General features: G+C 59.6%; 54 protein-coding genes (2 of these 54 running past the window's edge). 32 read left to right on the forward strand and 22 right to left on the reverse strand.

The genetic code is table 11. The features are described 5' to 3' along the window. Window positions 1–138 carry the end of a DJ-1 family glyoxalase III gene (locus U862_RS0101330; protein ID WP_025108750.1) on the forward strand. Its footprint begins 414 nt before the window's first position, so the window shows 138 of its 552 coding nt (coding positions 415–552); its start codon lies beyond the left edge, outside the window; the stop codon is at window positions 136–138. A 97-nt stretch (window positions 139–235) separates the two neighbouring features. On the opposite strand, the gene U862_RS0101335 is transcribed toward U862_RS0101330, so the two are convergent. Continuing rightward, window positions 236–1,474, reverse strand: coding sequence for an MFS transporter (locus tag U862_RS0101335; protein ID WP_025108751.1), 1,239 nt, complete (start codon window positions 1,472–1,474; stop codon window positions 236–238). 554 nt (window positions 1,475–2,028) lie between these two features. On the opposite strand from U862_RS0101335, the gene U862_RS0101340 reads away from it, so the two are divergent. The 3 genes from U862_RS0101340 to U862_RS29320 all read left to right on the forward strand — a co-directional run bounded on the left by U862_RS0101340 (window position 2,029) and on the right by U862_RS29320 (window position 4,734). After that, window positions 2,029–3,471: a cytochrome ubiquinol oxidase subunit I gene (locus tag U862_RS0101340; protein WP_025108752.1), complete on the forward strand. Its 1,443-nt coding sequence runs from the start codon at window positions 2,029–2,031 to the stop codon at window positions 3,469–3,471. A 3-nt stretch (window positions 3,472–3,474) separates the two neighbouring features. Next, window positions 3,475–4,482 (forward strand): cytochrome d ubiquinol oxidase subunit II, encoded by a 1,008-nt coding sequence (cydB, locus tag U862_RS0101345; RefSeq protein WP_025108753.1) that lies wholly within the window; start codon window positions 3,475–3,477, stop codon window positions 4,480–4,482. Window positions 4,483–4,566: 84 nt separating this feature from the next. Continuing rightward, window positions 4,567–4,734 (forward strand): DUF2474 domain-containing protein, encoded by a 168-nt coding sequence (locus U862_RS29320; RefSeq protein WP_081794835.1) that lies wholly within the window; start codon window positions 4,567–4,569, stop codon window positions 4,732–4,734. Window positions 4,735–4,808: 74 nt separating this feature from the next. On the opposite strand, the gene U862_RS0101355 is transcribed toward U862_RS29320, so the two are convergent. Together U862_RS0101355 and U862_RS0101360 are read right to left on the reverse strand one after the other, a co-directional pair. Beyond that, a complete protein-coding gene (locus tag U862_RS0101355) occupies window positions 4,809–5,933 on the reverse strand; it encodes a class I SAM-dependent methyltransferase (protein WP_025108754.1) in 1,125 nt (374 codons plus the stop codon). A 146-nt stretch (window positions 5,934–6,079) separates the two neighbouring features. Then, entirely contained in the window at window positions 6,080–6,808 is a 729-nt protein-coding gene (locus U862_RS0101360) for an autoinducer binding domain-containing protein (RefSeq protein WP_025108755.1), read from the reverse strand. A 329-nt stretch (window positions 6,809–7,137) separates the two neighbouring features. Here U862_RS0101360 and U862_RS0101365 point away from each other — a divergent pair, with 329 nt between their 5' ends. Next, a complete protein-coding gene (locus U862_RS0101365) occupies window positions 7,138–7,914 on the forward strand; it encodes a ferredoxin--NADP reductase (protein WP_025108756.1) in 777 nt (258 codons plus the stop codon). A gap of 41 nt (window positions 7,915–7,955) precedes the next feature. On the opposite strand, the gene mscL is transcribed toward U862_RS0101365, so the two are convergent. Then, window positions 7,956–8,369, reverse strand: a complete 414-nt coding sequence (gene mscL / locus U862_RS0101370; protein WP_025108757.1) for a large-conductance mechanosensitive channel protein MscL — start codon at window positions 8,367–8,369, stop codon at window positions 7,956–7,958. 286 nt (window positions 8,370–8,655) lie between these two features. Between mscL and katB the strand changes: the two genes are divergently transcribed. The 3 genes from katB to radA are packed head-to-tail and all read left to right on the forward strand — an operon-like array spanning window position 8,656 to window position 12,205. Further along, window positions 8,656–10,197 carry a catalase KatB gene (gene katB / locus U862_RS0101375; protein WP_025108758.1) on the forward strand — a complete coding sequence of 514 codons (1,542 nt, stop codon included), beginning with the start codon at window positions 8,656–8,658 and terminating at the stop codon, window positions 10,195–10,197. Window positions 10,198–10,257: 60 nt separating this feature from the next. Beyond that, window positions 10,258–10,794, forward strand: a complete 537-nt coding sequence (locus tag U862_RS0101380) for an ankyrin repeat domain-containing protein (protein ID WP_025108759.1) — start codon at window positions 10,258–10,260, stop codon at window positions 10,792–10,794. 43 nt (window positions 10,795–10,837) lie between these two features. Continuing rightward, on the forward strand, window positions 10,838–12,205 hold the full coding sequence (gene radA, locus U862_RS0101385; protein WP_025108760.1) for a DNA repair protein RadA: 1,368 nt from the start codon (window positions 10,838–10,840) through the stop codon (window positions 12,203–12,205). Window positions 12,206–12,250: 45 nt separating this feature from the next. Here the strand turns inward: radA and U862_RS0101390 are convergent, their stop codons facing one another. Beyond that, window positions 12,251–12,619, reverse strand: a complete 369-nt coding sequence (locus U862_RS0101390; RefSeq protein ID WP_025108761.1) for a PilZ domain-containing protein — start codon at window positions 12,617–12,619, stop codon at window positions 12,251–12,253. Window positions 12,620–12,778: 159 nt separating this feature from the next. Here U862_RS0101390 and U862_RS0101395 point away from each other — a divergent pair, with 159 nt between their 5' ends. The 3 genes from U862_RS0101395 (at window position 12,779) to yjiA (ending at window position 16,187) form a co-directional block, all read left to right on the forward strand. Further along, window positions 12,779–14,845, forward strand: a complete 2,067-nt coding sequence (locus U862_RS0101395) for a carbon starvation CstA family protein (protein WP_025108762.1) — start codon at window positions 12,779–12,781, stop codon at window positions 14,843–14,845. A gap of 15 nt (window positions 14,846–14,860) precedes the next feature. Beyond that, window positions 14,861–15,058 carry a YbdD/YjiX family protein gene (locus U862_RS0101400; RefSeq protein ID WP_003228401.1) on the forward strand — a complete coding sequence of 66 codons (198 nt, stop codon included), beginning with the start codon at window positions 14,861–14,863 and terminating at the stop codon, window positions 15,056–15,058. A gap of 151 nt (window positions 15,059–15,209) precedes the next feature. Then, entirely contained in the window at window positions 15,210–16,187 is a 978-nt protein-coding gene (gene yjiA / locus U862_RS0101405; RefSeq protein ID WP_025108763.1) for a GTPase, read from the forward strand. Window positions 16,188–16,421: 234 nt separating this feature from the next. On the opposite strand, the gene U862_RS0101410 is transcribed toward yjiA, so the two are convergent. The 7 genes from U862_RS0101410 to morA form a co-directional block, all read right to left on the reverse strand. Further along, window positions 16,422–17,132, reverse strand: a complete 711-nt coding sequence (locus tag U862_RS0101410) for a GntR family transcriptional regulator (protein ID WP_025108764.1) — start codon at window positions 17,130–17,132, stop codon at window positions 16,422–16,424. Between the two features lie 24 nt (window positions 17,133–17,156). Beyond that, window positions 17,157–17,861 carry a FadR/GntR family transcriptional regulator gene (locus U862_RS0101415; protein WP_025108765.1) on the reverse strand — a complete coding sequence of 235 codons (705 nt, stop codon included), beginning with the start codon at window positions 17,859–17,861 and terminating at the stop codon, window positions 17,157–17,159. A 49-nt stretch (window positions 17,862–17,910) separates the two neighbouring features. Next, a complete protein-coding gene (locus U862_RS0101420; RefSeq protein WP_025108766.1) occupies window positions 17,911–19,224 on the reverse strand; it encodes a C4-dicarboxylate transporter DctA in 1,314 nt (437 codons plus the stop codon). 268 nt (window positions 19,225–19,492) lie between these two features. After that, on the reverse strand, window positions 19,493–20,047 hold the full coding sequence (locus U862_RS0101425) for a hypothetical protein (protein WP_025108767.1): 555 nt from the start codon (window positions 20,045–20,047) through the stop codon (window positions 19,493–19,495). 86 nt (window positions 20,048–20,133) lie between these two features. Beyond that, a complete protein-coding gene (locus tag U862_RS30730; RefSeq protein ID WP_157836048.1) occupies window positions 20,134–20,706 on the reverse strand; it encodes a hypothetical protein in 573 nt (190 codons plus the stop codon). 271 nt (window positions 20,707–20,977) lie between these two features. Beyond that, on the reverse strand, window positions 20,978–22,231 hold the full coding sequence (glyA, locus tag U862_RS0101435) for a serine hydroxymethyltransferase (RefSeq protein ID WP_007963781.1): 1,254 nt from the start codon (window positions 22,229–22,231) through the stop codon (window positions 20,978–20,980). A gap of 426 nt (window positions 22,232–22,657) precedes the next feature. Next, the gene (gene morA / locus U862_RS0101440) at window positions 22,658–26,506 is read right to left on the reverse strand and encodes a cyclic di-GMP receptor MorA (protein WP_025108769.1); all 3,849 of its coding nucleotides are present in this window, start codon (window positions 26,504–26,506) and stop codon (window positions 22,658–22,660) included. Window positions 26,507–26,792: 286 nt separating this feature from the next. Between morA and ettA the strand changes: the two genes are divergently transcribed. Both ettA and gdhA read left to right on the forward strand, forming a co-directional pair. Continuing rightward, window positions 26,793–28,457: an energy-dependent translational throttle protein EttA gene (ettA, locus tag U862_RS0101450; protein WP_025108770.1), complete on the forward strand. Its 1,665-nt coding sequence runs from the start codon at window positions 26,793–26,795 to the stop codon at window positions 28,455–28,457. A gap of 347 nt (window positions 28,458–28,804) precedes the next feature. Further along, window positions 28,805–30,142, forward strand: coding sequence for an NADP-specific glutamate dehydrogenase (gdhA, locus tag U862_RS0101455; RefSeq protein ID WP_025108771.1), 1,338 nt, complete (start codon window positions 28,805–28,807; stop codon window positions 30,140–30,142). Here gdhA and U862_RS0101460 read toward each other — a convergent pair. From U862_RS0101460 to U862_RS0101475, 4 genes are all read right to left on the reverse strand, one after another. After that, complete coding sequence (locus U862_RS0101460; protein WP_025108772.1) at window positions 30,139–30,633, reverse strand: GreA/GreB family elongation factor; 495 nt, start codon at window positions 30,631–30,633, stop codon at window positions 30,139–30,141. The two genes, gdhA and U862_RS0101460, sit on opposite strands and share 4 nt — an antisense overlap. A 70-nt stretch (window positions 30,634–30,703) precedes the next feature. Beyond that, window positions 30,704–31,060, reverse strand: a complete 357-nt coding sequence (locus U862_RS0101465; RefSeq protein WP_025108773.1) for a hypothetical protein — start codon at window positions 31,058–31,060, stop codon at window positions 30,704–30,706. Window positions 31,061–31,278: 218 nt separating this feature from the next. Further along, window positions 31,279–33,132: a DUF4105 domain-containing protein gene (locus U862_RS0101470; RefSeq protein ID WP_025108774.1), complete on the reverse strand. Its 1,854-nt coding sequence runs from the start codon at window positions 33,130–33,132 to the stop codon at window positions 31,279–31,281. Between the two features lie 96 nt (window positions 33,133–33,228). After that, complete coding sequence (locus U862_RS0101475) at window positions 33,229–33,717, reverse strand: DUF3015 domain-containing protein (RefSeq protein ID WP_025108775.1); 489 nt, start codon at window positions 33,715–33,717, stop codon at window positions 33,229–33,231. Window positions 33,718–34,017: 300 nt separating this feature from the next. On the opposite strand from U862_RS0101475, the gene U862_RS0101480 reads away from it, so the two are divergent. Together U862_RS0101480 and U862_RS0101485 are read left to right on the forward strand one after the other, a co-directional pair. After that, a complete protein-coding gene (locus tag U862_RS0101480; RefSeq protein ID WP_025108776.1) occupies window positions 34,018–36,456 on the forward strand; it encodes a Lon protease family protein in 2,439 nt (812 codons plus the stop codon). Between the two features lie 245 nt (window positions 36,457–36,701). After that, window positions 36,702–37,031 (forward strand): hypothetical protein, encoded by a 330-nt coding sequence (locus tag U862_RS0101485; protein WP_007963794.1) that lies wholly within the window; start codon window positions 36,702–36,704, stop codon window positions 37,029–37,031. 6 nt (window positions 37,032–37,037) lie between these two features. Here the strand turns inward: U862_RS0101485 and U862_RS0101490 are convergent, their stop codons facing one another. Then, window positions 37,038–38,870 carry a hypothetical protein gene (locus U862_RS0101490; protein WP_025108777.1) on the reverse strand — a complete coding sequence of 611 codons (1,833 nt, stop codon included), beginning with the start codon at window positions 38,868–38,870 and terminating at the stop codon, window positions 37,038–37,040. 177 nt (window positions 38,871–39,047) lie between these two features. On the opposite strand from U862_RS0101490, the gene U862_RS0101495 reads away from it, so the two are divergent. The 3 genes from U862_RS0101495 (at window position 39,048) to U862_RS0101505 (ending at window position 40,716) form a co-directional block, all read left to right on the forward strand. Further along, the gene (locus tag U862_RS0101495) at window positions 39,048–39,536 is read left to right on the forward strand and encodes a TIGR00645 family protein (RefSeq protein WP_025108778.1); all 489 of its coding nucleotides are present in this window, start codon (window positions 39,048–39,050) and stop codon (window positions 39,534–39,536) included. A gap of 135 nt (window positions 39,537–39,671) precedes the next feature. Further along, window positions 39,672–39,977 (forward strand): DUF6482 family protein, encoded by a 306-nt coding sequence (locus U862_RS0101500; RefSeq protein WP_025108779.1) that lies wholly within the window; start codon window positions 39,672–39,674, stop codon window positions 39,975–39,977. A gap of 121 nt (window positions 39,978–40,098) precedes the next feature. Next, window positions 40,099–40,716, forward strand: coding sequence for an FKBP-type peptidyl-prolyl cis-trans isomerase (locus U862_RS0101505; protein WP_007963802.1), 618 nt, complete (start codon window positions 40,099–40,101; stop codon window positions 40,714–40,716). 132 nt (window positions 40,717–40,848) lie between these two features. Here U862_RS0101505 and U862_RS0101510 read toward each other — a convergent pair whose 3' ends face one another. The 3 genes from U862_RS0101510 to U862_RS0101520 all read right to left on the reverse strand — a co-directional run bounded on the left by U862_RS0101510 (window position 40,849) and on the right by U862_RS0101520 (window position 42,805). Beyond that, window positions 40,849–41,106: a hypothetical protein gene (locus U862_RS0101510; protein ID WP_025108780.1), complete on the reverse strand. Its 258-nt coding sequence runs from the start codon at window positions 41,104–41,106 to the stop codon at window positions 40,849–40,851. Window positions 41,107–41,311: 205 nt separating this feature from the next. Then, window positions 41,312–41,653 carry a zinc ribbon domain-containing protein YjdM gene (locus U862_RS0101515; protein ID WP_025108781.1) on the reverse strand — a complete coding sequence of 114 codons (342 nt, stop codon included), beginning with the start codon at window positions 41,651–41,653 and terminating at the stop codon, window positions 41,312–41,314. A 183-nt stretch (window positions 41,654–41,836) separates the two neighbouring features. Further along, complete coding sequence (locus tag U862_RS0101520) at window positions 41,837–42,805, reverse strand: polyprenyl synthetase family protein (protein WP_007963807.1); 969 nt, start codon at window positions 42,803–42,805, stop codon at window positions 41,837–41,839. A gap of 241 nt (window positions 42,806–43,046) precedes the next feature. Between U862_RS0101520 and rplU the strand changes: the two genes are divergently transcribed. The 5 genes from rplU (at window position 43,047) to U862_RS0101545 (ending at window position 46,803) form a co-directional block, all read left to right on the forward strand. Further along, on the forward strand, window positions 43,047–43,358 hold the full coding sequence (rplU, locus tag U862_RS0101525; RefSeq protein ID WP_025108782.1) for a 50S ribosomal protein L21: 312 nt from the start codon (window positions 43,047–43,049) through the stop codon (window positions 43,356–43,358). 35 nt (window positions 43,359–43,393) lie between these two features. Further along, the gene (gene rpmA / locus U862_RS0101530) at window positions 43,394–43,651 is read left to right on the forward strand and encodes a 50S ribosomal protein L27 (protein WP_003228360.1); all 258 of its coding nucleotides are present in this window, start codon (window positions 43,394–43,396) and stop codon (window positions 43,649–43,651) included. A gap of 192 nt (window positions 43,652–43,843) precedes the next feature. Continuing rightward, window positions 43,844–45,067: an Obg family GTPase CgtA gene (gene cgtA, locus U862_RS0101535; RefSeq protein ID WP_016773122.1), complete on the forward strand. Its 1,224-nt coding sequence runs from the start codon at window positions 43,844–43,846 to the stop codon at window positions 45,065–45,067. A 137-nt stretch (window positions 45,068–45,204) separates the two neighbouring features. Beyond that, complete coding sequence (proB, locus tag U862_RS0101540; RefSeq protein ID WP_025108783.1) at window positions 45,205–46,323, forward strand: glutamate 5-kinase; 1,119 nt, start codon at window positions 45,205–45,207, stop codon at window positions 46,321–46,323. Between the two features lie 12 nt (window positions 46,324–46,335). Then, window positions 46,336–46,803: a CreA family protein gene (locus tag U862_RS0101545; protein ID WP_025108784.1), complete on the forward strand. Its 468-nt coding sequence runs from the start codon at window positions 46,336–46,338 to the stop codon at window positions 46,801–46,803. A 182-nt stretch (window positions 46,804–46,985) separates the two neighbouring features. On the opposite strand, the gene rpsT is transcribed toward U862_RS0101545, so the two are convergent. After that, window positions 46,986–47,258, reverse strand: coding sequence for a 30S ribosomal protein S20 (rpsT, locus tag U862_RS0101550; protein ID WP_003228351.1), 273 nt, complete (start codon window positions 47,256–47,258; stop codon window positions 46,986–46,988). A gap of 252 nt (window positions 47,259–47,510) precedes the next feature. Between rpsT and murJ the strand changes: the two genes are divergently transcribed. The 6 genes from murJ to ispH all read left to right on the forward strand — a co-directional run bounded on the left by murJ (window position 47,511) and on the right by ispH (window position 55,012). Continuing rightward, window positions 47,511–49,049 (forward strand): murein biosynthesis integral membrane protein MurJ, encoded by a 1,539-nt coding sequence (gene murJ / locus U862_RS0101555; protein ID WP_025108785.1) that lies wholly within the window; start codon window positions 47,511–47,513, stop codon window positions 49,047–49,049. A gap of 129 nt (window positions 49,050–49,178) precedes the next feature. Continuing rightward, entirely contained in the window at window positions 49,179–50,117 is a 939-nt protein-coding gene (ribF, locus tag U862_RS0101560; RefSeq protein WP_003228347.1) for a bifunctional riboflavin kinase/FAD synthetase, read from the forward strand. A gap of 13 nt (window positions 50,118–50,130) precedes the next feature. Continuing rightward, entirely contained in the window at window positions 50,131–52,962 is a 2,832-nt protein-coding gene (gene ileS / locus U862_RS0101565; RefSeq protein ID WP_025108786.1) for an isoleucine--tRNA ligase, read from the forward strand. Beyond that, window positions 52,955–53,467, forward strand: a complete 513-nt coding sequence (lspA, locus tag U862_RS0101570; protein ID WP_025108787.1) for a signal peptidase II — start codon at window positions 52,955–52,957, stop codon at window positions 53,465–53,467. The genes ileS and lspA overlap by 8 nt, the downstream gene beginning before the upstream one ends. Before the next feature lie 7 nt (window positions 53,468–53,474). After that, window positions 53,475–53,912, forward strand: coding sequence for an FKBP-type peptidyl-prolyl cis-trans isomerase (gene fkpB / locus U862_RS0101575; protein ID WP_174245140.1), 438 nt, complete (start codon window positions 53,475–53,477; stop codon window positions 53,910–53,912). A gap of 155 nt (window positions 53,913–54,067) precedes the next feature. Then, window positions 54,068–55,012, forward strand: coding sequence for a 4-hydroxy-3-methylbut-2-enyl diphosphate reductase (ispH, locus tag U862_RS0101580; protein WP_025108788.1), 945 nt, complete (start codon window positions 54,068–54,070; stop codon window positions 55,010–55,012). On the opposite strand, the gene U862_RS0101585 is transcribed toward ispH, so the two are convergent. After that, window positions 54,969–55,538 (reverse strand): GspH/FimT family pseudopilin, encoded by a 570-nt coding sequence (locus tag U862_RS0101585; protein ID WP_025108789.1) that lies wholly within the window; start codon window positions 55,536–55,538, stop codon window positions 54,969–54,971. The genes ispH and U862_RS0101585 overlap by 44 nt on opposite strands. A gap of 130 nt (window positions 55,539–55,668) precedes the next feature. On the opposite strand from U862_RS0101585, the gene U862_RS0101590 reads away from it, so the two are divergent. The 3 genes in view from U862_RS0101590 to U862_RS0101600 are tightly spaced (each overlapping or abutting the next) and all read left to right on the forward strand, a layout consistent with a single transcriptional unit that may run on beyond the window. Further along, a complete protein-coding gene (locus tag U862_RS0101590) occupies window positions 55,669–56,142 on the forward strand; it encodes a GspH/FimT family pseudopilin (RefSeq protein ID WP_025108790.1) in 474 nt (157 codons plus the stop codon). Beyond that, window positions 56,139–56,588 carry a type IV pilus modification protein PilV gene (gene pilV / locus U862_RS0101595; protein WP_025108791.1) on the forward strand — a complete coding sequence of 150 codons (450 nt, stop codon included), beginning with the start codon at window positions 56,139–56,141 and terminating at the stop codon, window positions 56,586–56,588. Before U862_RS0101590 ends, pilV begins: the two co-directional genes overlap by 4 nt. Continuing rightward, window positions 56,585–56,794, forward strand: partial view of a PilW family protein gene (locus U862_RS0101600; protein ID WP_025108792.1) — the 5' portion only. The gene runs 504 nt beyond the window's last position; the window shows 210 of its 714 coding nt (coding positions 1–210); the start codon lies at window positions 56,585–56,587; its stop codon lies beyond the right edge, outside the window. Before pilV ends, U862_RS0101600 begins: the two co-directional genes overlap by 4 nt.

Raw genomic sequence — 56,794 nt, forward strand, 5'->3', positions numbered from 1 at the left:
GATCAACCAGTGGTGGTCGACGGCAATTGCATCACCGCCCAGGGTTCGGGCGACGCATTGGGGTTTGCCCTGACGTTGGTTGAGCAGCTTGGCGGCAAGGCGTTGCGGGCCAAGGTGGCGGGGGAGATGTTGGTTTGAAGGGATCAGGCGTGGGCGACAATAGGCGGGTTGTGCATGGGCATGAGCCCGCCTCCTGTCGGTGATCGTCCAGATAATTTGATTTCGCTGATGTGACTCAGACCTTCGCTTCTTCCACCGGCACATGCATCCGGTCGCGTTTGGCCAAGGTGGGGAACAGTTTGATCCACGTCCCGGTGACCACCAGTGTGCCGATCCCGCCCATCACCACCGCTGGCACGGTGCCGAACCAATGTGCGGTGAGGCCGGATTCGAATTCTCCCAACTGGTTCGAGGCGCCGATGAACAGGCCGTTCACCGCGCTGACCCGGCCGCGCATTTCGTCCGGGGTTTCCAGTTGGACGAAGGAGGCGCGGATCACCATGCTGATCATGTCCGCCGCACCCAGCACCACCAGCACCGCCAGCGAGAACCAGAACGAGGTCGAGAGGCCGAAGGCGATGGTTGCAACGCCGAACACGCCGACGGCGGTGAACATCACTCGGCCGACATTGCGCTCTACCGCAAATCGCGCCAGAAACAGCGACATCCCCAGCGCGCCGACCGCCGGTGCCGAACGCAGCAGGCCCAGACCCCATGGGCCGGTGAGCAGGATGTCCTTGGCGAACACCGGCAGCAGCGCGGTGGCACCACCGAGCAGCACGGCGAACAGATCCAGGGAGATCGCCCCGAGGATATCCGGGCGACTGCGGATGAAGCGAATCCCCGCCAACAGCGAGTCCAGCGTGGCTTTGCCTTTGTTCAGCGGGGTTTGCCGGGCGGGCAGGTTGAGCATCAATGTGCAAGCGATGACGTAGAGCAACACGGTCGGGCCATAGACCCAGACACTGCCGAACGCATAGAGCAAACCGCCCATCGCCGGGGCGACGATGGTGGCCGACTGTTGCGCCGATTGCGCGGCGGCGACAGCCCGCGGGAACAACGCCGTTGGCACGATGCTCGGCAACAGTGCCTGAGTGGTGGGCAACTCAAAGGAGCGCGCGCCGCCGAGCAGGAAGGCGAGGATGAAGATCATTTCCCGGGTGATGTGATCGGTGGCGCTGCCAATTGCCAGTGCCAGGGCGATCAACGCCTGCAACGACTGGCAGATGGCCGCGACCCGGCGCCGATCATAGCGGTCGGCGACATGCCCGGTGTGCAGCATGAACAGTACCCGTGGCGCGAACTCGACCAGACCGACCAGCCCCAGGTCGAGTACGTTGCCGGTCAACTGATACAGATTCCAGCCGATCGCCACGGTGAGCATCTGAAAACCGCTGGCAGTAAAGATTCGTGCAAACCAGAACGCGAGAAACGGACGGTGGTGACGTAACAGCAGGGGCTCTTGGCTGGGCATCTGAAGGCAGGTCTGGCTCGAGGGGAATGGCGAGGTTATCACCAGTCTGTAACAGGAAGTTGCTATGACAAAAAATTTAGTTAGCCAAACATCTATCGTGCCCGGCACGCCTCATTTCGCTGTGGCGAGGGGATTTATCCCCGATCGGCTGCGCAGCAGTCGTAAAAAATCGACGAAGCGACCAGAAGACGCAGCCTGGAGGGATGCATCCAAGGACTGCTCCACAGCCCATCGGGGATAAATCCCCTCACCACAAGGGATCGCGCTGTCTCAGGGAATGTATTTCAGATCATTTCCCCAATCCTGAGGCAACTTGTCACGCGGCAAACGACCACGCGGTTCTTCGTCGGAAATGGGACTACTCTTTCAACGTTGCTTGATCCAGATCAAGACCCTCCCGGGCCATGGTCTGGTGGCCCGTTGGCCAGACTCCCTGCGTTGCGATGGCTGTTAAAAAAGAACGAATCAGAATTCGCCGCACTCCATATCCGTGGGGGCAGTAGGTACAGGGGCCACGAGCCCCAACGCCGGTATTACCTGACAGAGGAAGCCATATGTTCGGTTTAGAGGCACTCGATCTCGCCCGAATTCAGTTCGCGTTCACCATCTCGTTCCACATCCTGTTCCCGGCCATCACCATTGGTCTGGCGAGTTACCTGGCGGTGCTCGAAGGCTTGTGGCTGAAAACCCATAACGACACCTACCGAGACCTCTACCACTTCTGGTCGAAGATCTTCGCCGTCAATTTCGGCATGGGTGTGGTGTCAGGGTTGGTCATGGCCTACCAGTTCGGCACCAACTGGAGCCGCTTCTCGGACTTCGCCGGTTCCGTCACCGGGCCGTTGCTGACCTACGAGGTGCTCACGGCCTTCTTCCTCGAGGCCGGTTTCCTCGGAGTGATGCTGTTCGGCTGGAACAAAGTGGGGCGCGGCCTGCACTTCTTCGCCACGGTAATGGTGGCCATTGGCACGCTGATCTCGACGTTCTGGATTCTCGCCTCCAACAGCTGGATGCAGACGCCACAAGGCTTCGAAATCATCAACGGCCAGGTGATCCCGACCGATTGGCTGGCAATCATCTTCAACCCGTCGTTCCCGTATCGACTGATGCACATGGCGACCGCTGCGTTCGTCGCCACGGCCTTCTTCGTCGGCTCGTCGGCGGCCTGGCACCTGCTGCGCGGCAAGGACAACCCGGCGATCCGCACCATGCTGTCGATGGCGATGTGGATGGCGCTGATCGTCGCGCCGATCCAGGCGGTAATCGGTGACTTCCATGGCCTCAACACCCTCAAGCATCAGCCGGCGAAAATCGCTGCGATCGAAGGTCACTGGGAAAACGTCGGCAACGAAGCGACGCCGTTGATCCTGTTCGGCTGGCCGGACATGAAAGAGGAGAAAACCAAGTTCGCCGTGGAGATCCCGTATCTCGGCAGCCTGATCCTGACTCACTCGCTGGACAAGCAGGTGCCGGCGCTCAAAGAGTTCCCGCCTGAGGACCGGCCGAATTCGACCATTGTGTTCTGGTCGTTCCGGGTCATGGTCGGCCTCGGTTTCCTGATGATCTTCACCGGTCTGTGGAGCCTGTGGCTGCGCAAGCGCGATTCGCTCTACACCTCGCGGCCGTTCCTGTATCTGGCGTTGTGGATGGGGCCGTCCGGTCTGATCGCGATCCTCGCCGGCTGGTTCACCACCGAGATCGGTCGCCAGCCGTGGGTGGTCTACGGGCTGATGCGCACGGCGGATGCGTCCTCCAACCACAGCTTCATGCAGATGAGCATCACCCTGATCATGTTCGTCGTGGTGTATTTCGCGCTATTCGGTGCAGGTCTGGGCTACATGATGCGTCTGGTGCGCAAAGGGCCGAAAACCGATGAGGGCAAGGAAACCAACGACGGTGGTCCCGGCCAGAAACGCACGCCGGCCCGGCCGATGTCCGCTGCCGACGACGACGGAGCCGATGCAGACCATCGCCCCAGCCTGACCAAGGAGATTTGAATCATGGGTATTGATCTTCCGCTGATCTGGGCCGTGATCATCATCTTCGGCATCATGATGTACGTGGTCATGGACGGCTTCGACCTGGGGATCGGGATTCTCTTCCCGTTCATCCCGGGCAAGACCGACCGAGACGTGATGATGAACACCGTCGCCCCCGTGTGGGACGGCAATGAAACCTGGCTGGTACTGGGCGGCGCGGCGTTGTTCGGCGCGTTCCCGCTGGCCTATTCGGTGGTGCTCTCGGCGCTGTACCTGCCGCTGATCTTCATGCTGATCGGCCTGATTTTCCGTGGCGTGGCGTTCGAGTTTCGCTTCAAGGCCAAGGACGACAAGCGTCACCTGTGGGACAAGGCGTTCATCGGTGGTTCGGTGGCGGCGACGTTCTTCCAGGGCGTGGCACTGGGGGCGTTCATTGACGGCTTGCCGGTGGTCAATCGGCAATACGCCGGCGGCTCACTGGACTGGCTGACGCCGTTCACGATGTTCTGCGGGGCTGCGTTGGTAGTGGCTTATGCCTTGCTCGGCTGCACCTGGCTGATCATGAAGACCGAAGGCAAGCTGCAAGAGCAGATGCACAATCTGGCGCGACCGCTGGCGTTCGTGCTGTTGGCAGTGATCGGCATCGTCAGTCTGTGGACGCCGCTGGCGCACCCGGAAATCGCCACGCGCTGGTTCAGCACACCGAATCTGTTCTGGTTCATGCCGGTGCCGATTCTGGTGCTGGTCACGATGTATGGCTTGATCCGCGCGGTGGCGCGCAATGCCAACTACATGCCGTTCCTGTTGACCCTGGTGCTGATTTTCCTCGGCTACAGCGGTCTGGGCATCAGCCTGTGGCCGAACATCGTGCCGCCGTCGATCTCGATCTGGGACGCCGCCGCACCCCCGCAGAGCCAGGGCTTCATGCTGGTGGGTACGCTGTTCATCATCCCGTTTATCCTGGGTTACACCTTCTGGAGCTACTACGTGTTCCGCGGCAAGGTCACTCATGAAGACGGTTACCACTGATCTGCGCTCTGCTCACCCAGTGTGAGCGAGCCTGCCCGCGATGGTGTCGTCAGTGACGCCATCGCCTGACGGAGGAACGATGCAATGAGCGGCAAACATTCCCTGCAAGAGATTGAAGAGGCTGAAAAAAAGCCGCTATGGCAGCGGCTCGGCTGGTTGGCCCTGATCTGGATCGGTAGCGTCGGTGCGCTGTTCATTGCAGCGAGCCTGATGCGCATGTTCATGAACGCCGCCGGTCTGACCACGCACTGATACATCCCGTCCCGTTGCCCTTGGGCACGGATTTATGACCCTCTGTACCGCGGAGGGTTTTTTTTGCCTGGCGTTTACTTGCGCGCCTTGAGAATCACGAATTTCGGGGTTGCCGCCACTTGCTCGACGCCACGGAACAGCCGCGCCAGTTTGCTGTGATAACCCAGGTGACGGTTGCCGACAATATAGAGCGCACCGCCCACCACCAGCGCCTCACGCGCCTGCTGGAACATGCGCCAGGCGAGGAAGTCGCCGACCACCTGCTGTTGATGGAACGGCGGGTTGCACAGCACCACGTCCAGCGATTGCGGCTCTTGCCCGGCCAGACCATCACCGGCGCGCACGATCACCTCGCGTTCGCCGAGCGCAGCGTGCCAGTTTTCAGCGGCCGATTGCACGGCCATGAACGATTCGTCGACCAGCGTGTATTGCGCATCAGGGTTCTGCAGGGCACTGGCGATGGCCAACACGCCGTTGCCACAACCGAGGTCGGCGACGCGAGCGCTGCCAAGGTTCTTCGGCAGATGCGGGAGAAAGGCCCGGGTGCCGATATCCAGCCCTTCGCGGCAGAATACGTTGGCGTGGTTGAGCAACTCGATGGCTGGCTCGTCGAGCCGGTAGCGTGAAGGATAGGGCGAGGTCGCCGCGGCTTTGGCCTCGGGCGTGGCGATCAGCAGGCGAGCCTTCTTGACTGCCAGCGAAGCCTGTACCGGGCCAATGTAACGCTCCAGCAGGTCGCCGGCTGCACGTGGCAGATGCTTGACCATGGCTGCCGCCACCACTTCGGCGCCGGGCGCCAGTTGCCCTTGCAGGCGAATCAGTTGTTCTTCCAGCAACGCGAGGGTCTTGGGCACTCGAATAAGCACTCGGTCAAACGGACCGACCAACGGTTCACTGGCTGCAATGCCGCGCACCGCATCGAATGCCAGGCCATTGCGCACCAGATTCTTTTCCAGTGCCTGGAACGCCAGAAACGAATCGCCACTGCTGCTGACCTGAACCTTGCCTGCCAGACTTGCTGCCAACGCCCCAAAGCTGTCGTTGAGTACCAACACCCGGGTGTCTGCCGCCGGTTGCTGCGTGGCCAGGTGATTGAGCAGGTATTCGTCAGCCGCATCGAATGCTTGCAGCGGTTCATTCTGCTGTTCGGGCTGGCGGATCAGGTCGAGTTGGGCGAAGGGCGTGTCGAGCAAAGGCATGATGCGGGAACTCTGGTTAATCAACGGGTGGCCCGCAGCCCGGAGTGTTGCGCAGCGGAACCGTCCGAGTGGAAAACGACGTTTGACGTCATCACTCAGGAAGGTCGCAAATGGTACGTTTTTTTCCGTCGAAATACTTGCAGCTTTTACGGGTTGGGCGCGTCGAGAAGACCGCAGCGGCTGGCGGCAATGACGGCGGAAATCTTGTTGCAGACGTTCAATTTGAGGATCACGTTTTGCACGTGGTAATTCACGGTCCGTTCGCTCAGACAGAGGATCCTGGCAATTTCATAGGCCGTTTTGCCGAGTGCCGAGAGTTTCAGCACTTCCAGTTCGCGCGGTGAGAGGTGCGGGTGTTCGGGCTTTTTTGGCGGTTTGGGCAGGGTTTTGGCGAATAGATCACTCAGATGGCTGGTGGCGTAAAACATGTAGCCAAAATGCTCGTACAACTCGAGCGGAGTCAGTGCGCCATTTTTTCTGGCGAGACTGAGTATGCTGCACAATCCGGTGGCTTCATGGTGGAAAGACTGGGACCAGCCATGTCTCAATCCATGCACCTGTTGAGCGTCCCACAGCAGTGGGGTTGGCGAAAACAGTTCTTCGGTCCAGACAATGGGCAGCATGGAGCGATTGCAATGGGTGACTACCGGATCAACTTTTCTGTAGCTTTCATTTTCGTAGAGTTGGTTCCACTCTTTGGGGTAGTTGTTGATTTGCAAGATTTTAAAGTCGGCGTTCCGATTGTTTGATGTCAATGAGATAGCACAAAAATTGAAACCAATGTTTTGGGCAAATCGCAACAATATCGGATAAGCAGTCTCTATTTCTCTTGCGAAAGTCAGTTGCTTTAATTGCGACTCCTTCCACATTTCCATCACAAACGCTCCATGAGTCGTTACGGGGGTGCAGGTTTGGATCCAAAGGATCCTGCACGGAGCCGAGTGTAGGACATGTCTTACAATGGGCGTTGAATTTTTTTGCTATTTTGAGTGAGATTTGGTTGTAAGAAAGTAATTAGCCCGGAATAGAGCATTGTATTCGAGGTGACATGTAAATCTGGTTGAAAATATGAATGTTTTTTCATTAGTTGTATCTGGTGTTGTTTCTCATTTGTTTCGATAAATGAAAAGACATTAAAAAAGCAGTGGTTTATTAGGGTGTCGGTTTGCGCGAAACTGGCAGGGTCCTTTCAGTGGAGTGGCCCATGACTGTCAGCGCAGAGAAATTTACCGCCCAGACCTTGCTCGACGTGCAGCCCTTGACCTCCAGCCTGTTTACTCTGCGTACCACCCGTGACGCCGGTTTTCGATTCCGCGCGGGTCAGTTCGCCCGCCTGGGTGTTATCAAAACCGATGGAAGCACGGTGTGGCGTGCCTATTCGATGGTCTCGTCACCGTTTGACGAATTTCTGGAATTCTTCTCTATCGTGGTGCCCGGGGGCGAATTCACCAGTGAACTAAGCCGTTTGCAGACGGGCGATACTTTGCTGGTGGATCGCCAGGCCTTTGGCTATCTGACGCTGGATCGTTTTGTCGATGGCCGGGATCTGTGGCTGTTATCCACAGGGACCGGAGTCGCACCGTTTCTGTCGATCCTGCAGGACTTCGAAGTGTGGGAAAAGTTTGAGCGAATCATCCTGGTGTACAGCGTGCGTGAAGCGCGGGAGCTGGCCTATCAATCGCTGATCGCCGAACTGGCCCAGCGTGATTACCTGGCAGAACACGCCCATAAACTGCAATTTATTCCCACGGTTACCCGCGAACATGCTCCTGGCGCGTTGCACGGGCGCATCACCGACCTGATCGAAAGCGGCGAACTGGAACGCGTCGCGGGCGTGGAACTGACCGCAGAGCATTCGCGCGTCATGCTCTGCGGCAATCCACAGATGATCGATGACACCCGGGCATTGTTGAAAAAACGCCACATGAGCCTGAGCCTTACGCGGCGGCCGGGGCAGGTGGCGGTGGAAAACTACTGGTAGAAAAACGGCGCCATCAGGCGCCGTTTTCATTTATGCAGCCGTCAAGGCCGGTTGTTCTGGGCTTTGAGCAGATCGCGGATCTCGCCTAGCAACTCTTCTTCCTTGGTTGGAACCGGTGGCAGGGAAGGGGCCACGGCTTCTTCGCGTTTCAGGCGGTTGATGGCTTTGACACCCATGAAAATCGCGAAAGCGACGATCACGAAGTCCAGAATGCTCTGGATGAATTTGCCGTAAGCCATGACCACTGCGGGGGCGCTGCCCTCGGCGGCTTTTAGCGTGATGGCCAAATCACTGAAGTCCACCCCACCGATCAGCAGGCCGATTGGCGGCATGATCACGTCACCGACAAACGACGAAACGATTTTGCCGAAGGCGGCACCGATGATGATACCGACGGCCATGTCGACCACATTGCCTTTGACCGCGAAGGCCTTGAACTCACTTAGCACGCCCATAGGTTATTTCCTTGTTACAGATGAGGTTGGTGTACGCAGTGTAAATCAGCAAAACGCGTCCTGCGCGAAACACCTTCTTACAATGCCCGTTTTTATCGACACATGAATCGACGATTAGTTTGCAAAGTGCCACTAATCGCGCGCGAAATACGCCGTAACTCGCTGATCGGGAAGCCAAAATTTTCAATCGTCGAGTTACGAACTTTCTATTTATGTTCGCGGACATAGCGCTCTAGCCTCTGTTTGGCGCACCTGGATGCGCCCAAAAGAACCAGAGGAACCTGATATGAATTCCACTCTTGGACTGGGGGCTTTTCCCCATCGCCGCACCTTTGGCGTACTGACCGCCAGCCTGCTGACCTTCTCCGTGCACGCCGCGCCCCTGACCCGGGACAACGGCGCAACGGTCGGCGACAACCAGAACTCGCAAACGGCTGGCGCCAATGGCCCGGTGCTGCTGCAGGACGTGCAACTGATCCAGAAGCTGCAACGTTTCGACCGTGAGCGCATCCCCGAGCGCGTAGTACATGCACGCGGCACTGGTGCCCACGGTACTTTCACGGTGACCAACGACCTCAGAGACCTGAGCAAGGCCAAGGTGTTTGCCGCAGGCCAGGTGACGCCGGTGTTCGTGCGTTTCTCCGCAGTGGTGCACGGCAACCACTCCCCGGAAACCCTGCGTGATCCGCGGGGTTTCGCTACCAAGTTCTACACCTCCGATGGCAACTGGGATCTGGTTGGCAACAACTTCCCGACGTTTTTCATTCGCGATGCGATCAAGTTCCCGGACATGGTGCATGCGTTCAAGCCCGATCCACGGACCAACCTTGATGATGACTCGCGCCGTTTCGACTTTTTCTCCCATGTACCGGAAGCCACTCGAACGCTGACTGAGCTCTACTCGAACTCGGGCACGCCGGCCAGTTATCGGGAGATGGATGGCAATGGTGTACACGCCTACAAGTTGGTCAATGCCAAAGGTGAAGTTCACTACGTGAAGTTTCACTGGAAGAGTTTGCAGGGCATTAAAAACCTTTCGCCAAAACAAGTCGCAACGGTTCAGGGTCAAGACTACAGTCATATGACCAATGACCTGGTAACCAATATTAATAAAGGCAATTTCCCTAAGTGGGACTTGTACATCCAGGTGCTGAATCCGCAAGATCTGTCCAAGTTTGATTTCGATCCATTGGACGCGACCAAGATCTGGCCCAATGTTCCGGAACGGAAAGTTGGACAAATGGTGTTGAACCGTAACCCGGCGAATGTGTTCCAGGAAACTGAACAAGTGGCCATGGCTCCGGCCAATGTTGTACCGGGTATCGAACCTTCCGAAGATCGTCTGTTGCAAGGCCGAGTGTTCTCTTATGCCGATACGCAGATGTATCGTCTGGGCGCCAATGCTCTGCAACTGCCAATCAATGCGCCGAAAGTTGCTGTCAACAATGGCAATCAGGACGGTGCGATGAACGTCGGTGCCACCCAGTCTGGTGTGAACTATCAGCCGAGCCGCCTGCAACCGCGCGAAGAGCCGCAAAGTGCGCGTTACAGCGAGTTGGCGCTATCGGGCAGCACGCAACAGGCGAAGATCCAGCGTGAGCAGAACTTCAAGCAGGCCGGTGATCTGTATCGCTCGTTGAGCAAGCAGGAGCGTCAGGACCTGATCGACAGCTTCGGCGGCTCGCTGGCGACCACCGATGACGAGAGCAAGCACATCATCCTGTCCTTTCTTTATAAGGCCGATCCGGAATACGGGACCGGCGTGACCAACGTGGCCAAGGGCGACCTGAGCCGGGTCAAGGCACTGGCAGCGAAACTGGTCGACTGATCTCGACGCCCTGCAAAGCGGGGCCTGGCTGAGGCCCCGCTTTGCCCAAGGAGAGTACATATGCGTCCTTGTCTTTTACTGTTGCTCGGCTGTCTGTCCCTTACTGCACAGGCCGGGCAAAGCCCTGAGGCGATCAAGGTTCAGTTGCAGGATTACTACTTTGATGCGGCCCGGCGCGGTGACGTGCCAATGCTCGAGACCTTTATCGAATCCGGTTACTCCCTCGATACCCGTGACAGCAAAGGCTACACCGCGCTGATTCTGGCGGCGTATCACGGCCAGGGCGCCGCCGTGGACCACTTGCTGGCGGCGGGTGCTGATGCCTGCGCGCAGGATCAACGTGGCAACACGGCGTTGATGGGGGCGATTTTCAAGGGTGAGGTCCAGATCGCCCGGCGGCTGATGGCTACCGATTGCAGCCCCGATCAGCGCAACGGCGCGGGACAAACTGCCGCGATGTATGCCGGCTTGTTCAAGCGGCTCGAACTGCTCGATGCGCTCAAGGCCAAGGGTGCCGACCTCAATGCCGAAGATCCGCTGGGCAACAGCGCCGTGCGTCTGGCCAACGGCGAAATCCATACCGCCGCGCCGCGCTGAGCGGCGGCTGCGTTATCATCGCGGTTTTTGCCGGGGGATCCAGATGGCCAAGGCCAAGCGCATGTACGGCTGCACCGAGTGCGGCGCAACCTTTCCCAAGTGGGCGGGCCAGTGCGGCGAGTGCGGCGCCTGGAACACCCTGACCGAAACCATGATCGAGAGCGGCGGTGCCACGGCGCCCACCGGTCGTACCGGCTGGGCCGGGCAGCAGGCGCAGATCAAGACGCTGACCGAAGTCAGCATCGAGGAAATTCCGCGCTTCTCGACCGCGTCCGGTGAGCTGGACCGGGTGCTCGGTGGTGGTCTGGTCGATGGTTCGGTGGTGCTGATCGGGGGGGACCCGGGCATCGGCAAATCGACGATTCTGTTGCAGACCCTGTGCAATCTCGCCAAGAGCATGCCGGCGCTGTACGTCACCGGTGAAGAATCCCAGCAGCAAGTGGCCATGCGCGCCCGACGCCTGGGGCTGCCGCAGGACCAACTGCGGGTGATGACCGAAACCTGTATCGAAACGATCATCGCCACTGCCCGTCAGGAAAAACCCAAGGTGATGGTGATCGACTCGATCCAGACCATCTTCACCGAACAATTGCAGTCAGCCCCCGGTGGCGTCTCGCAAGTGCGCGAAAGTGCGGCGCTGCTGGTGCGCTATGCCAAACAGAGCGGTACGGCGATTTTCCTCGTGGGTCACGTCACCAAGGAAGGCGCGCTCGCCGGCCCACGGGTGCTGGAGCACATGGTCGATACCGTGCTGTATTTCGAAGGCGAATCGGACGGGCGTCTGCGTTTGCTGCGTGCGGTGAAGAACCGTTTCGGCGCGGTCAACGAACTCGGTGTGTTCGGCATGACCGACAAGGGTTTGAAAGAAGTCTCCAACCCGTCGGCGATTTTTCTCACCCGTGCGCAGGAAGAAGTTCCGGGCAGCGTAGTCATGGCGACATGGGAAGGCACCCGGCCGATGCTGGTGGAAGTGCAGGCGCTGGTCGATGACAGCCATCTGGCGAACCCGCGTCGGGTGACCCTGGGCCTGGATCAGAACCGCCTGGCGATGCTGCTCGCGGTCCTGCACCGCCACGGCGGCATTCCGACCCACGACCAGGACGTGTTCCTCAACGTGGTGGGCGGGGTGAAGGTGCTGGAAACGGCGTCTGATCTGGCGCTGATGGCGGCGGTGATGTCGAGCCTGCGCAACCGGCCGTTGCCGCATGATCTGCTGGTATTTGGTGAAGTGGGCTTGTCCGGCGAAGTACGTCCGGTGCCGAGTGGCCAGGAGCGCTTGAAGGAAGCGGCCAAGCATGGCTTCAAACGGGCAATCGTGCCCAAGGGCAACGCACCGAAAGAGGCGCCGCCGGGGTTGCAGATCATCGCGGTGACGCGCCTCGAACAGGCCCTCGACGCACTCTTCGAGTAACACAGTGCCCTTGTGAGAGTGAGCCTGCACTTGATCTGGCGGGTTCTAGATTTCGATCAGGGCGCCCAATTCGCGCTCCAGCTCGGCCTCATCTGCCAGATTCAGCTCGATCAAGCGCCGCAGGCACTGGATCGATTCCAGGCTGATATGCCGGCAGACAAACCCCAGTTGCCCGTGATCATTGTGCTTCAACTGCACATCCATCTCGATATCGACGTCTTCGCTCAGATGAATGTCGACATGAAAATCATGCTCCTTATCCCCAAGCCAAGGCTCCGGTCGTTCGATCAACAGCCCCTTGAGTGACAGATCGATCAGCTTCACCGGCCAGATGTATTGCCCCTGACTCAGCTCGGTTCTGGCATCGAACGCAATACGTTTGAAGCGACGACGGTTGGCTGGGTGCTCGCTCATGGCGCAATCCTCCAAAGGTTCGCTGACTATAGACCCGCAATCTTCAACCGTGCCAGTGCATACGGGCGTCTAGACCAATGTCGGGGTATGGTCTTTGCCGCCAGTAGCGCTAAACTCGAGGTGGCTGTCTTTCTTGTCCACCCTGGCTGGAATAATAAAATGAAAAATAATAATAGCCTGCTGCGCCACTTACCCTGGCTAGTGCTGGCAATCGTAGGAGCGTGCGCCCTGGGCGTAGTGGCATTGCGCCGAGGAGAGGCGATCAACGCCTTGTGGATCGTGGTCGCGGCAGTGGCCATTTATCTGGTTGCGTACCGTTACTACAGCCTGTTCATCGCAAACAATGTGATGCAACTCGATCCACGTCGGGCCACCCCCGCCGTGCTCAACAACGACGGTCTGGACTACGTTCCAACCAACAAACACATTCTTTTCGGTCACCACTTTGCGGCGATTGCTGGCGCAGGGCCTCTGGTCGGGCCGGTGCTGGCGGCGCAGATGGGCTATCTGCCCGGCACGCTGTGGCTGATTGCCGGGGTGGTGCTGGCGGGTGCAGTGCAGGACTTCATGGTCCTGTTCATGTCTACCCGTCGCAACGGCCGTTCCCTGGGCGACATGGTGCGTGAAGAAATGGGCCGCGTGCCCGGCACCATCGCGCTGTTCGGCTGCTTCCTGATCATGATCATCATCCTCGCGGTGCTGGCGCTGATCGTGGTCAAGGCGCTGGCGGAGAGCCCGTGGGGCATCTTTACCGTGATGGCGACGATACCGATCGCGATGTTCATGGGCATCTACATGCGCTACATCCGCCCGGGCCGCATCGGTGAAATCTCGGTAATCGGCGTGTTGCTGCTGCTCGGTTCGATCTGGCTGGGCGGGCAGATTGCAGCTGATCCGGTATGGGCCAAGGCGTTCAGCTTCACCGGTATTCAAATCACCTGGATGCTGATCGGCTACGGTTTTGTCGCGGCTGTATTGCCGGTGTGGCTGATCCTCGCGCCACGTGACTACCTCTCCACATTCCTCAAGATAGGCACCATCATCGCGCTGGCGATCGGCATTCTGGTGACCATGCCCGAGCTGAAAATGCCGGCGCTGACCCAGTTCGTCGACGGCACCGGCCCGGTATGGAAAGGCGGTCTGTTCCCGTTCCTGTTCATCACCATCGCTTGCGGTGCGGTGTCCGGCTTCCACGCGTTGATCGCTTCCGGCACCACGCCGAAGTTGCTGGATAACGAAACCAATGCCCGTTACATCGGTTACGGCGGCATGCTGATGGAATCGTTCGTGGCGATCATGGCGATGGTTGCCGCTTCGGTAATCGAGCCAGGCGTGTACTTCGCCATGAACAGCCCGGCCGCCGTGGTCGGTGGTGACGTGGCATCGGTCGCGCAGATGGTCAGCAGCTGGGGTTTTGCGATCACGCCTGAGGCGCTGCAAGCAGTGGCTCACGACATCGGCGAAACCACTATCCTGGCCCGTGCCGGCGGTGCGCCGACGCTGGCGGTCGGGATTGCGCAGATCCTGCACAGTGTCCTGCCGGGTGAAAACACCATGGCGTTCTGGTACCACTTTGCGATCCTGTTCGAAGCGCTGTTCATCCTCACAGCTGTGGACGCCGGCACCCGTGCCGGGCGTTTCATGCTGCAGGACCTGCTCGGCTCCTTCGTTCCAGCGCTGAAACGCACCGAATCGTGGACCGCCAACCTGATCGCCACCGCCGGTTGTGTGGCGATGTGGGGCTGGTTGCTGTACCAGGGCGTGATCGATCCACTGGGCGGCATCAACACTCTGTGGCCGCTGTTCGGTATCTCCAACCAGATGCTGGCCGGTATCGCGCTGATGCTCGGCACCGTTGTGCTGATCAAAATGAAGCGTCAACGCTATATCTGGGTGACCCTGCTGCCAGCGGCCTGGCTGCTGATCTGTACCACCACCGCAGGCTTCATCAAGCTGTTCGACGCCAACCCGGCGATCGGCTTCCTGTCGCTGGCCAAGAAATACAGCGATGCCCTGGCCAATGGTCAGATCCTCGCGCCGGCCAAGAGCATCGACCAGATGCAGCACGTGATCTTCAACGCCTACACAAACGCAACGCTCACCGCGCTGTTCCTGTTCGTGGTCTTCAGCATCCTGTTCTATGCGCTCAAGGTCGGCATCGCCGCCTGGGGCAAAAAAGAGCGTACGGATAAAGAATCGCCATTCCAGGCTCTGCCGGACGCTTAACCAGAGGATTGCACCATGTTCAATGACCTGAGTCGCCTCGGTAAATACCTCGGTCAGGCCGCGCGCCTGATGGTCGGCATGCCCGACTACGACACCTATGTCGAGCATATGCAAACCAAACACCCGGACAAACCGGTGATGAGCTACGAGATGTTTTTTCGCGAACGTCAGGAAGCGCGTTACGGCGGCAAGGGTGGGCCAAAGTGCTGTTGAACTGACAGCGCACGGTTGAAGTAATCCCCTGTGGGAGCGGGCTTGCTCGCGAACGCGGTATGTCATCGAGCAATGATGTCGACTGACACGACCCCTTCGCGAGCAAGCCCGCTCCCACATTTGTTTTGTGTTTCTTTCAGGAGATCGTGTTTTGTCCTCTCCCATACCCGTAACGGTACTCAGCGGTTTCCTCGGTGCCGGCAAAACCACCTTGCTGCGCCATTTGCTCAAGGCCGAGCACGGCCTGAAAATCGCCGTGATCGAAAACGAATTCAGCGACGCGGGCATCGACACCCAGTTGCTGGGTGACGAACCGGTGCAAGTCATGACCCTGGCCAACGGCTGCGTCTGCTGCACTATTCACACCGATCTGACCAAGGCCCTGTACCTGCTGCTCGAACGTCTGGACAGCGGTGAAATCGCTTTCGATCGCCTGGTGATCGAGTGCACCGGGCTGGCCGATCCGGCCCCGGTGGCGCAGACCTTTTTCATCGATGAAGAACTGCGCGAGCGCTATCTGCTCGACGGCATCATCACTCTGGTCGACGCCGCCCACGCCGATCTGCACCTGACCCAGACCATCGCCCAGGCGCAGATCGGTTTCGCCGACCGCTTGCTGGTGAGCAAGACCGATCTGGTGGACGAGGCGACACTCACCGCGCTGAGCGAACGCCTGACGCGAATCAACCGACGCGCGCCGATTCGCGTGGTCGAGCATGGCAACATCGATCTGGCGGAATTGCTCGATGTGCGTGGCTTCAACCTCAATGCTGATCTTGGCGGTGGGGTCAGCCTGCGACCGGTGAGCAAGGCGCCCTCGATCGACCGTATTTCCAGCCTGGTGCTGCGCACTGAACAGCCGCTGGATATCGATCAACTCAGCGAGTTCATGAATGAGCTGCTCGAAGAGCATGGCAAGCAATTGCTGCGTTACAAGGGTGTGCTGAGCATTGCCGGTGAGGATCGGCGGCTGGTGTTTCAGGGTGTGTTGAAACTTTACGGTTTCGACTGGGATACCGAATGGGCCGAGGGTGAAGCGCGGGAAAGTGTGATTGTGTTTATTGCCGATGATCTGCCGGAAGAGAAGATTCGGGCGGGGTTTGCCCGAGTGGCTGCACAGCAAAACTGAATTTGTGGCGGCTGGAAGGGCCTCTTCGCGAGCAAGCCCGCTCCCACAGTGGACCGCATTCTGTCAGGAGGAATGCGGTTCATTGTGCGGGGGGGGCTTGGTGGCTGCACAGCAAAACTGAATTTGTGGCGGCTGGAAGGGCCTCTTCGCGAGCAAGCCCGCTCCCACGGTGGACCGCATTCTGTCAGGAGGAATGCAGTCTACTGTGGGAGCGGGCTTGCTCGCGAAGGCGATCTAACCGACAACACAATATCCAGGCTCTGAACCCAGCAGTGCCTGCTCAAGATGATCCAGATGCCGATTCATCAGCATCCCGGCCCTGGAAGCATCGCCTCGTTCCACCGCCTCTACCAGCGCCAAATGCTCGTGCCATGCGCAACAGCTGTGCGTCTGGCACTCACTTCGCGCAATTGCCAATGATGTCAGCGGTACCAGGCTGCCAAGAAAATGCGCCAACGGAGCATTTCCGGCCATCTTCGCCAACTGCAGATGAAACTCCCCGGACAGGCGAATAGCCGCAGCGCGTCGATCTTTATCCACAGCCTGGCGCTCGCGTTCGATCAATGCGCGCAGGCGTTTCAAGTCATCAGGTTGCGCGTGCTGACACGCCAGTCGCACTAACGTGTTCTCGGTCAAGCGTCGTGCGTGCAGGGTCTGCCGCGTCTGCTCTGTATCGGGCGCAGCCACCCGCGGCCGGTGATTGGAACGCAGCACAATCACTTGCTCATGGGACAACTGCGTCAACACCCGACGCACGTCCGCGCGGCTGACGCCGAACATTTGCTTGAGGCTGTCTTCGGTGAAGCGGCTGGCAGCATCGAGACGTTGTTCGAGAATCGCATCGAACAGCCGGGGATACAGATCATCCACCGGCGCGTGCAGGCGGGAGAAGGGCAGGGCCGTCGACATCTGGCGATTGTGCGACGACGTGGCGAGGCTGTTCATGACCGGTCTCCAGAGTGAGTAAATTCAGTGGCTCAAGTTGTCTTCCGGAATATTCAATTCGATACCCATCCGCTGGCCTTCGCGCAGGATGTGCCGACGCATTTCGGCACTGGCCTGCGCGCTGTTCTTGCTGCGGATTGCGCGCACCACGGCTTCGTTTTCCTCAAGGCGTTCGGCCAGGTGCTCAGGCGAGTTGCGCAGCACTTCGGCGCTTTGCTTGAGGGCATTGCTGGTTTGCTGCACCACGCTCTGGAAGATCGGGTTCGAGGTCAGGGTGAACAGCTCTTCGTGGAAGGCGATGTAGGCGCTGACTCCGGCTTCGCTGTCGCCCGCTTCAAGCGCTTCGCGCATGTCCATCAGGGTCAGGCGCAGTTGCCCGACCTCCTTGCTGCTGATCGACTGCGCAACCAGACCGACGATGAACGGCTCAAGGGTATAGCGCAGTTGCAGCACGTCTTCGAGGCTGGCGCCGGCCACGGCGCTGTCGTGGCTCTGGCTGTCACTGAGCTGGGCGTCGAGCACCACCACGCCCTTGCCCGGCATCGAGCGGACGAGGCCGAGGGTTTCCAGCACGATCACCGCTTCGCGCAGGCTCGGGCGGCTGATGCCCAGTTGCTCGGCCAGTTCGCGCTGGCCCGGCAGCATGTCGCCGGAGCGCCACTGACCACGGGCCAGTGCGGCGCGCAGTTTCTCTACCACTGAGTTGACGACGGTTGATGTAGTAATCACGTATTGGCTCCATGCGCCGTGCCTGCGGTGGTGCAGGCACGGCGGTCATTCAGAATTCTTTGGCCGCCGCGTGGGCGAGCGGTTTTCTCGGCTGAAAGGTATAGCCCTGCTCGCCGTTGAGCACCTTGTTCGCGCGCTGCACATCGATGTCCTTTTCCCAGCGGGCAATGGCGACGGTGGCGACGCAGTTGCCGATCAGGTTGGTCAACGCCCGGCCGATGCCCATGAACCAGTCCACCGCCAGCACCAGCACCAGCCCGACCACCGGGATCGCCGGAATCGCGGTCAGCGTCGCGGCGAGAATCACCAATGCCGAACCGGGAATGCCGTGGGCGCCCTTGGAGGTGATCAGCGACACCAGCAATATCGTCAACAGATCGGTCATCGCCAATGGCGTACCGGTGGCATTGGCGATGAACACAATGGCCAGGGTCAGGTAGATCGAAAAACCGTCGAGGTTGAACGAGTAGCCGGTGGGAATCACCAGCCCGACTGTCGAGCTGCCGATGCCCAGGTGTTCGAGTTTGCGCATGATCTGCGGCAGCACGGCGTCGGAGGAGGCGGTGCCCATGACGATCAGCAGTTCTTCGCGCAGATACTTGAGCAACGGCCACAGGCGCAGGCCGGAGGCACGCATCACCAGACCGAGGATCACACTGACGAAGGCCATGCAGGTCAGGTAGAACAAGCCGACCAGACTGCCCAGGTGTTGCAGCGAGTCGAGGCCGTACTTGCTGGTGGTGAAAGCGATGGCGCCGAACACGCCGATCGGCGCCAGACGCACGATCATGCCCATGATCCGGAAGATCACGTGGCTCAGTTCGTTGATCAGGCGCGAGATCCCGGAAGCCGCTTCACCGACCAGATTCAATGCACTGCCGAACAGCACCGAGAACAGCAGCACTTGCAGGATGTTGTTGTCGGCAAAGGCGCCGATCACCGAGGTCGGGATCAGGTCCATCAGGAATTGCGTGGTGGTGTGCATGTGCTGGCCGCGCTCGGCGATGTCGCCCATGTCTGCGGCGGAAAGCTGCTCCAGATGGATATTCGCGCCGCTGCCGATCCCGGTGCTGAAGGCGAAGACCAGACCGATCACCAGCGCGATGGTGGTCAGCACTTCAAAGTAGATCACCGACTTGAGGCCGATGCGCCCGACCTTCTTCAGGTCGCCGGCACCGCTGATACCGCTGACCACCACGCAGAACACGATCAGGCCGATAAGCATCTTGATCAGTTTGATGAAGCCGTCGCCGAGCGGTTTGAGCTGGGCCGAGTATTCAGGAAGGGTCAGCCCGCAGACGATGCCGAGCACCAGTCCGAGAACCACTTGGAGGAAGATTGAACGCGAGCACCATCTGAGCATGGGAGGAATCCTGGTCGGTGTCCTGGCTGCCGTGTGCGGGGCACATCAGATTCAGGACTTAATTATTGTGGTCTTACCGGTATGTCCAGTGCAGGCGCAGTCTACGCTGGGGTTTTTCTGGAGTACAAGGGGAAAAAACAAAAATGGCATGACCGGTCTGACCAGTGGTGCTCCTCTCAGTGATTGCGGGAAAGACGTTCGAAATGACGGAAGCCCGGCCATGCTCGCCGGGCTGTTTTGGTGCTGAGACTACTGGTTTTGAACCTGCTCAGTAGGGCACGTTGCGTTGCAGGATATTCAGTTTGAAGTCCAGAACACCTGCACTGCGATTGAAATCGGTGCGAACGAAAGTGCCCACTTTGGGATCGTGTTTATTGCGACTTTGCCCTGCGCACAGCAGAGCGCCGCCTCGGGTTTGTATTCTGACGCTGGGGGTATCCGTGTCGATCTGATCGAGGGTGATGATGTTGCCTTTGGCGTTCAGCAAGTTGAACGTGGTTTGATCTCCATCTTCGGTTGAATAAGCATTCAAGAAGTCTTTTTCTTCACGGCTGATGGTTCTGTAGTAATACGCGCCCGGTGTGAAAATGTAGAGGGTGTAATAGTCGTCTAGGCACCTGAAATAAAAGGTCAAGGCGTCGGGCGCTACATCGGGCTTGAGAAACAAATAGTGTGAAACATCTAAATGGTGGGAGAAGGCGAAGGCCTCGTAATCCGGGCGCGGAGTACTGATTGCCCTGCCATAGGTCAACTTCGGAAAGTGAGGGTAACCAAAACGAGTGCTAAGGGTTGCAGTAAAAGAATTTTCCTGGTCGGTGCTCATAAGTGTTTTCTTTTTTAAGGCGAATAGATAAGTCGCTTGGGCGCAAGTGTGCGCAAGTGTGCGCAAGCATTCGAATGCTTGTGTTGTCAGATTTCGTCTGGATCACTGAGGAACGATGCGCTGCGTTCCATGATTCGCAGCGTGAACGGAATTCCGTCGTTATTGGTCCCGGCCAGGTAGCTGTAGGGGGCGCCTCGGCGACGAACGGCGCTGATCTGTTCGCCATTGCGTGCCTTGAGCCGAACCCGCTGGATATCATGGCCCATGTCCTCAAGAGTGATGGTCCGATTGTCCAGACTCAGCAGGCTGAAAGAGCTGGTGTCGGCGCCTGCCGGCAAGAAGGCACCCAGCACACCGGCGGCATCCTTGCTGATGCAATGGCCGGTATGAGTGGCGTGGGATCGGATGTAGAGGTGGTAATAGTCATCGGTGCAGCGGAAGTAAATGGTCATGGGTGGAGCATTTTTTACTTCCCCGTGCGGACGGCGACCCAGCAGATGAGCGTCATTGAATTTGCTGGAAGCTCCGGTATAAAAACCACCCGAAAAGGATGTGTCGGCGCGCAGGATTGATGTTTCATATAACGCCCCGAGGATATCCAGATCATGATGGTCAAGTTCCAGTGTTGCTATAAAGGATTTCTGCCTGTTTGTGGTCATGAGCTCTTCCTTGAGTTCTGAGTGTTATGGTTTTAGTGATTGTTAAGAGACTGGTTTATGAGTTTTCCAGTTGTTACTGGGCTATTCATTTGTCTCGGGCAAACACTAACAACTAAGTTGGTTGATGGTCGTGTTTTTACTTGAGTTTTTGTTTCAAGTTTCAGGGGCAGAAAGTAATGATCCCGGAAGAGAGGGGGTATCGTATTCCAGCAGGCGAAAAAAAACCGGCCATCACTGGCCGGTTTTTCATGCTGCGGTTTTAGCGTCGCAATTAAGCGCCGTAGACCGGCAGTTTCTTGCAGATGGCTTTGACTTTCTCACGAACGGCGTCGATCACCGCTTCGTTGTTCAGGTCAGCCAGGATGTCGCAGATCCAGCCAGCCAGCTCTTTGCACTCTGCTTGCTTGAAGCCGCGAGTGGTTACAGCCGGGGTACCGAAGCGCAGGCCGGAGGTGACGAACGGCGAGCGTGGATCGTTAGGCACGGAGTTCTTGTTCACGGTGATGAACGCTTTGCCCAGCGCGGCGTCGGCGTCTTTACCGGAGATGTCCTGTTTGATCAGCGACAGCAGGAACAGGTGGTTCTTGGTACCACCGGACACCACGTCGAAACCGCGCTCGATGAACACTTCGGCCATGGCCTGGGCATTCTTCACCACTTGTTCCTGGTAGGCCTTGAATTCAGGCTGCAGCGCTTCCTTGAAGCAGATCGCTTTAGCGGCGATCACGTGCTCCAGCGGGCCACCCTGGGCGCCCGGGAATACGGCGGAGTTCAGCTTCTTCTCGATCTCGGCGTTGGCGCGAGCCAGGATCAGACCGCCACGTGGACCGCGCAGGGTTTTGTGAGTGGTGGTGGTGACCACGTCAGCGAAAGGCACCGGGTTCGGGTAGACGCCAGCGGCGACCAGACCGGCCACGTGGGCCATGTCGACGAACAGGTAGGCGCCAACCTTGTCAGCGATTGCGCGAAAGCGCGGGAAGTCGAGGATCTGCGAGTAGGCAGAGAAACCGGCCACGATCATTTTCGGCTTGTGTTCAACCGCCAGACGCTCGACTTCGTCGTAGTCGATCAGGCCGTTGGCGTCGATGCCGTACTGCACGGCGTTGTACAGCTTGCCGGAGGACGAAACGCTGGCGCCGTGGGTCAGGTGACCACCGTGGGCCAGGCTCATGCCCAGAATGGTGTCGCCACCTTGCAGCAGAGCCAGGTAAACCGCGGCGTTGGCTTGCGAACCGGCGTGTGGCTGAACGTTGGCGTAATCGGCGCCGAACAGCTCTTTGGCGCGGTCGATGGCCAGTTGCTCAACAACGTCGACGTACTCGCAACCACCGTAGTAGCGCTTGCCTGGGTAACCTTCGGCGTATTTGTTGGTCAGGACCGAGCCTTGAGCTTCCATCACCGCTGGGCTGGTGTAGTTTTCCGAAGCGATCAGCTCAATGTGTTCTTCCTGGCGCTGAGCTTCTTGCTCCATGGCGGCAAAAAGGTCGGCGTCGTACTTGGCAATAGTCAAATCACGGCTGAACATGGCGGTCCTCAAGGATCGGGGGCAGAAAAGGGGGGCATTCTAACCCAATGGGTTTTGGATGGCATATGAAACGACATCATGTCGCAGACAAGTGGCGTTCATGACAGATGTGCGGTGCTTTTGCCGGCCCAATCGCCAGCAGGCTGGCTCCCACATTAATCGCGACAGCCTGCAAATTCCCTGACCGGCATCAATCCTTGTGGGAGCCAGCCTGCTGGCGATGGCAGCGCCGCAGATTCTTCAGGCGTCGGTGCCGGTCCTTTCGCGAGCAAGCCCGCTCCCACACTCAACCCGGTTTCTTCAGCAGAGATGCGGTCAACTGTGCAAGCAGGCCACTCCCATGATTACCTGGTTTCTTCAGGGCGATGCGGGCAACGGTGGGAGCGGGCTTGCTCGCGAAGGCATCATGGGCAGCACCGCAAAAACTCAGTCGAACATGAACAGCGCATCATTGCTGAACTGCGCCTCGAACCGGCTCGCCGGCATCGGCCGGCCGAACAGATAGCCCTGCACCTCATCGCAACCGTGCTCGCGCAGGAAGTCCAGTTGTTCATGGGTTTCCACGCCCTCGGCGATCACCGCCAGGTTCAGGCTGTGGGCCATGGCGATGATCGCGCGTGCGATCTGCGCGTCCTGCTCGCCGGACGGCAGGCCGTCGACGAAGGTGCGGTCGATTTTCAGCACGTCGATCGGGAACTGCTTGAGGTAGTTCAGCGACGAGTAACCGGTGCCGAAGTCATCAACTGCGATGCTCAGGCCAAGGTTCTTCAGCCCGGCGAGAATCTGCATCGCCTCGCTGACTTCGCGCATCAGGATACTTTCGGTCAGTTCCAGCTCCAGGCATGCCGGCGGCAGGCCGGTTTCCTTGAGGATCGTGGCGATGCGCGTACCGAGCTGACCGTCGGAGAACTGCCGCGCCGAAATGTTCACCGACACCTTGGGAACGCGCACCCGGTTCTGATGCCAGGTCTTGAGCTGGCGGCAGGCTTCACTGATCACCCAGTCGCCGACATCCACCACCAGGCCGAGTTCTTCCAGCACCGGAATGAAATCCCCTGGCGGCACCAAACCGCGACGCGGATGACGCCAGCGCAGCAGCGCTTCGGCGCCGGTCAGGCGTTTGCCGTCACCGCTGAATTGCGGCTGGTAGTACAGGACGAATTCGTTCTGCTCCAGCGCGTGGCGCAAGTCGCTTTCGAGCTCCAGACGCTCCAGCGCACTGGCGTTCATATCGGCCTGATAGAACTGGAAGTTGTTCTTGCCACGCTCCTTGGCGTGGTACATCGCGGTGTCGGCGTTCTTCATCAACTGGCTGAGTTCGTTGCCGTCCTGTGGGCTCAGGGCGATGCCGATACTGGCGGTAACGAAGAACTCGCGGCCTTCGAGCACGAACGGTTTGACCAGGCTGGCGAGAATCTGCTCGGCCACATGAATCGCCCGGTTCAGCGCCAGTTCGCGGCTGGAGCGGTGTTGCAGGAGCAGCGTGAACTCGTCGCCGCCCATGCGCGCCACGGTGTCGTCATCGTCGACACAGGCCAGCAGGCGCGTGGCCATGTCCTTGAGCATGCGGTCGCCGGCGGCGTGGCCGAGGGAGTCGTTGATCGGTTTGAAACGGTCCAGATCGAGGAACATCAGTACCACCCACGACTTCTGCCGCTCGGCCGATTGCAGCGCAGTGTGCAGGCGATCCTGGAACAGCGTGCGGTTCGGCAGGTGGGTCAGGGCGTCGTAGTAGGCGAGGCGGTGGATGCGTTGCTCGCTGGCCTTGCGCTCGCTGATGTCGCTGAAGAAGCACACGTAACTGGCCAGATCGCCTTCATCGTCGAGCACCGCGGTGATGCCGACCCACGCCGGGTAGTGCTCGCCGTTGCGCCGCTTGAGCCAGACTTCGCCTTCCCAGGTGCTGTGCTGATGCAGTTGCTTGAGCACGTAGCGCAAGTGCGCGTCCTGTTGCTCGTCGACGGTGAGCATGTTCGGTAACTGGTCGAGGACTTCGCTCACCGCGTAACCGCTGACCCGACTGAACGCCTCGTTGGCCTGGACGATGTAACCGGCCGGGTCGGTGATCAGAATCGCCGAGGTCGAGTGCTCGAAAACCGTGGCGGCCATGCGCAGGTCTTTCTCGGCACGGCGCTGCTGGCTGATATCGCGACCGACACCGAGCACACCTTCGAACGCACCGTGCTCGTCCCACACCAGCACCAGACGCAGCTCGATCGGGATCTTGCGGCCATCGGCGCGCAGGCAGTCGAACAGGAACAGTTGTGTCTGTACCTGACTGCGCAACAAGGCCAGTTGCTCGGGTTTGTCCAGTGCCTTGCTGACCCGGTCCATCAGGGTGTAGATGCCGGATAGCTGCTGCGGGTTGGCGATGGTCGACTGCCAGCCATTCTGGAAAATCCACTCGGCGTCGTAACCCAGCACCGCTTGCACCGAGGGGCTGACGTAGTTCAGCGACAGTTTGCTGTCGGTGGAGAAAATCACGTCGCTGATGCTTTCGGCGAGCATCCGGTAGCGCTGTTCACTGTCGCGCAGCGATTCGCTGGCTTCGATCTGCTCGGTGATGTCCTTGGCCACGCCGATGATCCGCGTGACCTGATCGTGCTTGTCCCGGGCCAGCGCCTGCTCACGGATGTCGAAGCGCCGCCACTTGCCGTCGCGATGGCGGAAGCGCAACTGGCATTGCAGCAACTGGCTGTAACCGGCGTGACGCTGCATCTGCCGCGAGCGGTGGTAATAGTCGGCGTCTTCCGGGTGCAGGAGGATTTCCCAGAAATACTCGCCCATCTGGTGCAGTTCGGTGCGGTTGTAACCGAGGGTCTGGCCCAAGTGGTGGTTGCTGAAAATCATCCGCTGGCTGATCACGTCCTGCACGTACAGATGATCCGGCACGGTACGCACCACGTCCGACCAGAAGCCTTCGCGCTCCAGCAACGACAGCTCGATCAGCTTGCGGCTGGTGATGTCGTTGATGCTGAGGATCACAGCCTTGTAGTCGTGCTGCTCCTGCGGCAGGCGCAGCACCAGCCACAGGTGCTGGTCGCGACCGTTGATGTCTGGCAGCCTGATTTCCAGTTCCAGCTGCTTTTGCTGCTGCAGAACGGCGTCGAGCACCTGGTTGCCGATAGCGCATTGGTGGTGCGGTTGACCGTCGATCAGCAGTTGCCAGGCGTGCTCGCAGGAATTGACGTTGAGCAGTTGCAGCGCCACCTGGTTGACCTCGGTGACGCGCAGCTCTTGCAGCAGTTGCTGGCGCTGGGCCGGTTGGTCGAGCCAGGCCTTGAGCTGGTCGCTGGTCTGGATCTGCGCCTTGTCGAACACCTGCTTGAGGCCGGACAGGTCGAGCACGCACAACGCCACGCCGGTGCCTTCGAAAATATCCTGATAGCGCCGGCGGCCTTCGTGCAACTGACGCTGACGGCGGCGCATGTTGAGCAGGGCGATCACCGGCAGCAACGAGAACGCCAGGCCCAGCAAACATTTGCCGATGAACGCCGGCAGCAGTTCTTCGAGTACGCGCTGGCGGTCGAACAACCCGCGCAACTGCCAGTCGCTGCTGCTCAGGGGCACGGTCAGCACGGTGTTGGCCATGTCGTCCGGGCTCAGCACGCCAGGCCTGGCCGCAGGCAGTGCTTCGTCGCGACTGATGATCTGATGGTTGAGGCGGTTTTCCACCAGCCACAACGGGCGGATGCCGGTCTCGCCCTGTTTGGTCAGTGAGTCGAAGAAGGTCGGGGTCAGGCGCAACGCCCAGTAGCCGCGCGTGTTGCCACTGGCCTGATGCAATAACAGATGCACCACCGAACCGTCGTCGGCGTTGCTGAAGTAATGCGCCTGGGCGCGGCTGCGGCGAACCAGTTCGCTGAGGTAGTCGGCGTCGTGGCTGTCACCGGCACTGTCGCTGATGATTTTCCCGGAGGGGCTGAGCAGGGCCAGGCTGCGCAGGTCCGGCAGCGATTGTTGGAGCTTGCGCAGCAGTGCCTGCTGTTCGTCGGACGACTGTGGCTGTTCGACGATCGGTAGCAGGTTGAGGGCGATTTGCGCATTCAGCGACATGTTCAGGCTGACCTGCGAGGCGAGGTCGGCGGTGTAGTCGATGGTGTACTGGCGCTGGTTTTTCTGGGTTTCGCGCAGTTGATCGAGCAGTTGCCAGAACAGCAGTGCCAGCAACAACAGCACGAGGGTCGCCAGTGCGCCTTTCAATGTTCCGCGCAGGGGCGAGCCGGGCGCCGGTTGGGTGCTGCTCACAGAGGCTGGCGGAGTGACATTGGACAAGCTGTAATCCTGCGGTTTGGCTGGACTGGCGCGACGTGCACTATAAGCCGGACGCCCGAAGGGCGGCTAGCATGCCTTGAGTTGTGGCGAAGTGCCAGCCCCACTCGGCTGGACTGCCACCGGTCATTCAGGTAGCTTTGCCGGTTACGCGGGAGCGTTCCAGCTCCTAGAATCAGACTTTTTTCAGCGCGCACGCATTGATCACCATTAAGTGAACGACGCGCATGGTCTGGCCGGGCATCGCCTGCGCTCCAATCATTCATCTGTCACTGACCCAAGGTTCTCCATGGCTCAATACGTATTCACCATGCATCGGCTGGGCAAAGTTGTTCCGCCGAAGCGGGAAATCCTGAAAAACATTTCGCTGTCGTTCTTCCCCGGCGCCAAGATCGGCGTACTCGGCCTCAACGGTTCGGGTAAGTCCACGCTGCTGAAAATCATGGCCGGCGTCGACACCGAGTTCGAGGGCGAAGCTCGTCCGATGCCGGACCTGAACATCGGTTATCTGCCGCAAGAGCCACAACTTGATCCGACCAAGACCGTGCGTGAAGTGGTCGAGGAAGCAGTCAGCGTGATCAAGGATGCGCAAGCGCGTCTGGACGAGGTCTACGCCGCTTACGCCGACCCGGATGCCGACTTCGACAAGCTGGCTGCCGAACAGGCCAAGCTCGAAGCGATCCTGCAGGCCAGCGATGGTCACAACCTGGAGCGTCAACTGGAAGTCGCGGCCGACGCCCTGCGTCTGCCGGCCTGGGACGCCAAGGTCGAACACCTGTCCGGTGGTGAGAAACGTCGTGTGGCCCTGTGCCGTCTGCTGCTGTCCGCCCCGGACATGCTGCTGCTCGATGAGCCGACCAACCACCTGGATGCCGACTCCGTTGCATGGCTTGAGCACTTCCTGCATGACTTCCCGGGCACTGTGGTCGCGATCACGCACGACCGTTACTTCCTGGACAACGTTGCAGGCTGGATTCTGGAACTCGACCGCGGCGCGGGCATTCCTTATGAAGGCAACTACTCGGGTTGGCTGGAAGCCAAATCCGACCGTCTGGCTGCTGAATCCAAGCAGCAGTCGGCTCACGAAAAAGCCATGAAGGAAGAACTGGAGTGGGTGCGCAAAGGCGCCAAGGCCCGCCAGTCGAAATCCAAGGCACGTCTGCAACGCTTCGAAGAAATGCAGTCGCAGGAATTCCAGAAGCGAAGCGAAACCAACGAGATCTACATCCCGGCCGGTCCTCGCCTGGGCGACAAGGTCATCGAGTTCAAGAACGTCACCAAGGGCTACGGCGATCGCGTGCTGATCGACAACCTGTCGTTCTCCATGCCTAAAGGCGCCATCGTTGGCGTGATCGGTGGTAACGGTGCCGGTAAGTCGACCCTGTTCCGCATGCTGATGGGCAAGGAAACGCCGGATTCGGGCAGCATCGAAGTCGGCGAAACCGTGCAACTGGCCTGCGTTGACCAGAGCCGCGAAGACCTCGACGGCAGCAAGACGGTGTTCCAGCAGATCTCCGACGGTTCGGACCAGATCCGCATTGGCAACTACGAGATTCCGTCGCGTACCTACGTCGGTCGCTTCAACTTCAAGGGCGGCGATCAGCAGAAGTTCGTCAAGGACCTGTCCGGTGGTGAGCGCGGTCGTCTGCACCTGGCGCTGACCTTGAAGGAGGGCGGTAACGTCCTGCTGCTCGACGAACCGTCCAACGACCTCGACGTTGAAACCCTGCGTTCCCTGGAAGAAGCCCTGCTGGACTTCCCGGGCGCTGCCATTGTGATCTCTCACGATCGCTGGTTCCTGGACCGCGTCGCGACTCACATCCTGGCGTACGAAGACGACTCGCAAGCCGTGTTCTTCGAAGGCAACTACACCGAGTACGAAGCCGACCGCAAAAAACGCCTTGGCGAAGCGGCTGCCCAGCCACACCGGGTACGCCACAAGAAACTGGCCTGATTCGGGTTGGTGGCATGAAAAAACGGAGCCTACGGGTTCCGTTTTTTTTTGCGTTTTTTTCAGGAAGGCCGAGGTGCGGCCTTCGCGAGCAAGCCCGCTCCCACATTTGAAATGCTCCCCTGTGTAGGCGTGAGCCTGCTCGCGATAGTGGTGTAACTGTTGGTGCAAGCCTTGGATCTGCACTCCCTGTTCAGGTGCAAAAAATCCCGAAAAAGGGTCGGGATTTATATCCTGTGCACCATTTAATTTCATAACTGCGACATTTTGCGCTGTTCCTGTGCGCAATTCGTTTGTTACAGTCCGGCTCAATCTCTTCCAACGACAATAAATTTGCCGAGACTTTTCCCATGATCGAATCCGTCGAATCCTTCCTCGCCCGGCTGAAAAAACGCGACCCGGATCAACCCGAATTCCACCAGGCCGTCGAAGAAGTTCTGCGCAGCCTTTGGCCGTTTCTCGAAGCCAATCCGCATTACCTGACTTCAGGGATTCTGGAGCGCATCTGCGAGCCGGAGCGGGCGGTGGTGTTCCGCGTGTCGTGGGTCGACGATCAGGGCAAGGTTCAGGTCAATCGCGGGTTCCGCATCCAGATGAACAGCGCCATCGGTCCGTACAAGGGCGGCTTGCGCTTCCATCCTTCGGTGAACCTGGGCGTGCTGAAGTTTCTGGCTTTCGAACAGACCTTCAAAAACTCCCTGACCTCGCTGCCCATGGGTGGCGGCAAGGGTGGCTCGGACTTCGATCCGAAGGGCAAGAGCGACGCCGAAGTCATGCGTTTCTGCCAGGCCTTCATGAGCGAGCTGTACCGGCACATCGGTGCCGACGTCGACGTGCCGGCCGGTGATATCGGTGTCGGTGCGCGGGAGATCGGTTTCCTGTTCGGCCAGTACAAACGCCTGAGCAACCAGTTCACCAGCGTCCTGACCGGCAAGGGCATGACCTATGGCGGCAGCCTGATTCGTCCGGAAGCTACCGGTTTTGGCTGCGTGTATTTCGCTGAAGAAATGCTCAAGCGCCGCGAACAGACCGTCGAAGGCAAGCGTGTGGCGATTTCCGGGTCCGGTAACGTCGCCCAGTACGCGGCGCGCAAGGTCATGGACCTCGGCGGCAAGGTGATTTCGCTGTCCGACTCCGAAGGCACGCTGTACTGCGAGTCTGGCCTGAGCGAAGAGCAATGGCTGGCGTTGCTGGAGTTGAAGAACGTCAAGCGTGGACGCATCAGCGAGTTGGCCGCGGCGTTCGGTCTGGAGTTCCGCGCCGGGCAGTTGCCGTGGTCGCTGCCGTGCGACATCGCGCTGCCATGCGCCACTCAGAACGAACTCGACGCCGACGCCGCGCGCACCCTGCTGCGCAACGGTTGCGTGTGCGTCGCCGAAGGCGCGAACATGCCAACCACGCTGGAGGCTGTGGATATCTTCATCGACGCTGGCATTCTGTTCGCCCCGGGCAAGGCATCGAATGCCGGCGGGGTGGCGGTGAGCGGTCTGGAGATGTCGCAGAACGCCATGCGCCTGCTGTGGACGGCGGGGGAGGTGGACAGCAAGCTGCACGCGATCATGCAGTCGATCCACCACGCCTGCGTGCATTACGGCGAAGAGAACGGGCGGATCAACTACGTCAAAGGTGCGAACATCGCCGGCTTCGTCAAAGTGGCCGATGCGATGCTCGCTCAGGGTGTGGTCTAGGCCGGTTCGATGCGAATCACTTCTATCACCTGATCGCCGGCGGGGCGTTGCCACAACACTTCGTCATTGAGCCGGGCCCCCAGCAGCGCCCGGCCCAGCGGCGAGCCCCAGTTGATCAGGCCTTGGCTGGCGTCGGCCTGATCTTCGCCGACCAGTTGCACCCGACGCTCGGTGCTGTGTTCGTCGGCGTAGGTCACCCAGCTGCCGATCTGCACCTTGTCGGTGGATGACGCTGGCGCGGCGACCTGTGCGCTACTGAGGCGCTGATTGAAATAGCGCAGATCCCGTTCCAGATCTGCCAGCCGTTGCTTGTCGGCCTGTTCGCCGTTGGCCGACTGTTCGGCGTGCAGGCTTTGCAGTTCGGCGACCTTCGCCTGCAGCTGAGCCAATCCTTGCGGTGTGACGTAATTGGGCTGCGCGCTGACCTGCCGTTCGACGGGCTGATCGGCTTGCGCAGCGGCGTTGTCTTCGTTGACGAAAGCGCGGCTCATGGTGTCCTCCTGTTATAGGAATTGGTCCATGGTCGCCGACGTTTGGTTTCACTGGATGTCTGGAAGCGACCTATTGCGAGCGATAAGCCCGCCCGGCGTCCTGATCTTTCTGCTGCTGCCAGGCGCGCTCGCGTTCGTCCCAGTGTTCGTTGCGATACGCTTCACGATCCTTGTTCTCCAGCATCGCCTGACACTGGCGGAAGCCGTCGGTCCAGCCTTCGGCGTATTGCTTGTCCTTGAGATAGCGCGGCACGTTCTTGCGAAACTCGCCACTGATCGAGCCGGCAGCCTGTCGTCCGCTGATGCAGCCATCGTCAAAACCGTCGGCGAAGGCCGGTGGATAACCTTTGGCGATCAAGTCTTCGTGGGTGGTCTGGCAACCCCCGAGAAACAGCAAAACACCCAACAGCCCCGCACACCGCCACATCGCACTCTCCCGCGCCGACTCTCGGCTGATAGGGAAAGTCTAGAAGCGGATTCGTCGGGCGTTGGTGAAAGACATGTGAGTAATTCGTTGAACACCGAAGACCCCTGTGGGAGCGGGCTTGCTCGCGAAAGCGGTGTGTCAGGCAACATTTGAATCGCCTGACACGACGCCTTCGCGAGCAAGCCCGCTCCCACAAGGGTTACTGATTGGGCTTCAGATCAGTAGTGATACCACTTCACTTCGAGCATTACCTCGGTTTCCGGGGTCGCCACATGACTGAATTCACGCTGCGCACTCAGGCGCAAACCCAGATTGCGCGACAACGCCCATTGCTGGTTCAGGCTCAGGCTGCGGCGCACTTCGCCGTTGGTGAAGTAATCGCCCTTGGCCTCGACGCTGAGATTGCCCAGCGGGTTTTTCCACAGCACGCCGGTGTTGAAACCACCGGCCGGCGCGACGAACCCGGCGAAGTCATTGTTGTGCTCGATGCGCACGGTGCCGAGGGCAAAGCCGAGCGTGTCTTCGCCCAGTTGCCAGGTGCCGCCACCGCCACCGTTGACGTGGCTGACCAGGGTTTCGTCATCGTGCTTGCCCGGCACGCGCTCAAGACCACCGGTGACTTGCCATGACAGTGGCTGCAGCAACTCATTGCGTGGGGTCAGCGAGCGGATGGTCGCCAGGTCCAGTTGCTGGAACTGCCACTGGTTGCCTTCGTACTGACGCAGCTTCATCTGCAGGATTTCAATCTGTGCGCCGAGGGGGAAACTTTCGGCGTTGTCGTTGAGGTCGTGATAGGCCATGCGCAAGCCGTACTCGCCAAAGGCGCGATCGCCCCGGGTGCCGACGCCGGCCTGCCAGGTGCGCGATTCGTGGCCGTCTTCCGGCAGGCCCGGTTGGGGAATCTGCAACTCCGGTGCCGGGTTCTTGTTGATCGCCCGCAGCAGTTCGAAGCTGCGCTGCGCCCGTTGCGCATCACGTTCCTGACCGTTGGCGCGGTAGCGCTCCAGGCGATACGCGGCATCGATGATCAGCGCTTGGCGATCCCGAGGCAGGGCCTTGAAGGTCGGCTCCTGCAGCACCTGCTGATCGGCGCTGACCTTCAGCACCCATTGCTGTTCGTCGCCGCTCAACGGCTCGGCGCGGCTGAGCAGTTCACGCTCGCGGGACGGGCGGTATTCGATACTTTCCACCAGCCCGGCTTCTTTCACCGCTTTGACCGTGTCGGTGGGAATGGCGGTCAGCGGGAATTGCTCGGTCAGGCGCAGGCTCGGGCGCGCCACTTGCAGCAGTTCAAGCAGGCGATACGAACAGTTTTCGTCGAAGAAGAAATAGTCGAACTGGATCTGCTTCAACTCCCATACATGCTCGACCATGCGCGCGGTTTCTGCTTGCGTCAGGTTCAGCCGGTATTCCCACAGGTCGCGGTTCTCCAGGCTGCGGTACTCGGAGAGCTTTTCCTGATACGGCACCAGCGCGAACAGCCCCGGGTAGCCGCCCATCAAGCCTTTCCAGGCGTAAAGGATGCTGTTGTCGGAGCCTTCGATGTAGGCGCCGAAGTTGATCGCGTAGCTGAGCAGCGAGGTCTTGTCGGCCTGCACGTCAGCCTGATCGATACGCAGCAGGGTGTGGCCGAACATCGACGACGGGCTGTTGAGGTAAGCCGCCGGGAAGATCATCACCGCGCTGTGCGGCGAGACGTCCTTGAACCATTTGTTGAATTCGGCGCAATCGGGCGTCGGCAGATCACTGAGGTTGAGCTGAGCTTTCAGCCAGCGCGTGCGCGCCGGATAGACGCATTGTGCGTGTCGTTCGCCGAGGCTGGCCGGGGCGTACAGCGCTTGCACGGTGGCGGCCAGTTCATGGTCGGGGTGTTCATTGCCGTCGGGGGCGAGGAAGAACTTCTTGTCGCTGACATAGCTGCGCCAGCCACCGAGCTTGGCGGTTTCGTAGTGGCCGAGGGAAATCCAGAAGCGATCGTTGGCCAGTTGCTGCAAACGTTGAGGGTCGACGTGAGGCGCGGCGGACAGCGGGGCGCAGACACAGAGCGCCAGCCAGGCAAGGCGTTTGAGCATAGTCGGCAACTTGAACAGGACAGAAATAAAGACCCAGGGAGGGACGGGCCGAAAAAATAAAACCCGCTTCCCGAAAGAAGCGGGCGGGGGTCGAGCTTAAGCCTGAGTCGCGTACTTGGCCAGACGAGGATCTGCTTTCAGTACAGCCAGGGTGTTGGTATGCACGTCTTCGGCGGTCACGTCAGCCTTGCTGAAGATCTGCTGGAAGTGCTCGTGAGTGACGGCAGCGAAATGCGCACGGTCTTCCGGCGCCACGCCCAGTACCACGGCATAAGTCGTCAGCGCTTCGCCGTTGCCTTTTGCCATGTCTTCGGACAGCTCGTTCATCATGCCATTCATGGCGAACCAGGATTTACCGCCGTAAGTCAGCGACGCGTTGGTCGAGCAACCGTTGGTGCCGGAAGTCATACCGAACGTGGCGTTACCGGAAGTGCCGTTGGTGGTGGATGCCAGGAAGTGTGCCGGGGTGCCACGCTGACCTTCGAACAGCATGTTGCCCCAACCGCAATCCGGACCGCCTGGCGCTTGAGCCATGGCATTGAGGGAAACAACGGTGAAGAGAGTACCGAGAAGAATCCGTTTCATAGCTTTGTTCTCTTTGTGTGCATACCAATGGACAGGGTTCTGGCCCCCAAGTGCTGCCTAGACAGACCCTTTCGAAGCCAGTGGGCCGGTTATTAGTTCCAGCCGCGCAGTTTGGAGTTTAGGCACGTTCCCGTGGTTCCGTGATTTTTTGCTGATTATTCGTTGAGACTCCCGGTTTCACGGGGGCGGCCGTGCGACAGGGCGCTTGTCTATGCTTTGTCGCATGGCGCGCCTTGCCAGTGGGGCACGGGCAGCGCCAGAATGCCGCTATCTGCCCCGCCTGATTGTTAAGGAAGCCCGATGCCTGATCCTGTTGCTGCCAGCTTGCGTCTTGCGCCCGAAGCGCTGACCCGTCCGTTTTCCGCTGAACAGTTCAGCTTCACTACCACCAATGATCTGGAGCCCTTTCGCGGTGTGCTTGGCCAGGAACGTGCGGTCGAAGCCTTGCAGTTCGGTGTGGCCATGCCACGCCCCGGTTACAACGTCTTTGTCATGGGCGAACCCGGCACCGGTCGCTTCTCGTTCGTCAAACGCTATCTGAAGGCCGAAGGCAAACGCCTGCAGACCCCGGCGGACTGGGTCTACGTCAACAACTTCGATGAACCGCGCGAACCCCGCGCACTGGAACTGCCTTCGGGCACGGCCGGCGCGTTCATCGGCGACATCAACGGCTTGATCGACAACCTGCTGGCGACTTTCCCGGCGGTGTTCGAGCACCCGTCCTACCAGCAGAAAAAAAGCGCCATCGACCGCGCCTTCAACCAGCGCTACGACAAGGCACTGGACGTCATCGAACGTCTGGCGCTGGAAAAAGACGTCGCCCTGTACCGCGACAGCAGCAACATCGCCTTTACCCCGATGCTCGAAGGCAAGGCGCTGGATGAAGCCGAGTTTTCGCAATTGCCTGAAGCCGAACGCGAGCGTTTTCACGAGGACATTTCCGGTCTCGAAGAACGGCTGAACGAAGAACTCGCCAGCCTGCCGCAGTGGAAGCGCGAGTCGAACAATCAGTTGCGTCAACTCAACGAAGAAACCATCACCCTGGCCTTGCAGCCGCTGCTGTCGCCGCTGTCCGAGAAGTACGCGGAGAACGCCGCCGTCTGCGGTTACCTGCAAGCGATGCAGGTGTACCTGCTGAAAACCGTGGTCGAGCAACTGGTCGACGACAGCAAGACCGACGCCGTAGCGCGCAAGCTGCTGGAAGAGCAATACGCGCCGAGCCTGGTGGTCGGTCATCCGGCCAGCGGTGGCGCGCCGGTGGTGTTCGAGCCGCACCCGACCTACGAAAACCTGTTCGGCCGCATCGAATACACCACCGATCAGGGTGCGCTCTACACGACCTATCGCCAGTTGCGCCCGGGTGCGCTGCATCGCGCCAACGGCGGGTTCCTGATTCTTGAAGCGGAAAAAATGCTCAGCGAACCGTTCGTGTGGGACGCGCTGAAGCGCGCCCTGCAATCGCGCAAGCTGAAAATGGAATCGCCGCTGGGCGAGATGGGCCGTTTCGCCACGGTGACCCTCAACCCGCAGCACATTCCGCTGCAGGTCAAAGTGGTGATCATCGGTGCGCGGCAGTTGTATTACACGCTGCAGGACCTGGATCCGGACTTCCAGGAAATGTTCCGGGTGCTGGTCGACTTCGACGAAGACATTCCGATGGTCGACGAAAGCCTGGAGCAGTTCGCCCAGCTGCTGAAGACTCGCACTTCGGAAGAAGGCATGGCGCCGCTGACCGCCGATGCGGTGGCGCGCCTGGCGACCTACAGCGCACGGCTGGCCGAGCATCAGGGGCGTTTGTCGGCGCGTATCGGTGATTTGTTCCAACTGGTCAGCGAAGCGGATTTCATCCGGCATCTGGCCGGCGATGATATGACCGACGCCGGGCACATCGAACGCGCGCTGAAAGCCAAGGCCACTCGCACTGGCCGTGTATCGGCGCGGATTCTCGACGACATGCTCGCCGGGATCATCCTGATCGACACCGACGGCGCAGCGGTCGGCAAGTGCAACGGCCTGACCGTACTCGAAGTCGGTGATTCGGCGTTCGGTGTACCGGCGCGGATTTCCGCCACGGTGTACCCGGGCGGCAGCGGCATCGTCGACATCGAGCGTGAGGTCAACCTCGGTCAGCCAATCCACTCCAAGGGCGTGATGATCCTCACCGGGTATCTGGGCAGCCGATACGCCCAGGAATTCCCGCTGGCGATTTCCGCGAGCATCGCGCTGGAGCAATCCTACGGTTACGTCGATGGCGACAGTGCTTCGCTGGGCGAGGCCTGCACGCTGATTTCGGCGCTGTCGAAAACTCCGCTCAAGCAGTGCTTCGCGATTACGGGTTCGATCAACCAGTTCGGTGAAGTGCAGGCGGTCGGCGGGGTCAACGAGAAGATCGAAGGCTTCTTCCGCCTCTGTGAAGCACGCGGGCTGACCGGCGAGCAAGGTGCGATCATTCCGCAGGCCAACGTCGCCACGCTGATGCTCGACGAGAAGGTGCTGGCGGCGGTGCGTGCCGGGCAGTTCCACGTGTACGCAGTGCGTCAGGCCGATGAAGCGCTGAGCCTGTTGGTGGGCGAGCCGGCCGGTGAGCCGGACGCCGAAGGCCAGTTCCCGGAGGGCAGCGTAAACGCGCGGGTGGTCGAGCGCCTGCGGGTGATTGCCGAAATGATCAGCGAAGAAGACCTCAAAGAGGCCGAGAAGGAAGCAGCCCAGGAAGCCTTGGCCGAAGCCAAACCGGCCTGAGCTCAAATGCACTAAAAACTGTGGGAGGGGCAAGCCCCCTCCCACAATGTTTGTGAGCCACCATGCCAATTCGCCACAACCTTGGCGCCAATATTCACACAGTGACCATTCGGCGCCTTCTGGTTCTATCCGGCTTGCGCGGCAGACTTTTCTTCTATTCTCAGCTCAAGGACATCGACAGTATCACTGGATCGAAACAGCCTTCGCGTGAAGGCTGAATACAGGCTTTACCGAGGGTCGCCGCCATGTCGCGCAACCTCTGCCTCACCCGTCAATGCCTGGGTCTTGTGACCCGCATCGAATGCGCCATCAAGCCGTTGGCCGGCGATAACGGCATGTGGACCTTGCTCTTCGCCGCCGGCATGGCCGGTGAACAACCTTCCGCCATCAAGGCCCAAGGCCCGTTTCACGGGCCGGTCGCCGCCGAGTCCATTCTGGACACCATTGTTGAAAGCCTGACGATGCACGGCTATGAACTGGCCGACGACCCGCAGATCTGGAGCCTGCACCTGCAGGCACAACTGCGCCAGATCAACGGTGGGCGTGGGCGTACGGTCGGCGTGTTCGACCATTAGGCGTGATCACGGCGCCGTGTCGGTCTGCTGCGCCTTGTCGAGCTTGACCTCAAAGCCGTATTGCACGGTATTGAGGTCGGTTCGCTGATAGGTCTCCACGTGCGTTGGACGGCCATAGAAGTAATGCACGCCGAACAGCGCCGGGCCTTCTGCACTCGCGTCGTGGCTGACCGAGAGAATCTGTTTCAGGTAGTTGCCACTGTCGTCCTTGACGAAGAATCGCCAGGCGTTGGCCGGGAACAGTTTCAGGTCCACAACAAGCGTGTTGTTCTTGATCTCCAGGCCTTTGGGCAGTGACTTGGCGTCGTAGGTTTTCTTGTCCACGGTGGCGAGAAACAACGGCATCGAGCCCACGGCTATCGCCGGGGTTTCCGGGAACAGATTCAAATCGTAAGTGATGGTCGCCTGCAGTGGATCGACCTGATACGCCTCGGGCGGCAGTTCGATCGGCTCATCGAGTTTGCCACTGCGTTTTTCGGTGAAAAACGTCACCGGGCTGTCGCCGGGGCTGAAGTCATCGCCGAGCAATTCATCGTTGAAGGTGCGTCGGTGGGAGAACTCGATACGCGCAGCGCTGGGCTCCTCCACGGATTGATGGATGCGGATGCCGGCCTTCAGCTCTTCTTCAGTGAGGCTCGCACCCTTGAGCCAGTTCGGTGCCAGATCGTCATAGACCACCACCGCCGGGTCCAGCGGCTGGATGGCTCTGTCCGTGGTGTGCTGACTGAAGGTGCGCACTGGCAGATCCAGCGCCTTGCGGGTCACGGTCGCCGAGGAGAAGTCGAGCACGCTGACTTCCAGGGTATCGATAGGGCCGCTGAAATAGACCTTGTTGTACCGGCGCGGATGCTGCTGCTCGAAGGCGTGCTGATCGTCCTCCAGCTGTTTTTCCAGGGTGTCGCTCCAGGTTTTCTGCTGTTGCAGATACGCCAGTTGTTTTTCATAGAAGGTCACTTGTGCCGGGCTCTCGTTGATCGAACCGGCACGCACCAGGTATTGCCCGGTGGTGTCACGGGCCTGAACGATCAGCGGGTTGAGCTGAGCCCCCTCGACCTCGGGGGCCAATGGCTGATTATTGCTGAATTCGACTTCGGCGTAGTTCTTTGCAAGCTTCAGCAGGGTGACGCTGAGGTTGTCATCGGTGCGGGTCTGGCCGACGTCCTTCTGACTCAGGTCGAAGCTGACCAGGCGGCGCGGCGCGATGACTTCAACTTTGCCTTGCAGGCTCAGCGGTTGCGGCTGGCTCTTCCTGTCCACGTCCAGGCCCTCGATGAATGGGTAGGTCACGGTCAGGTCATCGGGGTTGTTGACGTTGGAGCTGGATGGGCTCAACTGGATGCCTGGATCGGTTTCCGACCACTCCGGTTGATAGGCAATCACGCGTTTGTTGCTCAGCGTCACCGACTGCCATTCCACGCCATGGGGAAACAGAAAGCCACCGGGAATATTGAGATTGAAGGGGAACACCGGTTGCAGGTCGGTGAGGTAGTCGGAACTGGCGTCCTTGTGCAGTACGAACAGGCCGTTGATGAAGGTGTCGACCAGCGCCTGTGGGGAAGGGTAGTGCTTGAGGATGCCGAGGGTGTCTTCGCCGTAGATGGTTTTCAGCGGTGTGCTGTCGAGTTTGAGCTGTGCGCGTTCGAGCAGCAGCAGCGAACCGCCGAGCTCTGTCACGGCATCCTTGAGTTTCGGATCGGTGATGGCGTCCAGTGAATGTTCGAACGTCGCTGTCTTGGCTTCGAGGCTGACCGCAGGCTTTTTCTCTTCGCCGGGAGAGCAGCCACCCAGCATCAGAACGAGGCAAATTCCGGCAGTCGTCAACGGCAATCGCACATCCATTTCCAGTCGTCCTGTCCACTTTCGCTAGGCGGTCAATGGTTTGGACAGTAGCAGAAAAAAAATCACATACACACACACACAGGTTGCGGTGATTGGAGGTGCAGGCCGGGCGGTTTCTGGCTGTCACAGGTGACTGTTATACTCGCCCCCGATTACAACCCCCTTGTGTGAGATTCAATGGAACGCTTTTTCGAAAACGCAATGTACGCCTCGCGCTGGCTGTTGGCGCCGATCTACTTCGGCCTGTCCCTCGGGTTGCTGGCGCTGGCACTGAAATTTTTCCAGGAAGTCTTCCACGTCATCCCCAACGTGTTCTCGATGGCCGAATCGGACCTGATTCTGGTGCTGCTGTCGCTGATCGACATGGCGCTGGTCGGTGGCCTGCTGGTGATGGTGATGATTTCCGGCTACGAAAACTTCGTCTCGCAGCTGGACATCGACGACAGCAAGGAAAAGCTCAACTGGCTGGGCACCATGGACTCTTCGTCGCTGAAGATGAAAGTGGCGGCCTCGATCGTGGCAATTTCCTCGATCCACCTGCTGCGGATTTTCATGGACGCCAAAAACGTCGATCCCGAACACCTGATGTGGTACGTGATCATCCACATGACCTTCGTGATCTCGGCGTTCGCCATGGGTTACCTGGACAAGGTCACCAAGCACTGATCAACGATTGATCGCTGCAAAAATACCGCCCGTCTGTTGTGAAACAGACGGGCGGTGTCGTTTGTGGCTTGTGCTTTGGTGCGCGCGGGCATATCCCTGTAAAGGTCTTGGCTCGCCACCGCACGAGGTGCGTTCATGAACCTGCAAGAGTTGAATGCGTTTGCCATCGCCAGAAAGGTCGATGAGCTGAACCTGATCTCCATGGAGGGCGGGATTTATCTGCTCGAGGCGCGAATGCATGGGGCGGCGTATCCGCTGAGTGATCTCAAGGGCGAGATGCTGAAGTTGCGTTCGGTGGAGCATGCGCGGGATGTGCTGCATAACTTTCCGGTGCTGCCGTTCAACCTCGTCCACACCTCGGTACACGATGAAATGTGCGGTCTGGGCGGCAGCGTTGATGAAAGCCTGAAAGTGCCGCTTGCCTGGCGCTCGGCCCTGTAGGCCTTGCGCCCCATCACCGGGCATCTGTGCTAGTCTGCTCGCCCTTTTGGTTCCGGGCGCGCCGGGACGCGCTGTGCACGCACGGCAAGTCCTGTGGCCGTCCGCACAGCGGAGCAGTGTCATGTCCGAAGTAAATCTGTCCACCGACGAAACCCGCGTCAGCTACGGCATCGGCCGTCAGCTGGGTGACCAGTTGCGCGACAACCCGCCACCGGGCGTTAGCCTGGACGCCATCCTGGCCGGCCTGACCGACGCGTTCGCCGGTAAGGAAAGCCGTGTGGGTCAGGAAGAGATGTCCGCCAGCTTCAAAGTGATCCGCGAGATCATGCAAGCCGAAGCCGCTGCCAAAGCTGAAGCCGCTGCAGGCGAAGGCCGTGCTTTCCTGGCTGAAAACGCCAAGAAAGAAGGCATTACCACCCTGGCTTCCGGTCTGCAATTCGAGGTGCTGACCCAAGGCGAAGGCGCCAAGCCATCCCGTGAAGACACCGTGCGTACTCACTACCACGGCATGCTGATCGACGGCACTGTATTCGACAGCTCCTACGATCGTGGCCAGCCAGCAGAATTCCCGGTTGGCGGCGTGATCGCCGGCTGGACCGAGGCCCTGCAACTGATGAATGCCGGCAGCAAATGGCGCCTGTACGTGCCGAGCGAGCTGGCTTACGGCGCTCAAGGCGTTGGCAGCATCCCGCCGCACAGCGTTCTGGTATTCGACGTCGAGCTGCTGGACGTTCTGTAATCCCGGGCCTGCCTTGATGGCGGGCTAATGCAGGCGTGAGCCTGCTCGCGATGGCGTGTTGTCAGTCGACTGCTCAGCTGGCTGACACACTGCTCTCATGAGCAGGCTCACTCCTACAGTTTTTACCGTATTTCATACTTCGATCTTGTGATGCAGCTCACTGGTCGGGCGCAACGCCCGGGCATAGCAGAACAGGAACAGATTGCGCACCAGCTCCTTGAGCACCAGCGGTTCGCTGGAATTCAGGCTGCTGACGTCCAGATCGCCTTGATCCTGCAACTCATGCAGGGCTTCTTCTTCCAGTACCGCACAGACCTCTCCGGTTTCCCGATGCAGGATTCTGAGGTACGGGTGTGGGCGATCCAGCCAGGCGTCGATCAAATAAGTCATGGGTATCTTCTCCTTGAAAGGTTTCAATGAGAATAATTCTTATTCGTAAAATAGCAAGTGCCTATTGGCGGATTGCGATTTTTTACGGGTAAAGATTGCGTAAGGTCAAAACGGCTGGCTTCTGGCTATTACGCGTATATGCGGGGGCAAAGCGAGGAGGGCGAAACACCATCCCGCGCCGGGCACGGGATGGCTGACAGCAGGATCAGACTTTTCTGACGAACTCGGACTTGAGCTTCATCGGGCCGATGCCGTCGATCTTGCAGTCGATGTCGTGGTCGCCATCGCACAGGCGGATGTTCTTGACCTTGGTGCCGACCTTGACCACCAGCGAGGTGCCCTTGACCTTCAGGTCCTTGATCACGGTGATGGTGTCGCCATCCTGCAGGACGTTGCCGACCGAATCTTTCTTCACGGCATCATCTGACGCCACTTCGGCTTCGCCGCTGGCCGACCATTCGTGGGCGCATTCAGGGCAGATCAGTTGGGCGCCGTCTTCGTAGGTGTATTCGGAATTGCATTTCGGGCAGGGTGGCAACGTGCTCACTAAGACTCCTTGAGGGATGTGGTTCGCTAAAAGTCGCACATTGTATAAGGTTTTTGCGGCGGGAGGGCGTATCGCAGAAACAACTGTGGGAGCGGGCTTGCTCGCGAAGGCGGTGTGTCAGTCAACAGTGATGTTGAATGACAGGTTGCTTTCGCGAGCAAGCCTGCTCCCACAGAAGGCGGATCAGTGCGTGCGGGCGACCGCAAACTCGCTCAGTTCCACCAGTGCATCGCGGTATTCGCTGGCCGGCAGCGCGTCGAGGCACTTGATCGCACGGGCCACGTAATCGCGGGCCAGTTGTGCGGTGTACTCCAGCGAACCCGAAGCTTCCACGGCGATGCGGATGCTTTCGAGGTCTTCGATCCCGCCTTTCTGGATCGCCTGGCGCACCAGAGCAGCCTGTTCAGGGGTGCCTTCGCGCATGGTGTAGATCAGCGGCAGGGTCGGCTTGCCTTCGGCCAGATCGTCACCGACGTTCTTGCCCAGGGTTTCGGCGTCGCCCTTGTAGTCGAGCAGGTCGTCGACCAGTTGGAACGCGACGCCCAGGTGGTCACCGAAAGTACGCAGGGCTTCGCTCTGCTCGGCGGTGGCACCGGCCAGCGCCGCAGCGCTGTGGGTCGAGGCTTCGAAGAGCATCGCGGTCTTGCCGCGGATGACCTCCATGTAGGTTTCTTCGGTGGTGCTGGCGTCGCGCACCTTGGACAGTTGCAACACTTCGCCTTCGGCGATGATGCGCGTGGCCTGGGACAGGATCTTCATCACCGGCATCGAACCCAGTTCGACCATCATTTCGAACGAGCGCGAGTACAGGAAGTCGCCGACCAGTACGCTTGGGGCGTTGCCCCACATGGCGTTGGCGGTCGAACGGCCGCGGCGCATGCCGGACATGTCGACCACATCGTCATGCAGCAGGGTCGCGGTGTGCAGGAACTCGATGGTGGCAGCCAGCAGACGCAGGTCGTCGCCTTCGCGGCCCAGCGCCTTGCCACACAGCAGCACCAATAAAGGACGCAGGCGTTTGCCACCGGCCGAGGTGATGTAATCGCCGATTTTCGATACCAGCGGCACTCGGGAAGTCAGCTGCTTCTTGATGATGCCGTCGACGGCGCTAAAATCGTCCGCCACCGCGCGGTAGAAAGCTTGGGGTTGCATCAGCGACAGTTGCTCCAGAAGGGTTGCGCGGCATGCTAGGACCCCCACCCGGGCCTGTCAAGGCGCGATGGACGGCCACTTGCATGGCTGCGGCAGCTTGCGTACAATCGCGCACCCTGAACTTCCTGGGCAGCACCTGCCTTACGCAATTGCACTTGGGCCGTTCCAGCCCCATGCAGCCATGCCAGCCAATACCTCTTCTTATAAAGAGCTGGGTGAGCAGGATTATCGGAGAAATACCATGTACGCAGTAATCGTTACCGGCGGTAAGCAATACAAGGTCGCTGAAGGTGAATACCTGAAGATCGAAAAACTGGAAGTCGCTACTGGCGAATCCGTGACTTTTGACCGCGTTCTGCTGGTCGCCAATGGCGACGACGTGAACATCGGCGCACCTGTTGTTGCTGGCGCAACCGTCAAGGCTGAAGTGATCTTCCAAGGTCGTCACGATAAAGTCCGCATCATCAAGTTCCGTCGCCGTAAGCACCACATGAAGCGTATGGGCCACCGCCAGTGGTTCACCGAGATCAAAATCACCGGTATTCAGGCTTAATTACAGCCTAATTCCTCACTAGGAGAATTGAACTCATGGCACACAAAAAAGCTGGTGGTAGTACCCGTAACGGTCGCGACTCAGAAGCCAAACGCCTTGGCGTGAAGATGTATGGCGGCCAGGTCATCAAGGCCGGCAACATCATCGTGCGTCAGCGCGGCACCCAATTCCACGCTGGCTACGGCGTTGGCATGGGTAAAGATCACACCCTCTTCGCGAAAATCGAAGGCGTGATCAAGTTTGAAGTAAAAGGCGCCTTCGGTCGTCGTTACGTGAGCGTTGTCGCGGCTTAATCGCGAGATCGCTGGAAGAGCCCTGTCTTGCGACGGGGCTTTTTCGTTTGTGGGGTGAGTCTCTTGCAAAACTGTTTGTATGGGCTGTCGGCGTGCGATGCAGGTCGTGTTTGGGGTCGCTGCGCTCATTTTTGCAAGAGTCTTATGTCTTGATTGTTTTTCGGCTCGTCCGTATGGCGAGAGGCGTTGGTTATGAAGTTTGTTGATGAAGTATCGATTCGCGTAAAGGCTGGTGACGGCGGCAATGGCGCCATGAGTTTCCGTCGGGAAAAATTCATCGAGAACGGTGGTCCGAACGGCGGTGATGGCGGTGACGGCGGTTCCATCTACATGATGGCTGACGAAAACCTCAACACCCTGGTCGACTACCGTTACACCCGGCACTTCGATGCCGAGCGTGGCTCCAACGGTGGCAGTACCGACTGCACCGGCAAGAAGGGTGAAGATCTGATTTTGCGTGTGCCGGTCGGTACCACGGTGATCGACTCTGCGACTCAGGAAGTGATCGGCGACCTGACCAAGGCCGGCCAAAAACTGATGGTGGTACAGGGCGGTTGGCACGGTCTGGGCAACACTCGCTTCAAATCCAGTACCAACCGTGCACCGCGTCAGACCACGCCGGGCAAGCCGGGTGAGCAGCGCGACCTGAAACTGGAAATGAAAGTGCTGGCTGACGTCGGTCTGTTGGGTTTGCCGAACGCCGGTAAAAGTACCTTTATTCGTTCGGTGTCGGCGGCCAAGCCGAAAGTTGCCGACTACCCGTTCACCACGCTGGTGCCGAACCTGGGTGTGGTCAGCGTCGATCGCTGGAAAAGCTTCGTCATCGCCGACATTCCGGGTCTGATCGAAGGCGCTTCTGATGGTGCTGGCCTGGGTATTCGCTTCCTCAAGCACTTGGCGCGTACGCGTCTGCTGCTGCACCTTGTCGACATGGCGCCGCTGGATGACAGCAGTGCGCCAGACGCTGCAGAAGTGATCGTCAACGAGCTGATCAAGTTCAGCCCGTCCCTGGCTGAGCGTGATCGCTGGCTGGTGCTGAACAAGTGCGACCAGATCCTTGAGGAAGAGCACGATGCTCGCGTCAAGGAGATCGTTGATCGCCTGGAGTGGACTGGCCCGGTCTACGTGATTTCGGCGATCGCCAAGATCGGTACCGAGCGTCTGTGTCACGACATCATGCGTTACATGGAAGACCGTGCTGATCGTCTGGCGGCAGATCCTGCCTACAAAGAAGAGCTGGCCGATCTCGATCAGCGCATCGAAGACGAAGCCCGTGCGCAGTTGCAGGCGCTGGATGACAAGCGTGCGCTGCGTCGCAGTGGCGTGAAGTCGGTCCATGACATCGGCGATGATGACTGGGACGAAGAAGATGTGGATGATGAAGACGGTCCGGAAATCATTTACGTGCGCGACTGATTCGTTGCAGTAAACTTAAGCGCCGCTCAATCGAGCGGCGTTTTGGTATCTGGAAATCGATCGTTGGTCACCAATAGCCACGATTAACGTCACGGGCAGCGCTGGGTCGCGCTGTCCTCAAGCTAAGGTTGAAGATGATGCGGAGCAAAGTGACAGGTGCGCAGCGTTGGGTCGTGAAGATCGGCAGCGCTTTGCTGACGGCGGACGGCAAGGGGCTGGATCGCAAGGCAATGGGTGTCTGGGTCGAGCAGATGGTGGCCCTGCATGAGGCGGGCGTTGAGCTGGTGCTGGTGTCTTCCGGTGCAGTGGCTGCCGGCATGAGCCGTCTGGGCTGGACCGCACGACCCAGTGCGATGCACGAGCTCCAGGCCGCAGCTGCAATCGGCCAGATGGGGTTGGTGCAGGCTTGGGAATCGAGCTTTGCCGAGCATGGCCGGCACACTGCGCAGATTCTCCTGACCCACGACGACCTGTCCGATCGCAAGCGCTACCTGAATGCTCGCAGTACGCTGCGCGCCCTGGTTGAGCTGAAAGTCATCCCGGTGATCAACGAAAACGACACCGTGGTCACTGATGAAATTCGTTTCGGTGACAACGACACGCTGGCGGCGCTGGTGGCTAACCTGGTCGAGGCGGATCTGTTGGTGATTCTCACGGATCGCGACGGCATGTTCGATGCCGATCCGCGCAATAACCCCGACGCGCAGCTGATTTATGAGGCGCGTGCCGATGATCCGGCTCTGGATGCGGTGGCGGGCGGTACCGGTGGTGCGCTGGGGCGTGGCGGCATGCAGACCAAGTTGCGTGCGGCGCGTCTGGCGGCGCGTTCCGGGGCGCATACGATCATCGTCGGTGGTCGCCTGGAGCGAGTGCTCGATCGCCTGAAGGCTGGCGAGCGCATCGGCACTCTGCTGTCGCCTGAGCGCGGCATGCTGGCGGCGCGCAAGCAATGGCTGGCTGGTCATCTGCAAACCCGCGGCACGCTGGTGCTCGATGAGGGGGCGGTGTCGGCGTTATCGCAGGGCAACAAGAGTCTGCTGCCGGTCGGCGTGAAGCTGGTGCAAGGCAGTTTCCGTCGTGGCGAAATGGTGGTCTGTGTGGCGCCGGATGGTCGTGAGATCGCCCGTGGCCTGGCCAACTACAGTGCCTTGGAGGCGCAAAAAATCATCGGTCAGTCGTCGGATGCGATTGTCGGCGTGCTGGGCTACATGGCTGAGCCGGAACTGGTTCACCGTGACAACCTGATTCTGGTCTAGGGAAAAAACGCGATGCGCATGGCAAAAGGATTGTTGGGTCTGCTGATGGCGTTGCCATTGCTGGCCTCGGCCGAGGAAATCGGTCAGGTGTCGACGGTGTTCAAGTTTGTCGGTCCGAATGACCGGATCGTGGTCGAGGCCTTTGATGATCCAAAGGTTGATGGCGTGACGTGCTATCTGTCGCGCGCCAAGACGGGCGGGGTGAAAGGTGGTCTGGGGTTGGCGGAAGATCGTGCCGAGGCTTCCATTGCTTGTCGTCAGGTTGGTCCGATCAAGTTCAAGGGCGAACTGAAAGACGGTGACGAGGTGTTCAAGGAGCGCACGTCGCTGGTGTTCAAGACCATGCAGGTGGTGCGTTTCCTCGACAAGAAGCGCAATACGCTGGTGTACCTGGTCTATAGTGATCGCGTGATCGAGGGTAGTCCGCAGAATGCGGTGACCGCAATCCCGATTCTGCCGTGGGTGCCGGTCCAGCAATAACACCGAAAAAACCAACTGTAGGAGTGAGTCTGCTCGCGATAGCGGTGTGTCAGTCAGCAAATATTTGTCTGTCTAACCGCTATCGCGAGCAGGCTCACTCCTACATTTTTTTGCGCTGGATTTGTTAAATCACAGGCAATAAAAAACCGACCCTAAGGTCGGTTTTTTAATGACTACGTCGATTAAGCAGCTTCTTTCAGTGCCTTGACGTGGCCATTCAGACGGCTCTTATGACGAGCAGCCTTGTTCTTGTGGATGATGCCTTTATCGGCCATACGGTCGATAACTGGCACAGCCAGAACGTATGCAGCTTGAGCTTTTTCAGCGTCTTTTGCGTCGATGGCTTTAACTACATTCTTGATGTAGGTACGAACCATGGAACGCAGGCTGGCGTTGTGGCTGCGACGCTTCTCAGCCTGTTTTGCACGTTTTTTGGCGGAAGGTGAGTTGGCCACCGTCGAGCTCCTCGAAAGACTTTTTAGGAAATAGCAAACAAAATAGGCCGCGAATCATGCCGATGAAGAGAAGTCTTGTCAAGGGCGCTTGAAACGTTCCGCTAAGTGGTAGGTGTAAAGAGGCGGGATATTTATTTCCGGCGCTTGACCTGTAAACTCGCGAGCTTTGGCTCTGTGCTGTTGCGGCGCAGAGTATCGCACAAGTAGGCGCATTGTTCGCCTGCTGTTTATCGACAGGCACACATTCCCTCAATGAATCTGCTCAAATCGTTGGCCGCCGTCAGCTCTATTACGATGCTTTCCCGGATTCTCGGGTTCGTCCGTGACACGCTCATTGCCCGTACATTCGGCGCCGGAATGGCGACGGACGCCTTCTTTATTGCCTTCAAGCTGCCTAACCTGCTGCGGCGAATCTTCGCCGAAGGGGCGTTCTCGCAGGCATTTGTGCCAATTCTGGCGGAATACAAAAATCAGCAGGGCGAAGAGGCCACTCGTACCTTTATCGCCTACGTTTCCGGTCTGCTGACCCTGGTGCTGGCGCTGGTCACGGCGCTGGGCATGATCGCCGCGCCGTGGGTGATCTGGGCCACGGCCCCCGGTTTTACCGATACGCCGGAAAAATTCCAGCTCACCTCCGATCTGTTGCGGGTGACGTTCCCTTATATATTGCTGATCTCCCTGTCCTCGCTGGCCGGGGCGATTCTCAACACCTGGAACCGCTTTTCGGTGCCGGCCTTTGTGCCGACCCTGCTCAACGTCAGCATGATTGTGTTTTCACTGTTCCTGACGCCGTATTTCGATCCGCCGGTCATGGCTCTGGGCTGGGCGGTACTGGTCGGCGGTCTGGCGCAGTTGCTCTATCAACTGCCGCACCTGAAAAAGATCGGCATGCTGGTGCTGCCACGCCTGAACCTGCGCGATACCGGCGTCTGGCGGGTGATGAAGCAGATGCTGCCGGCGATCATCGGCGTCTCGGTCAGCCAGATTTCGTTGATCATCAACACCATCTTCGCCTCGTTCCTGGTGGCCGGTTCGGTGTCGTGGATGTATTACGCCGACCGTTTGATGGAGCTGCCGTCCGGCGTACTCGGCGTGGCGCTGGGCACGATCCTGCTGCCGACATTGGCAAAGACTTACGCCAGCAAGGATCGCCACGAGTACTCACGGATCCTCGACTGGGGCCTGCGCCTGTGCTTCGTGCTGGTGCTGCCGTGTGCGCTGGCACTGGGGATTCTCGCCGAACCGCTGACTGTGTCGCTGTTCCAGTACGGCCAGTTCAGTGCCTTTGATGCCTCCATGACCCAGCGTGCACTGATTGCCTATTCTGTCGGTCTGCTGGGGATTATCGTGATCAAGGTCCTGGCGCCGGGCTTTTATGCGCAACAGAACATCCGCACACCGGTAAAAATCGCAATTTTCACCCTGATCGTCACCCAGCTGTTCAACCTGGTGTTGATCGGCCCGCTGGCCCACGCCGGTCTGGCGCTGGCGATCAGTGCTGGCGCCTGCCTCAATGCGGGGTTGCTGTTCTATCAACTGCGCAAGCAGCAGATGTATCAGCCGCAACCGGGCTGGTACATGTTCGGATTCAAGTTGGTCGTAGCCGTGGCGGTGATGTCGGCGGTACTGTTGCTCGGCATGCATTTCATGCCGGCCTGGGATCAGGGGCACATGCTTGAGCGCTTCCTGCGTCTGGGTGCGCTGGTGGTTGCCGGCGTCGTGGCTTACTTCGGTATGTTGCTGCTGCTCGGTTTCCGCCTGCGGGACTTCAATCGCAAGGCCTTGAGCTGAGGTTTCACCCTTTATAAACGGGCATGGGCCGGCAGTTTTGTCGGCTCGATCACTTTGCGTTACGGTGTTGCCTGTCGTCGACCGCCGGGTGTGGTTATAATCGACCACTTTATGAGCAAGAAGCGCGTTATGCAGCTGGTTCGAGGCCTCCACAACTTGCGCCCCCAGCATCGGGGCTGCGTCGCCACTATTGGCAACTTTGACGGTGTTCACCGTGGTCACCAGGCTATCCTGGCCCGGCTGCGTGAGCGTGCGCTCGAGTTGGGCGTACCCAGCTGCGTGGTGATTTTCGAGCCGCAGCCACGGGAATTCTTTGCCCCCGAGACTGCGCCGGCACGTCTGGCCCGGTTGCGCGACAAGCTGCAGCTGCTGGCCGCCGAAGGCGTGGACCGGGTCCTGTGCCTGGCGTTCAACCAGCGCTTGAGCAAGCTCAGCGCCAGCGAGTTCGTCGATACCATCCTGGTGGACGGTCTCGGCGTTCAGCATCTGGAAGTCGGCGACGATTTCCGTTTTGGCTGCGACCGCCTCGGTGATTTCGATTTCCTGCTGCAGGCCGGACAAGTCCATGGTTTTACCGTGGAGGCCGCGCAAACCGTCGAGCTGGACGGCATTCGCGTCAGCAGCACCCAGGTGCGCAATGCGTTGGCCGCCGCCGACTTTGCCTTGGCCGAACGCCTGCTTGGCCGCCCGTACCGGATCGCCGGTCGCGTGCTGCATGGCCAGAAACTGGCCCGGCAACTGGGTACGCCCACTGCCAACATTCAACTCAAGCGTCGTCGCGTGCCGTTCACCGGGGTGTATCTGGTGGATGTCGACATCGACGGCAAGACCTGGCCCGGCGTCGCCAATATCGGCGTACGGCCTACGGTACAAGGTGATGGCAAAGCCCACCTTGAGGTCCATCTTTTAGATTTTGCCGGCGATCTGTATGACCGGCGTTTGACGGTGGTTTTCCACCAAAAGCTGCGTGAAGAGCAGCGCTTCGCCTCTCTGGAGGCACTGAAAACGGCGATCAACGCGGATGTCGCCGCCGCCCGTGCACTAGCCGCACCTAGCGCCCATCGCTAATGAAGAGCCTTAAATGACCGACTATAAAGCCACGCTAAACCTTCCGGACACCGCCTTCCCAATGAAGGCCGGCCTGCCACAGCGCGAACCGCAGATCCTGCAGCGCTGGGACAGTATTGGCCTGTACGGAAAGTTGCGCGAGATTGGCAAGGATCGTCCGAAGTTCGTCCTGCACGACGGCCCTCCGTACGCCAACGGCACGATCCACATCGGTCACGCACTGAACAAGATTCTCAAGGACATGATCATCCGCTCGAAGACCCTGTCGGGCTTCGACGCGCCGTACGTTCCGGGTTGGGACTGCCACGGCCTGCCGATCGAGCACAAGGTTGAAGTGACCCACGGCAAGAACCTGGGCGCGGACAAGACCCGCGAGCTGTGCCGTGCCTACGCTACCGAGCAGATCGAAGGGCAGAAGTCCGAATTCATCCGTCTGGGTGTGCTGGGCGACTGGGCCAACCCGTACAAGACCATGGACTTCAAGAACGAAGCCGGTGAAATCCGCGCCTTGGCTGAAATCGTCAAGGGCGGTTTCGTGTTCAAGGGTCTCAAGCCTGTGAACTGGTGCTTCGACTGCGGTTCGGCCCTGGCCGAAGCAGAAGTCGAGTACGAGAACAAGAAGTCCTCGACCATCGACGTTGCCTTTCCGATCGCTGACGAGGCCAAACTGGCTGCCGCGTTCGGTCTGCCGTCGCTGGACAAGCCTGCCTCGATCGTGATCTGGACCACCACCCCGTGGACCATCCCGGCCAACCAGGCGCTGAACGTACACCCGGAATTCAACTACGCGCTGGTCGACATCGGTGACAAGCTGCTGGTGCTGGCTGAAGAGCTGGTTGAAGCCTGCCTGGCGCGCTATGGCGTTGAAGGCTCGGTCATCGCGACCACAACCGGTAAAGAACTGGAACTGATCAACTTCCGTCACCCGTTCTACGACCGCCTGTCGCCGGTGTACCTGGCTGACTACGTCGAACTGGGCGCCGGCACCGGTGTGGTTCACTCCGCCCCGGCCTACGGCGTGGACGACTTCGTGACCTGCAAGAAGTACGGCATGGTCAACGACGATATCCTCAATCCGGTGCAGAGCAACGGCGTGTACGTGCCGTCGCTGGAATTCTTCGGCGGCCAGTTCATCTGGAAGGCCAACCCGGCCATCGTCGACAAGCTGACCGAAGTCGGTGCGTTGATGCACACCACCGTCATCGAACACAGCTACATGCACTGCTGGCGTCACAAGACCCCGCTGATCTACCGCGCCACCGCGCAGTGGTTCATCGGCATGGACAAAGAGCCAACCAGCGGCGACACCCTGCGTGTGCGCTCGCTCAAAGCCATCGAAGACACCAAGTTCGTTCCGGCCTGGGGCCAGGCGCGCCTGCACTCGATGATCGCCAACCGTCCGGACTGGTGCATCTCGCGTCAGCGCAACTGGGGCGTGCCAATCCCGTTCTTCCTCAACAAGGAAAGCGGCGAGCTGCACCCACGCACCGTCGAACTGATGGAAGAAGTTGCCAAGCGCGTTGAAGTCGAAGGCATCGAAGCCTGGTTCAAGATGGACGCTGCCGAGCTGCTCGGCGACGAAGCGCCGCAGTACGACAAGATCAGCGACACCCTCGACGTCTGGTTCGACTCGGGCACCACGCACTGGCACGTGCTGCGCGGTTCGCACCCGATGGGGCACGAGACCGGTCCACGCGCCGATCTGTACCTGGAAGGTTCCGACCAACACCGCGGCTGGTTCCATTCGTCGCTGCTGACCGGTTGCGCCATCGACAACCACGCGCCATACCGCGAACTGCTGACCCACGGTTTCACCGTCGACGAAGCGGGCCGCAAGATGTCCAAATCGCTGGGCAACGTGATCGCACCGCAGAAAGTCAACGACACCCTGGGCGCCGACATCATGCGTCTGTGGGTCGCTTCGACTGACTACTCCGGTGAAATGGCCGTTTCCGACCAGATCCTGCAACGCAGTGCGGACGCCTATCGTCGTATCCGCAACACCGCACGCTTCCTGCTCTCGAACCTGAGCGGGTTCAACCCGGCCACCGACATCCTGCCGGCTGAAGAAATGCTCGCGCTGGATCGCTGGGCGGTAGACCGCACCTTGCTGCTGCAACGTGAGCTGCAAGAGCACTACGGCGAATACCGTTTCTGGAACGTCTACTCCAAGATCCACAACTTCTGCGTGCAGGAGCTGGGTGGTTTCTACCTCGACATCATCAAGGACCGTCAGTACACCACTGGCGCCAACAGCAAGGCTCGCCGTTCGGCCCAAACCGCGCTGTTCCACATCTCCGAAGCGCTGGTGCGCTGGATCGCGCCGATCCTCGCCTTCACCGCCGATGAGCTGTGGGAGTACCTGCCAGGCGAGCGTAACGAATCGGTCATGCTCAACACCTGGTACGAAGGTTTGACTGAACTGCCGGCCGACGTTGAACTGGGCCGCGACTACTGGGAGCGCGTGATGGCGGTCAAAGTAGCGGTCAACAAAGAGATGGAAATCCAGCGTGCGGCCAAAGCCGTCGGTGGCAACCTGCAAGCCGAAGTGACGCTGTACGCCGAAGACGCGCTGAGCGCCGATCTGACCAAGCTGAGCAACGAGCTGCGCTTTGTTCTGATCACGTCGACCGCCAGTGTTGCGCCTTTTGTCAGCGCGCCTGAAGACGCGGTGGCCACTGAGGTCAGCGGCCTGAAGCTGAAGATCGTCAAGTCGGCCTTCCCGAAGTGCGCCCGTTGCTGGCACTGCCGCGAAGACGTCGGCGTGAACCCGGAGCATCCGGAAATCTGCGGTCGTTGCGTCGACAACATCAGCGGCGCTGGCGAGGTTCGTCACTATGCCTAATGCCGTTGGCCGTTTCGGACGGTTGAGCTGGCTGTGGTTGAGCTTGCTGGTTCTGGTCATCGACCAGGCCAGCAAGTTCTACTTCGAAAACAAGCTCGAAATGTTCCAGCAGATCGTGATCATTCCTGATTACTTCAGCTGGACCCTGGCTTACAACACCGGCGCTGCCTTCAGCTTCCTGGCTGACAGCTCCGGCTGGCAGCGCTGGCTGTTCGCCCTGATTGCGATCGTGGTCAGTGCGGTGCTGGTGGTCTGGCTCAAGCGCCTGGGGCGCAACGATACCTGGCTGGCCGTCGCCTTGGCGCTGGTGCTGGGCGGTGCGCTGGGCAATCTGTACGACCGCATTGCCCTGGGCCATGTGATCGACTTCATTCTGGTGCACTGGCAGAACCGCTGGTACTTCCCGGCGTTCAACTTTGCCGACAGCGCCATCAGCGTAGGCGCGGTGATGCTGGCACTGGACATGTTCAAAAGTAAAAAAACCGGAGAAGCCGTTCATGACTGAACAGGTATTGGCTGAGCAACGCATCGGCCAGAACACGGAAGTCACCTTGCACTTTGCATTGCGCCTGGAGAACGGCGACACGGTCGACAGCACCTTCGACAAGGCCCCGGCGACCTTCAAGGTCGGCGACGGTAATCTGCTGCCGGGCTTCGAAGCCGCGCTGTTCGGCTTCAAGGCCGGCGACAAGCGCACGCTGACCGTCGAGCCGGAAAACGCTTTCGGCCAGCCGAACCCGCAGAACGTGCAGATCATTCCGCGTTCGCAGTTCGTCGACATGGAGCTGTCGCCGGGTTTGCTGGTGATCTTCAACGATGCGGCCAATACTGAGCTGCCGGGTGTGGTGAAAGAGTTCGACGACACGCAAGTGACCATCGACTTCAACCACCCGCTGGCCGGCAAGACGCTGACCTTTGACGTCGAGATCATCAACGTCAAAGCGCTGTAACTGACCATACGTGGTCAAAAATGTGGGAGCGGGCTTGCTCGCGAATGCTGACTGACATTCAACATCGATGTTGTCTGACTTATCGCTTTCGCGAGCAAGCCCGCTCCCACAGTCGTTATTCACTGTTTTTTCGCGCGCAAGACACGAGGCACAGCATGCAAATCAAACTCGCCAACCCCCGTGGCTTCTGCGCCGGCGTGGACCGGGCGATCGAAATCGTCAACCGTGCCCTGGAAGTCTTCGGGCCGCCGATCTACGTGCGTCATGAAGTGGTGCACAACAAGTTTGTTGTCGAAGACCTGCGCAGTCGCGGGGCGATCTTTGTCGAAGAACTGGATCAGGTGCCGGACGACGTCATCGTAATCTTCAGTGCGCATGGCGTATCCCAGGCCGTGCGTACCGAGGCTGCAGGCCGTGGCCTGAAAGTCTTCGACGCCACTTGCCCATTGGTCACCAAAGTGCACATCGAAGTCGCGAAATACAGCCGCGACGGCCGCGAATGCATCCTGATCGGCCACGCCGGTCACCCGGAAGTCGAAGGCACCATGGGCCAGTACGACGCCAGCAATGGCGGCGCGATCTACCTCGTCGAAGACGAGAAAGACGTCGCCGAGTTGCAGGTACACAACCCGGAGAAACTGGCGTTTGTTACCCAGACGACCCTGTCGATGGACGACACCAGCCGAGTCATCGATGCCCTGCGTTCGCGCTTCCCGGCCATCGGCGGTCCGCGCAAGGACGACATCTGCTATGCCACGCAAAATCGTCAGGACGCGGTCAAGCAACTGGCCGACGAATGCGATGTAGTGTTGGTGGTGGGCAGCCCGAACAGCTCCAACTCCAATCGCTTGCGAGAGCTGGCCGAGCGCATGGCGACGCCTGCCTACCTGATCGACGGTGCCGAAGACCTGCAGAAGAGTTGGTTCGATGGTGTCGAGCGTATCGGTATCACCGCCGGTGCTTCCGCGCCGGAAGTGCTGGTGCGCGGCGTGATCCAGCAATTGCAGGCGTGGGGCGCGACCGGTGCCGATGAACTGGCCGGACGCGAAGAGAACATCACGTTCTCGATGCCGAAAGAACTGCGCGTTCGCTCGATTTGACGCTTTTCGCTTTCTCGCACAGCGCCTGTCCGGTTTTTTCCCGGGTCAGGCGCACCCGACCGGTCGCCGCCAGCACCACCTGGAGTTGGCTGACCGGCTCGTGTGCCGAGCAGAGATGTAACGTTCCTGCCTGAAATGCCCGCCCGGGCATCAGCGGTTGCCCCAGACCGCTGAACCGCACGTAACGACTCACCGCCCAATTGCCGACAATCGGTATTCGCGCATCACTTGCCTGTTCCTGTAGCAGGGGATTGTCGCGGTCCTGCGGTCCTTTGCCGCTGATGTCCAGAATGATTCGCCAGCCCTGACTCCAGTCGCCGTCGATGCTGTGGATCACCACGTTCTGATTGCGTGTGATGGCTTGCGTGCGGGCATTGCGAATGCCGTCGAGCAACGACTGGGCCGCCTGGTCACGATGAGTCGATTCGGTGAAGGCGGCAAACGCCGGACTGACCAGTGCCAGAACAATCGCGCCAATCGCCAGTCCCATAAGCAATTCAATCAGACTGAAACCCTGTTGCGGCATGAACACTTCCTCCCTGAAGCATGAGGCCAGACGCAATCCTCGCGCCGGGCAGGGCAAATCAACCGGCGCAGGCCGGTTGAATGTTCTAGTTTGTAGAGGCAGGTATAGCCGACGGCAACGGAGGGCATCGATGAATCATCGTACAAAAGGTTTCACGCTGCCCGAACTGCTGGCCGCGGTCGCCGTGTTGGTGATCCTCATCACCCTGGCGGTGCCGGGGTTCACCCGTTCGATCCAGAGCAGCAAGGCCGACACCGAAATGGGCGACCTGCAACGCGCCATCAACTATGCGCGGCTGGAGGCGATCGATCGCGGCGTGGTCACGCGGCTGCGGCCGAGCGCCGGTGGCAGCGTGTGGACCGGCGAGTTGTCGGTCTACGACAGTACTGGCACACCGGCCAATGTATTGCGGGTTGTTCCAGCGATGAGCAGCGGCGCCACTCTGACGCTACCCTCAGGAGTGACCGCGCTGGATTTCAACAATCTGGGCGGTCTGGCGGCACCGTCGACGGCGGTGGTCATCAGTTACGTGCTGGGAACGCAAAGCAGGACGCTGAACGTGTGTCTGAACGGACGAATTCAACTGGGTGGAAGTTGCGGATGAGGGCAGGGAGTACGCAAGCACAGGAGGGCATGTCGCTGATCGAAGTACTGGTCGCGTTGCTGATTCTGACTGTCGGAATATTGGGCGCGGCAGCCGTTCAACTGAATGCGCTGAAGTACACCGACAGCTCGCGGATGACCAGCCAGGCGAGCTTCATCGCCTACGACATGATGGACCGCATCCGCGCCAACGCTGCCGCCGATTACACGGTCACGCCGCCGACTTCGGGCAACCTCAGTGTCGCCCGCGATCAGGACCTTTACGACTTCACCACCAACATCGTCAATTTCGGCGGGCCGACCGCCACCGGCACCATCACCCTCAATCAGCGGGTGTACACCATCACCATCAACTGGAATGACTCACGGGCCGCGAATGCCACGGGCACCACGCGCAGTTTCGTCCTGAGCAGTCGTGCCACGGTCGATCCGGTGGCCACGCCATGAAGCATTCCAACCGTGGTTTCGGCCTGATCGAAATGCTCATCGCCCTGGCGCTCGGGCTGATCGTGGTGCTGGGTGTGGTGCAGACGTTCCTCGCCGCGAAAAACACCTACGTCAGCCAGAACACGGCGGCAGCGATGCAGGAAGACGCACGTTTTGTGCTGAGCAAGATGATTCAGGAACTGCGCATGGTCGGCATGTTCGGCTGC

This window comes from Pseudomonas sp. H1h, assembly GCF_000633255.1.
Classification (GTDB): Bacteria; Pseudomonadota; Gammaproteobacteria; order Pseudomonadales; family Pseudomonadaceae; genus Aquipseudomonas.

Coding starts and splice junctions, on each gene's coding strand:
- U862_RS0101410 (WP_025108764.1), bottom strand. CDS start 17,132: ATGAACAGCCTCGCCACGTCGTCGCACAATCGCCAGATGTCGACGGCC.
- U862_RS0101400 (WP_003228401.1), top strand. CDS start 14,861: ATGTTCAATGACCTGAGTCGCCTCGGTAAATACCTCGGTCAGGCCGCG.
- U862_RS0101365 (WP_025108756.1), top strand. CDS start 7,138: ATGACTGTCAGCGCAGAGAAATTTACCGCCCAGACCTTGCTCGACGTG.
- ispH (WP_025108788.1), top strand. CDS start 54,068: ATGCAAATCAAACTCGCCAACCCCCGTGGCTTCTGCGCCGGCGTGGAC.
- U862_RS0101545 (WP_025108784.1), top strand. CDS start 46,336: ATGCGCATGGCAAAAGGATTGTTGGGTCTGCTGATGGCGTTGCCATTG.
- U862_RS0101485 (WP_007963794.1), top strand. CDS start 36,702: ATGTCGCGCAACCTCTGCCTCACCCGTCAATGCCTGGGTCTTGTGACC.
- murJ (WP_025108785.1), top strand. CDS start 47,511: ATGAATCTGCTCAAATCGTTGGCCGCCGTCAGCTCTATTACGATGCTT.
- katB (WP_025108758.1), top strand. CDS start 8,656: ATGAATTCCACTCTTGGACTGGGGGCTTTTCCCCATCGCCGCACCTTT.
- U862_RS0101380 (WP_025108759.1), top strand. CDS start 10,258: ATGCGTCCTTGTCTTTTACTGTTGCTCGGCTGTCTGTCCCTTACTGCA.
- U862_RS0101360 (WP_025108755.1), bottom strand. CDS start 6,808: ATGGAAATGTGGAAGGAGTCGCAATTAAAGCAACTGACTTTCGCAAGA.
- cgtA (WP_016773122.1), top strand. CDS start 43,844: ATGAAGTTTGTTGATGAAGTATCGATTCGCGTAAAGGCTGGTGACGGC.
- U862_RS0101585 (WP_025108789.1), bottom strand. CDS start 55,538: ATGCCGCAACAGGGTTTCAGTCTGATTGAATTGCTTATGGGACTGGCG.
- U862_RS0101520 (WP_007963807.1), bottom strand. CDS start 42,805: ATGCAACCCCAAGCTTTCTACCGCGCGGTGGCGGACGATTTTAGCGCC.
- U862_RS29320 (WP_081794835.1), top strand. CDS start 4,567: ATGAGCGGCAAACATTCCCTGCAAGAGATTGAAGAGGCTGAAAAAAAG.
- U862_RS0101475 (WP_025108775.1), bottom strand. CDS start 33,717: ATGAAACGGATTCTTCTCGGTACTCTCTTCACCGTTGTTTCCCTCAAT.
- U862_RS0101505 (WP_007963802.1), top strand. CDS start 40,099: ATGTCCGAAGTAAATCTGTCCACCGACGAAACCCGCGTCAGCTACGGC.
- U862_RS30730 (WP_157836048.1), bottom strand. CDS start 20,706: ATGACCACAAACAGGCAGAAATCCTTTATAGCAACACTGGAACTTGAC.
- U862_RS0101510 (WP_025108780.1), bottom strand. CDS start 41,106: ATGACTTATTTGATCGACGCCTGGCTGGATCGCCCACACCCGTACCTC.
- U862_RS0101420 (WP_025108766.1), bottom strand. CDS start 19,224: ATGCTCAGATGGTGCTCGCGTTCAATCTTCCTCCAAGTGGTTCTCGGA.
- rplU (WP_025108782.1), top strand. CDS start 43,047: ATGTACGCAGTAATCGTTACCGGCGGTAAGCAATACAAGGTCGCTGAA.
- U862_RS0101335 (WP_025108751.1), bottom strand. CDS start 1,474: ATGCCCAGCCAAGAGCCCCTGCTGTTACGTCACCACCGTCCGTTTCTC.
- U862_RS0101590 (WP_025108790.1), top strand. CDS start 55,669: ATGAATCATCGTACAAAAGGTTTCACGCTGCCCGAACTGCTGGCCGCG.
- U862_RS0101465 (WP_025108773.1), bottom strand. CDS start 31,060: ATGTGGCGGTGTGCGGGGCTGTTGGGTGTTTTGCTGTTTCTCGGGGGT.
- ettA (WP_025108770.1), top strand. CDS start 26,793: ATGGCTCAATACGTATTCACCATGCATCGGCTGGGCAAAGTTGTTCCG.
- pilV (WP_025108791.1), top strand. CDS start 56,139: ATGAGGGCAGGGAGTACGCAAGCACAGGAGGGCATGTCGCTGATCGAA.
- U862_RS0101495 (WP_025108778.1), top strand. CDS start 39,048: ATGGAACGCTTTTTCGAAAACGCAATGTACGCCTCGCGCTGGCTGTTG.
- gdhA (WP_025108771.1), top strand. CDS start 28,805: ATGATCGAATCCGTCGAATCCTTCCTCGCCCGGCTGAAAAAACGCGAC.
- U862_RS0101460 (WP_025108772.1), bottom strand. CDS start 30,633: ATGAGCCGCGCTTTCGTCAACGAAGACAACGCCGCTGCGCAAGCCGAT.
- cydB (WP_025108753.1), top strand. CDS start 3,475: ATGGGTATTGATCTTCCGCTGATCTGGGCCGTGATCATCATCTTCGGC.
- lspA (WP_025108787.1), top strand. CDS start 52,955: ATGCCTAATGCCGTTGGCCGTTTCGGACGGTTGAGCTGGCTGTGGTTG.
- U862_RS0101340 (WP_025108752.1), top strand. CDS start 2,029: ATGTTCGGTTTAGAGGCACTCGATCTCGCCCGAATTCAGTTCGCGTTC.
- U862_RS0101390 (WP_025108761.1), bottom strand. CDS start 12,619: ATGAGCGAGCACCCAGCCAACCGTCGTCGCTTCAAACGTATTGCGTTC.
- ribF (WP_003228347.1), top strand. CDS start 49,179: ATGCAGCTGGTTCGAGGCCTCCACAACTTGCGCCCCCAGCATCGGGGC.
- mscL (WP_025108757.1), bottom strand. CDS start 8,369: ATGGGCGTGCTAAGTGAGTTCAAGGCCTTCGCGGTCAAAGGCAATGTG.
- proB (WP_025108783.1), top strand. CDS start 45,205: ATGCGGAGCAAAGTGACAGGTGCGCAGCGTTGGGTCGTGAAGATCGGC.
- U862_RS0101425 (WP_025108767.1), bottom strand. CDS start 20,047: ATGAGCACCGACCAGGAAAATTCTTTTACTGCAACCCTTAGCACTCGT.
- U862_RS0101355 (WP_025108754.1), bottom strand. CDS start 5,933: ATGCCTTTGCTCGACACGCCCTTCGCCCAACTCGACCTGATCCGCCAG.
- glyA (WP_007963781.1), bottom strand. CDS start 22,231: ATGTTCAGCCGTGATTTGACTATTGCCAAGTACGACGCCGACCTTTTT.
- U862_RS0101395 (WP_025108762.1), top strand. CDS start 12,779: ATGAAAAATAATAATAGCCTGCTGCGCCACTTACCCTGGCTAGTGCTG.
- ileS (WP_025108786.1), top strand. CDS start 50,131: ATGACCGACTATAAAGCCACGCTAAACCTTCCGGACACCGCCTTCCCA.
- radA (WP_025108760.1), top strand. CDS start 10,838: ATGGCCAAGGCCAAGCGCATGTACGGCTGCACCGAGTGCGGCGCAACC.
- U862_RS0101470 (WP_025108774.1), bottom strand. CDS start 33,132: ATGCTCAAACGCCTTGCCTGGCTGGCGCTCTGTGTCTGCGCCCCGCTG.
- U862_RS0101490 (WP_025108777.1), bottom strand. CDS start 38,870: ATGGATGTGCGATTGCCGTTGACGACTGCCGGAATTTGCCTCGTTCTG.
- rpmA (WP_003228360.1), top strand. CDS start 43,394: ATGGCACACAAAAAAGCTGGTGGTAGTACCCGTAACGGTCGCGACTCA.
- U862_RS0101480 (WP_025108776.1), top strand. CDS start 34,018: ATGCCTGATCCTGTTGCTGCCAGCTTGCGTCTTGCGCCCGAAGCGCTG.
- U862_RS0101500 (WP_025108779.1), top strand. CDS start 39,672: ATGAACCTGCAAGAGTTGAATGCGTTTGCCATCGCCAGAAAGGTCGAT.